56 protein-coding genes, 1 pseudogene and 1 riboswitch (1 of these 58 running past the window's edge) are annotated in these 55,589 nt (G+C 63.4%); of the genes and pseudogenes, 24 read left to right on the plus strand and 33 right to left on the minus strand.

The genetic code is table 11. The annotated features are described in order from the left end of the window. Positions 1-55: 55 nt before the first annotated feature. Positions 56-586, plus strand: coding sequence for an inorganic diphosphatase (locus QMK17_RS08855; protein WP_442972718.1), 531 nt, complete (start codon positions 56-58; stop codon positions 584-586). 74 nt (positions 587-660) lie between these two features. Continuing rightward, positions 661-1,110: a PAS domain-containing protein gene (locus tag QMK17_RS08860; RefSeq protein WP_283508337.1), complete on the plus strand. Its 450-nt coding sequence runs from the start codon at positions 661-663 to the stop codon at positions 1,108-1,110. Positions 1,111-1,139: 29 nt separating this feature from the next. On the opposite strand, the gene QMK17_RS08865 is transcribed toward QMK17_RS08860, so the two are convergent. From QMK17_RS08865 to QMK17_RS08875, 3 genes are read right to left on the minus strand one after another with little or no spacing between them, the layout of a single operon-like run. Continuing rightward, entirely contained in the window at positions 1,140-2,228 is a 1,089-nt protein-coding gene (locus tag QMK17_RS08865; protein WP_283508338.1) for a GGDEF domain-containing protein, read from the minus strand. Positions 2,229-2,266: 38 nt separating this feature from the next. Then, entirely contained in the window at positions 2,267-2,710 is a 444-nt protein-coding gene (locus QMK17_RS08870) for a MarR family winged helix-turn-helix transcriptional regulator (RefSeq protein WP_283508339.1), read from the minus strand. Further along, positions 2,710-3,537: a crotonase/enoyl-CoA hydratase family protein gene (locus QMK17_RS08875; RefSeq protein WP_283508340.1), complete on the minus strand. Its 828-nt coding sequence runs from the start codon at positions 3,535-3,537 to the stop codon at positions 2,710-2,712. Before QMK17_RS08875 ends, QMK17_RS08870 begins: the two co-directional genes overlap by 1 nt. A 154-nt stretch (positions 3,538-3,691) precedes the next feature. Between QMK17_RS08875 and QMK17_RS08880 the strand changes: the two genes are divergently transcribed. Continuing rightward, positions 3,692-4,192 (plus strand): 2-oxo-4-hydroxy-4-carboxy-5-ureidoimidazoline decarboxylase, encoded by a 501-nt coding sequence (locus QMK17_RS08880; RefSeq protein WP_283508341.1) that lies wholly within the window; start codon positions 3,692-3,694, stop codon positions 4,190-4,192. 173 nt (positions 4,193-4,365) lie between these two features. Here QMK17_RS08880 and QMK17_RS08885 read toward each other — a convergent pair whose 3' ends face one another. Together QMK17_RS08885 and QMK17_RS08890 are read right to left on the minus strand one after the other, a co-directional pair. After that, positions 4,366-4,587, minus strand: a complete 222-nt coding sequence (locus QMK17_RS08885) for a DUF6480 family protein (RefSeq protein ID WP_283508342.1) — start codon at positions 4,585-4,587, stop codon at positions 4,366-4,368. A 39-nt stretch (positions 4,588-4,626) separates the two neighbouring features. Further along, positions 4,627-5,271 carry a TetR/AcrR family transcriptional regulator gene (locus tag QMK17_RS08890; RefSeq protein ID WP_442972719.1) on the minus strand — a complete coding sequence of 215 codons (645 nt, stop codon included), beginning with the start codon at positions 5,269-5,271 and terminating at the stop codon, positions 4,627-4,629. Positions 5,272-5,330: 59 nt separating this feature from the next. On the opposite strand from QMK17_RS08890, the gene QMK17_RS08895 reads away from it, so the two are divergent. The 3 genes from QMK17_RS08895 to QMK17_RS08905 are packed head-to-tail and all read left to right on the plus strand — an operon-like array spanning position 5,331 to position 7,810. After that, complete coding sequence (locus tag QMK17_RS08895; protein WP_283508343.1) at positions 5,331-6,338, plus strand: hypothetical protein; 1,008 nt, start codon at positions 5,331-5,333, stop codon at positions 6,336-6,338. A 5-nt stretch (positions 6,339-6,343) separates the two neighbouring features. Next, positions 6,344-7,303: an allantoicase gene (alc, locus tag QMK17_RS08900; RefSeq protein WP_283508344.1), complete on the plus strand. Its 960-nt coding sequence runs from the start codon at positions 6,344-6,346 to the stop codon at positions 7,301-7,303. A gap of 33 nt (positions 7,304-7,336) precedes the next feature. Further along, entirely contained in the window at positions 7,337-7,810 is a 474-nt protein-coding gene (locus QMK17_RS08905; RefSeq protein WP_283508345.1) for a YbaK/EbsC family protein, read from the plus strand. A gap of 54 nt (positions 7,811-7,864) precedes the next feature. Here QMK17_RS08905 and QMK17_RS08910 read toward each other — a convergent pair whose 3' ends face one another. The 5 genes and pseudogenes from QMK17_RS08910 to QMK17_RS08925 all read right to left on the minus strand — a co-directional run bounded on the left by QMK17_RS08910 (position 7,865) and on the right by QMK17_RS08925 (position 13,305). After that, on the minus strand, positions 7,865-8,374 hold the full coding sequence (locus tag QMK17_RS08910) for a hypothetical protein (protein ID WP_283508347.1): 510 nt from the start codon (positions 8,372-8,374) through the stop codon (positions 7,865-7,867). 139 nt (positions 8,375-8,513) lie between these two features. Beyond that, positions 8,514-9,857, minus strand: coding sequence for an aminotransferase class V-fold PLP-dependent enzyme (locus tag QMK17_RS08915; RefSeq protein WP_283508348.1), 1,344 nt, complete (start codon positions 9,855-9,857; stop codon positions 8,514-8,516). A gap of 53 nt (positions 9,858-9,910) precedes the next feature. After that, a riboswitch (SAM riboswitch) is annotated at positions 9,911-10,026 on the minus strand. A gap of 133 nt (positions 10,027-10,159) precedes the next feature. Then, positions 10,160-11,434 (minus strand): ABC transporter permease, encoded by a 1,275-nt coding sequence (locus tag QMK17_RS26460; RefSeq protein WP_442972724.1) that lies wholly within the window; start codon positions 11,432-11,434, stop codon positions 10,160-10,162. Between the two features lie 75 nt (positions 11,435-11,509). Beyond that, positions 11,510-12,553: pseudogene (locus tag QMK17_RS26465) on the minus strand (ABC transporter permease); the annotation flags it as partial. Beyond that, positions 12,550-13,305: an ABC transporter ATP-binding protein gene (locus QMK17_RS08925; RefSeq protein ID WP_283508352.1), complete on the minus strand. Its 756-nt coding sequence runs from the start codon at positions 13,303-13,305 to the stop codon at positions 12,550-12,552. The pseudogene QMK17_RS26465 and the gene QMK17_RS08925, both read right to left, overlap by 4 nt. A gap of 109 nt (positions 13,306-13,414) precedes the next feature. Between QMK17_RS08925 and QMK17_RS08930 the strand changes: the two genes are divergently transcribed. The 4 genes from QMK17_RS08930 to QMK17_RS08945 all read left to right on the plus strand — a co-directional run bounded on the left by QMK17_RS08930 (position 13,415) and on the right by QMK17_RS08945 (position 20,737). Beyond that, on the plus strand, positions 13,415-14,638 hold the full coding sequence (locus QMK17_RS08930; RefSeq protein WP_283508354.1) for a sensor histidine kinase: 1,224 nt from the start codon (positions 13,415-13,417) through the stop codon (positions 14,636-14,638). Next, entirely contained in the window at positions 14,623-15,270 is a 648-nt protein-coding gene (locus QMK17_RS08935) for a response regulator transcription factor (protein ID WP_283508356.1), read from the plus strand. The genes QMK17_RS08930 and QMK17_RS08935 overlap by 16 nt, the downstream gene beginning before the upstream one ends. A gap of 179 nt (positions 15,271-15,449) precedes the next feature. After that, entirely contained in the window at positions 15,450-19,394 is a 3,945-nt protein-coding gene (locus QMK17_RS08940; RefSeq protein ID WP_283508358.1) for a Pls/PosA family non-ribosomal peptide synthetase, read from the plus strand. Next, the gene (locus QMK17_RS08945) at positions 19,391-20,737 is read left to right on the plus strand and encodes a M1 family metallopeptidase (protein ID WP_283508359.1); all 1,347 of its coding nucleotides are present in this window, start codon (positions 19,391-19,393) and stop codon (positions 20,735-20,737) included. The genes QMK17_RS08940 and QMK17_RS08945 overlap by 4 nt, the downstream gene beginning before the upstream one ends. Before the next feature lie 10 nt (positions 20,738-20,747). On the opposite strand, the gene QMK17_RS08950 is transcribed toward QMK17_RS08945, so the two are convergent. The 8 genes from QMK17_RS08950 to QMK17_RS08985 form a co-directional block, all read right to left on the minus strand. Then, positions 20,748-21,092: a helix-turn-helix domain-containing protein gene (locus QMK17_RS08950; RefSeq protein ID WP_283508361.1), complete on the minus strand. Its 345-nt coding sequence runs from the start codon at positions 21,090-21,092 to the stop codon at positions 20,748-20,750. Then, on the minus strand, positions 21,089-21,553 hold the full coding sequence (locus QMK17_RS08955) for an SRPBCC domain-containing protein (protein WP_283508363.1): 465 nt from the start codon (positions 21,551-21,553) through the stop codon (positions 21,089-21,091). Before QMK17_RS08955 ends, QMK17_RS08950 begins: the two co-directional genes overlap by 4 nt. 98 nt (positions 21,554-21,651) lie before the next feature. Next, positions 21,652-22,278: a hypothetical protein gene (locus tag QMK17_RS08960; RefSeq protein WP_283508365.1), complete on the minus strand. Its 627-nt coding sequence runs from the start codon at positions 22,276-22,278 to the stop codon at positions 21,652-21,654. A gap of 2 nt (positions 22,279-22,280) precedes the next feature. Continuing rightward, positions 22,281-23,525: an MFS transporter gene (locus QMK17_RS08965; protein WP_283508367.1), complete on the minus strand. Its 1,245-nt coding sequence runs from the start codon at positions 23,523-23,525 to the stop codon at positions 22,281-22,283. Continuing rightward, on the minus strand, positions 23,522-24,172 hold the full coding sequence (locus tag QMK17_RS08970; RefSeq protein WP_283508369.1) for a GntR family transcriptional regulator: 651 nt from the start codon (positions 24,170-24,172) through the stop codon (positions 23,522-23,524). The genes QMK17_RS08965 and QMK17_RS08970 overlap by 4 nt, the downstream gene beginning before the upstream one ends. A gap of 86 nt (positions 24,173-24,258) precedes the next feature. After that, positions 24,259-24,456: a hypothetical protein gene (locus QMK17_RS08975; protein WP_283508371.1), complete on the minus strand. Its 198-nt coding sequence runs from the start codon at positions 24,454-24,456 to the stop codon at positions 24,259-24,261. Between the two features lie 111 nt (positions 24,457-24,567). After that, complete coding sequence (locus QMK17_RS08980; RefSeq protein ID WP_283508373.1) at positions 24,568-24,981, minus strand: DUF2752 domain-containing protein; 414 nt, start codon at positions 24,979-24,981, stop codon at positions 24,568-24,570. Positions 24,982-25,003: 22 nt separating this feature from the next. Beyond that, positions 25,004-25,159, minus strand: coding sequence for a hypothetical protein (locus QMK17_RS08985; RefSeq protein WP_283508374.1), 156 nt, complete (start codon positions 25,157-25,159; stop codon positions 25,004-25,006). A 46-nt stretch (positions 25,160-25,205) separates the two neighbouring features. On the opposite strand from QMK17_RS08985, the gene QMK17_RS08990 reads away from it, so the two are divergent. Both QMK17_RS08990 and QMK17_RS08995 read left to right on the plus strand, forming a co-directional pair. Beyond that, a complete protein-coding gene (locus tag QMK17_RS08990) occupies positions 25,206-25,424 on the plus strand; it encodes a hypothetical protein (protein ID WP_283508376.1) in 219 nt (72 codons plus the stop codon). Between the two features lie 11 nt (positions 25,425-25,435). Then, complete coding sequence (locus tag QMK17_RS08995; protein WP_283508378.1) at positions 25,436-25,786, plus strand: hypothetical protein; 351 nt, start codon at positions 25,436-25,438, stop codon at positions 25,784-25,786. A gap of 14 nt (positions 25,787-25,800) precedes the next feature. Here QMK17_RS08995 and QMK17_RS09000 read toward each other — a convergent pair whose 3' ends face one another. The 7 genes from QMK17_RS09000 to QMK17_RS09030 all read right to left on the minus strand — a co-directional run bounded on the left by QMK17_RS09000 (position 25,801) and on the right by QMK17_RS09030 (position 33,432). Then, positions 25,801-26,157 carry a plastocyanin/azurin family copper-binding protein gene (locus QMK17_RS09000; protein WP_283508379.1) on the minus strand — a complete coding sequence of 119 codons (357 nt, stop codon included), beginning with the start codon at positions 26,155-26,157 and terminating at the stop codon, positions 25,801-25,803. Positions 26,158-26,199: 42 nt separating this feature from the next. Further along, entirely contained in the window at positions 26,200-26,889 is a 690-nt protein-coding gene (locus QMK17_RS09005) for a (2Fe-2S)-binding protein (protein WP_283508381.1), read from the minus strand. Further along, a complete protein-coding gene (locus QMK17_RS09010; protein ID WP_283508382.1) occupies positions 26,882-28,945 on the minus strand; it encodes an FUSC family protein in 2,064 nt (687 codons plus the stop codon). Before QMK17_RS09010 ends, QMK17_RS09005 begins: the two co-directional genes overlap by 8 nt. A gap of 136 nt (positions 28,946-29,081) precedes the next feature. Continuing rightward, positions 29,082-30,383 (minus strand): GAF domain-containing protein, encoded by a 1,302-nt coding sequence (locus tag QMK17_RS09015; protein ID WP_283508383.1) that lies wholly within the window; start codon positions 30,381-30,383, stop codon positions 29,082-29,084. A gap of 47 nt (positions 30,384-30,430) precedes the next feature. Further along, positions 30,431-31,198: an acetoin reductase gene (locus QMK17_RS09020; RefSeq protein WP_283508385.1), complete on the minus strand. Its 768-nt coding sequence runs from the start codon at positions 31,196-31,198 to the stop codon at positions 30,431-30,433. Then, on the minus strand, positions 31,195-32,265 hold the full coding sequence (locus QMK17_RS09025) for a 2,3-butanediol dehydrogenase (RefSeq protein ID WP_283508387.1): 1,071 nt from the start codon (positions 32,263-32,265) through the stop codon (positions 31,195-31,197). Before QMK17_RS09025 ends, QMK17_RS09020 begins: the two co-directional genes overlap by 4 nt. Before the next feature lie 288 nt (positions 32,266-32,553). Next, entirely contained in the window at positions 32,554-33,432 is an 879-nt protein-coding gene (locus tag QMK17_RS09030) for a LysR family transcriptional regulator (protein WP_283508388.1), read from the minus strand. 91 nt (positions 33,433-33,523) lie between these two features. On the opposite strand from QMK17_RS09030, the gene QMK17_RS09035 reads away from it, so the two are divergent. The 3 genes from QMK17_RS09035 to QMK17_RS09045 all read left to right on the plus strand — a co-directional run bounded on the left by QMK17_RS09035 (position 33,524) and on the right by QMK17_RS09045 (position 37,391). Beyond that, on the plus strand, positions 33,524-34,240 hold the full coding sequence (locus tag QMK17_RS09035) for an SDR family oxidoreductase (protein WP_283508390.1): 717 nt from the start codon (positions 33,524-33,526) through the stop codon (positions 34,238-34,240). A gap of 102 nt (positions 34,241-34,342) precedes the next feature. Beyond that, on the plus strand, positions 34,343-35,470 hold the full coding sequence (locus QMK17_RS09040; RefSeq protein WP_283508391.1) for a hypothetical protein: 1,128 nt from the start codon (positions 34,343-34,345) through the stop codon (positions 35,468-35,470). A 97-nt stretch (positions 35,471-35,567) separates the two neighbouring features. Next, positions 35,568-37,391 carry an NAD(P)-binding domain-containing protein gene (locus tag QMK17_RS09045; protein WP_283508393.1) on the plus strand — a complete coding sequence of 608 codons (1,824 nt, stop codon included), beginning with the start codon at positions 35,568-35,570 and terminating at the stop codon, positions 37,389-37,391. 123 nt (positions 37,392-37,514) lie between these two features. Here QMK17_RS09045 and QMK17_RS09050 read toward each other — a convergent pair whose 3' ends face one another. Continuing rightward, positions 37,515-38,519, minus strand: a complete 1,005-nt coding sequence (locus QMK17_RS09050; protein ID WP_283508394.1) for an aldo/keto reductase family protein — start codon at positions 38,517-38,519, stop codon at positions 37,515-37,517. A 58-nt stretch (positions 38,520-38,577) separates the two neighbouring features. Between QMK17_RS09050 and QMK17_RS09055 the strand changes: the two genes are divergently transcribed. From QMK17_RS09055 to QMK17_RS09070, 4 genes are read left to right on the plus strand one after another with little or no spacing between them, the layout of a single operon-like run. Then, positions 38,578-39,180 carry a dihydrofolate reductase family protein gene (locus tag QMK17_RS09055; protein ID WP_283508395.1) on the plus strand — a complete coding sequence of 201 codons (603 nt, stop codon included), beginning with the start codon at positions 38,578-38,580 and terminating at the stop codon, positions 39,178-39,180. Between the two features lie 54 nt (positions 39,181-39,234). Continuing rightward, positions 39,235-40,845 carry a sigma-54-dependent Fis family transcriptional regulator gene (locus QMK17_RS09060; protein WP_283508397.1) on the plus strand — a complete coding sequence of 537 codons (1,611 nt, stop codon included), beginning with the start codon at positions 39,235-39,237 and terminating at the stop codon, positions 40,843-40,845. 52 nt (positions 40,846-40,897) lie between these two features. After that, a complete protein-coding gene (locus QMK17_RS09065; RefSeq protein WP_283508399.1) occupies positions 40,898-42,355 on the plus strand; it encodes an aldehyde dehydrogenase in 1,458 nt (485 codons plus the stop codon). A gap of 11 nt (positions 42,356-42,366) precedes the next feature. Then, complete coding sequence (locus tag QMK17_RS09070) at positions 42,367-43,476, plus strand: NDMA-dependent alcohol dehydrogenase (protein WP_283508400.1); 1,110 nt, start codon at positions 42,367-42,369, stop codon at positions 43,474-43,476. A 68-nt stretch (positions 43,477-43,544) separates the two neighbouring features. Here the strand turns inward: QMK17_RS09070 and QMK17_RS09075 are convergent, their stop codons facing one another. Continuing rightward, on the minus strand, positions 43,545-44,690 hold the full coding sequence (locus QMK17_RS09075; protein ID WP_442972725.1) for an acyl-CoA dehydrogenase family protein: 1,146 nt from the start codon (positions 44,688-44,690) through the stop codon (positions 43,545-43,547). A 71-nt stretch (positions 44,691-44,761) separates the two neighbouring features. Beyond that, the gene (locus QMK17_RS09080; protein ID WP_283508472.1) at positions 44,762-45,574 is read right to left on the minus strand and encodes an SDR family oxidoreductase; all 813 of its coding nucleotides are present in this window, start codon (positions 45,572-45,574) and stop codon (positions 44,762-44,764) included. A 57-nt stretch (positions 45,575-45,631) separates the two neighbouring features. Between QMK17_RS09080 and QMK17_RS09085 the strand changes: the two genes are divergently transcribed. Then, a complete protein-coding gene (locus QMK17_RS09085; protein ID WP_283508402.1) occupies positions 45,632-46,771 on the plus strand; it encodes an NADH:flavin oxidoreductase in 1,140 nt (379 codons plus the stop codon). On the opposite strand, the gene QMK17_RS09090 is transcribed toward QMK17_RS09085, so the two are convergent. Next, positions 46,768-47,643, minus strand: a complete 876-nt coding sequence (locus tag QMK17_RS09090; protein WP_283508403.1) for a LysR family transcriptional regulator — start codon at positions 47,641-47,643, stop codon at positions 46,768-46,770. The genes QMK17_RS09085 and QMK17_RS09090 overlap by 4 nt on opposite strands. A gap of 70 nt (positions 47,644-47,713) precedes the next feature. On the opposite strand from QMK17_RS09090, the gene QMK17_RS09095 reads away from it, so the two are divergent. After that, a complete protein-coding gene (locus tag QMK17_RS09095; RefSeq protein ID WP_283508404.1) occupies positions 47,714-48,073 on the plus strand; it encodes a YybH family protein in 360 nt (119 codons plus the stop codon). Positions 48,074-48,122: 49 nt separating this feature from the next. After that, on the plus strand, positions 48,123-49,793 hold the full coding sequence (locus QMK17_RS09100) for a phospholipase D family protein (protein ID WP_283508405.1): 1,671 nt from the start codon (positions 48,123-48,125) through the stop codon (positions 49,791-49,793). Positions 49,794-49,797: 4 nt separating this feature from the next. On the opposite strand, the gene QMK17_RS09105 is transcribed toward QMK17_RS09100, so the two are convergent. After that, on the minus strand, positions 49,798-50,322 hold the full coding sequence (locus tag QMK17_RS09105) for a hypothetical protein (RefSeq protein ID WP_283508406.1): 525 nt from the start codon (positions 50,320-50,322) through the stop codon (positions 49,798-49,800). 151 nt (positions 50,323-50,473) lie between these two features. Further along, positions 50,474-51,442, minus strand: a complete 969-nt coding sequence (locus QMK17_RS09110) for a LacI family DNA-binding transcriptional regulator (protein ID WP_283508474.1) — start codon at positions 51,440-51,442, stop codon at positions 50,474-50,476. A gap of 146 nt (positions 51,443-51,588) precedes the next feature. On the opposite strand from QMK17_RS09110, the gene QMK17_RS09115 reads away from it, so the two are divergent. Both QMK17_RS09115 and QMK17_RS09120 read left to right on the plus strand, forming a co-directional pair. Beyond that, positions 51,589-52,608 (plus strand): Gfo/Idh/MocA family oxidoreductase, encoded by a 1,020-nt coding sequence (locus QMK17_RS09115; RefSeq protein WP_283508408.1) that lies wholly within the window; start codon positions 51,589-51,591, stop codon positions 52,606-52,608. Continuing rightward, complete coding sequence (locus QMK17_RS09120) at positions 52,605-53,372, plus strand: TIM barrel protein (RefSeq protein WP_283508409.1); 768 nt, start codon at positions 52,605-52,607, stop codon at positions 53,370-53,372. Before QMK17_RS09115 ends, QMK17_RS09120 begins: the two co-directional genes overlap by 4 nt. Before the next feature lie 180 nt (positions 53,373-53,552). Here the strand turns inward: QMK17_RS09120 and QMK17_RS09125 are convergent, their stop codons facing one another. Together QMK17_RS09125 and QMK17_RS09130 are read right to left on the minus strand one after the other, a co-directional pair. Further along, positions 53,553-54,389, minus strand: a complete 837-nt coding sequence (locus QMK17_RS09125) for an undecaprenyl-diphosphate phosphatase (protein ID WP_283508410.1) — start codon at positions 54,387-54,389, stop codon at positions 53,553-53,555. A 120-nt stretch (positions 54,390-54,509) separates the two neighbouring features. Next, positions 54,510-55,589, minus strand: partial view of a COG4705 family protein gene (locus tag QMK17_RS09130; RefSeq protein ID WP_283508412.1) — the 3' portion only. The gene runs 177 nt beyond the window's last position; the window shows 1,080 of its 1,257 coding nt (coding positions 178-1,257); its start codon lies off the right edge, out of view — the gene reads right to left on this strand; the stop codon is at positions 54,510-54,512.

Raw genomic sequence — 55,589 nt, forward strand, 5'->3', positions numbered from 1 at the left:
TCCAACAGTATCCCCGGGTCCGGTACGCTGGCGCCGCCACCATCGTGCGTCACAGATGAGACGCATTCGAGTAGAAGAAGAGCGAGGTCTGCACGTGCCGTTCGACGTCACCATCGAGATCCCCAAGGGTCAGCGCAACAAGTACGAGGTCGACCACAAAACCGGTCGTGTCCGCCTTGACCGCTACCTGTACACGGCGATGGGCTACCCGGCCGATTACGGCTTCATCGAGAACACGCTCGGCGAGGACGGCGATCCGTTGGACGCATTCGTTCTGCTCCCAGAATCGGTGTTCCCCGGCGTTGTCGTCGAGGCTCGCCCGGTTGCAATGTTCAAGATGGTCGACGAGGCAGGCGGCGACGACAAGGTTCTGTGCGTGCCCGCAGGTGACAGTCGCTGGGACCACATCCAGGACCTGTCCGACGTATCGACGTTCGAACTGGACGCCATCAAGCACTTCTTCGTTCACTACAAGGATCTCGAGCCGAACAAGCACGTCACGGCCGCCGATTGGGTGGGGCGGGCGGAGGCAGAAGCTGAAATCGCTGCGTCGTTCAAGCGTTTGGCGGACAATCCGGAGCACTGAGAAGTTACGAGTAACTTCTCCTGCGTTAGGCAAGCAAGCACGGTTGACGAGCGAAGCATCAGGTGGGGAGAAATATGACCGACAGCAATTCGACAGGCGAGCGGCGTAATTCCGAGTCGCGAGCCATTTCCGACCCGGACCAGTTCCCCGATCTGCCCGTGACCGTGGTGCTCGACCGGATTCCGGTGCCGATTCTCGCTGTCGATCCCAGTGGCGGCATCGTATTCGCGAACGAGGCCTTCGACGAACTTTTCGGCACCGACCGTTCCGAACGGGCCGATTTCCACTTGCACAACATTTTCCCCGACCAGGCACCCGAGGGCGTCAACGTCGCCGACATGTTCCTGACGACGGTCGCGACGCGTGCCGATTCGCTGTGGAGGATGACGGACAAGACCGGGGACGTAGTGCAGGTGCGTGCCAGTAAATCCATCCTTCGCCGTGCCGAGGACAACTTGGTACTCGTAGCGCTGGAGGACTTCACCGATCAGTTGTGGAACGACCCCAAGAGCGCGCTGCGCTGATCTTCACCCAAGGTCCGAATGGGCGGGAATCAGTCGCTGAATATGCTCGACTGATTTCCGCCGGATCGCTTTGCCTCGTACATCGCGGTGTCCGCCCTCAACAACGCCGTGTGCACCATTTCCGCCGCATCCTCGGTATTCATTCGTCGCCACTGTTCGATGGGAATCACTGCAGCCCCCACAATTCCGGTCACCGAAATAAAATCGGCAGGCTCGTAAATTGCCGCTGAGATTCGCTCGGCCATCGATTTCACGAAATTCGAGTTCTCCCATGCCTGCCAATCGACGACGGCGAGGGTGAATTCCTCGCCACCGGTTCTCGCCACGCACGACCCGTCGGGAACTGCGTCGGACAGACGTTCCGCCGTCGATCTCAGTACGTCATCGCCTGCGGCATGACCACAGGTGTCATTGATGGATTTGAAACGATCGAGATCGACGACGAACACCGCCACCGTCTCGCCGGGATGCGATTCGGTCAGCAGTCGGTCTACGCGAGTCTCGAAACCGCGACGGTTCAGCAACCCGGTCAGTGAATCGGTGTTGGCCAGTTCGAGCTGAGTTTTTATCACCGCACGGAACGCGATGACCGAATTGACCACCACCAGAGCAACAAGCGCCTGCGCGATGACCGACAGGGCGTCGTGCGCGCCCTCGACGTACGTGGCCACCGCCAATATCAGAATGACCGCGCTGACGAATGCCGAATGAAGGCGCAGCACAGTCCGTCGCGAGAAATACGCGATGTAGATGCCGATGACCGCGAAGAGCAACGTCCCAGTCAGTGCAACACCGCGATCGGCGAACGTGAACAGCACCGTTGCAACACCGATGTCCGCATAGGCGACGAACCAGCCCGGCATGCGGATGATGTCGCGTTTGTTGATCCACCACCACGTCCCCACCGGGATGGTCGATACCAGCACGATCGTGCAGAGAATGCGGCGACCGCTCGACGCGGGTCCGTCGTCGGAGAACATGATGACCGCACCGATCACTGCGAAGATCGGAACGAGAACGGCGATTCCGAAGCCGACTCTCCGCTCCAGCCGATCTGCCGGATTTCGGGTCATCCGTCCACGCAGAGACTGCAGGATCCACCCTGCGCGACGCTGCACGGCCACCCCTCTCGTCGCGGCACGAACCGCATCGCTCCCTACTGACCTGGACGCACCCGTTCGTAGTCGGTCAGGAACCGCTCGAGCAGCTCGACCAACGCGCCACGGTCATCGACCGACCAATCCTCGATCACCCGACCGAGGCTGGCCGTGCGCCTTCTCTGCATCCGATCGGCAACATTTCGACCCGATTCGGTGACCGCGAGAACAAATGCGCGCCCATCGGTTTCGTCCCTGACTCGCTCCACGTGGCCGTGATCGACGAGCTGAGCCACCTGCCTGCTCACCGTCGACGGATCCGAATTCACCATGGTAGCCAATTCGCTCGAGCGCATCGGACCATCGCGCAACAAACGGAACAGACACACGAATGCCGCACCGTCCACTCCCCCGGATTCGACCGACAGCTGCGCCAATTTGCGCTCGCGGATTCGCTGAAGCCGAACGAGCTGAGTGCCGAGTTGCTCGGCGTGGTCGACCATCAGCTGCCGCTGAAGTTCGCCGGACGCTTCTCGAATACGGAGGTGATGGCCTCGGTCAGGTCGTTCGATGCAAGAAACGCTGCATTCCAGGCCGCGACGTATCGAAGACTGTCGTCCACCGCCGCTGACCTGGTGTGATCGAGAACGGTCTTGATGCCGTGTACGACGAGTGGCGGGTTCGCCGCGATCTCGGCGGCCGTCGCCCGAGCCGCTGCCAGCACCGCGTCGTGATCGGTGAACACGTCGTTGACAAGCCCGATTTTTTCGGCGCGCGCAGCGTCGATGTCCTTGCCGGTCAATGCCAGCTCGCGTAGATGACCATCGCCGATGATCGCGGGAAGCCGCGCGAGGGAGCCCATGTCGGCGACGATCGCGACCTTGACTTCGCGGATGCTGAACTTGGCGTCACTGCTCGCGTACCGGATGTCAGCGGAACTGATGATGTCGAGTCCTCCGCCGATGCACCATCCGTGCACGGCGACGACCACTGGCTTGCGGCAATCTGCCACGGCATTACCCGCGAGCTGCATCCTTCTGATGCTGTCGTGAAAGTCCGTGCGCGGCCCCGCCAACGCTTTGTCCGCCATGAGCGGCGCGAACTCGCCTCCCATCGCTGCAAGATCGAGACCATAGGTGAAGTTCTTGCCCGAACCGGACAACACGATCGCGCGGACCTCCGGATCGGCGTCGAGCTGCGCGAACAACTGAGGACACTCAGACCAAAAATCAGGTCCCATCGCGTTGCCCTTGTTCGGTCCGAGGAGCACGACCTCCGCGATATTGTCGGAAATCTCGACCGAGAATGCTTTCCAGTTGCGTTCCGTCATGCAGCCGAGCCTACTTAACGGGCCACTCCGCAGGCCGCGGTGCCAGCTCGATGAGGCCCCAGCGGCGACCAGCGTTTGTTACGCCGCGTTACACCTGGGCTAATACCCTGCTGTGGCCTGGAGTTCGCGCCTCGCGAAGCCCATGCTGACTTGCATGATGATGCACCAGGGACTCGGGTTGGAGACATTCAACGACCTGCCGAGCAGCAAAGCAGTGCATGCACTGTACGAGTGCTGCTGCTCGTTCACTTGGGCATCGAGGCTCGCCGATGCTCGGCCGTTCCGCTCGTACGCCGAGATGTTCGCGCGAGCCGACGCGGAACTCGAAGAACTGTCTGCCTCCGACCTCGATCATCTCGTCTCCACGCACCGACCTGTCGGCAAGACGTGCGCCGGGATGGATCCAGCGACCCAGAGCGTCTTCATCGATGCGTGCCGGATGTACATCGAGCGATTCGGTTACGGCTACATCGTCTGTTCCGCCGCGTTGAAGGGCAAGGGTGACGACCCCCGCGAGGTCCTCATCGATCTGGGGCACCGCCTCGACAACAGTCATGAAACCGAACGCAAAGTGATGCGTGACGAGTTGGCCAAGGTCAACAGAACTCGCATCGAGCGCGTCCTCGGGCCGGAGGACGGCTGGCCGGAGTACTGAGGCAGCTTCCCACCCCGTGAGCGTTTGATGCCCCTGGGCTGTACTTAAACGCGCACGGCCAGGTCGCAGCCCGTGAGCGTTTGATGCCCCTGGCCTGTACTTAAACGCGCACGGGCCGGAGGCGCGAATTGTACTGCCGGCGAGGCGAACTGATGGAGTCCGCCATCCGACTGCTAGAACAGTCCGAAGATTCTGCCGATCAGTCCAGCGGCAACGATTACAACAACGAGCCCGATCAAACCGAGAAACACGATCGGTAATGCCAACCCGCGCTGCGGTGGTTCGTGCTGAGGCCCACTGACGCCGGTTTCGGCGGGTGGGGTATCCCCCGGTTGCACGCCACCACCGCTTTCCAGGCCGGGGGTTTCGTTCGGATCGGGGTTCTGAGCACTCATTTCCGGTGGTTACCCGCTCGGGGCCGACTCAATCGTGCTCTACAGCTCACTCTGCCCAACGGCCCGGGCGAACGCACCGGCAAGAAGTTCGGCAACGGCGTCGGCGATGAAGCTCTCGTCGATCTCCTCCGGGTCGACGGAGTGCTCGACGGCCAGTCCCGAGATCAAAGCCAGCAGGGAGGTGGCCACCCGGCGCGCGTCGAGACCGTCGACCACTCCCCAGGTGGCGGCACGTTGGGAGATCAGTGCCGCAAGTTCGTCCCGGAGATGGCGACGTTCGAGTCTGTATTCAGGCGCCAACTTCGGGTCCCGGCCGACCTGAATGCCGAATTCGGTCACCAACAGCGGCCATCGCGGCTCGGCGACGACCCACGTAGCAATCGCACTGCCACCCTTTCCCGCGGCATCGCCCGGCCCGAGACCGGAGACTGTCTCGATCACCCTGCCCGCGAGTTCCATAGACCTCTTCGACAGCAACTCGGCGAACAGCGCCTGCTTGGAGTCGAAGTTGGAGTAGACCGCACCTTTGGTGAACCCGGCTCGGCGTGCGATGTCCTGAAGCTTCGCCGCCGCAAAGCCGTTCTCGGTGAACTCTTCTGCCGCTGCGTCGAGCAGCCGCTCGCGCACGTTCTCGCGTCCGGGACGCTGTGTCGGCGACCACGATGCTTGACCCTCGACACTCACGATACCTAGAGTATTCAATACTTACGGTATTCACAATCGACTCATCTGAAGGACTTCGTATGCGCAAAGTTGTCTGGCTCGCGGTCGGAGTCCTGTTGCTCCAACTCGGCTTCATCCTCAGCTACGTCTCCGCGTTCCACGAGCCCTCCCCGCGGGAGATCCCGATCGCCGTCGTCGCCGAGGCGGGCTTGCCGGCAGGCATCGATGCCGACACCGTCACCAAGCTCAATGCAATAGAAGGGACACCACTGGAGGCACGGACTGCATCGGGCACTGAGGAGGCCCGAAACCTCCTACGCGACCGCGACGTACTCGGCGCCTACGTCATCAGCGCCAGCGGTACCGACACTGTCATCACGGCGAGCGCTGCAGGCAGCTCCATCTCCACTTCCCTCGATGCGATTTTCGCCGAGGTCGAGCAAACACAAGGCCGTCAATTCGTCGTCAGGGACGAGATTCCCGTCGGGATCCACGACAACCGCGGGCTGTCCGGGTTCTACCTCTCGGTGGGCTGGGTCGTCGGTGGATACCTCCTTGCTGCAGCGATCGGCCTGCTGGTCGGCGCCCCGACGTCACTGCGCGACGCCGCAGCCCAACTCGCTGTTTTCGCTGGCTACTCGATTCTGTCGGGAGCACTCGGAGCGTTCATCGTGACGCATCTGCTCGGCACGTTCGCCGGACACTGGTTTCCACTGTGGCTTCTCGGGACCGGCGTGGTGTTCGCGACGTCCATCTTCACTCTTGGACTCCGCGCCGCAATCGGTGTCGCCGCAGTGCCGATTGCGATCATCGTCTTCGTGATTCTCGGAAATCCAAGCGCTGGCGGCGCATTCGGGCCGAACGTGCTTCCTGAGTTCTACGCAGCCATCGGACGTTGGATCACTCCGGGCATTGGGACCGAAGGAGTGCGCAGCATCGTCTACTTCTCCGGCAGCGGACTCGGGCAACCTGCGCTGGCGTTGGCGCTCTACTCCGTGGTCGGACTGGCGTTGCTGTTCGGCTTCTCGCGATCACGTACGACGCCACCACCACGAACCGAGACAGCCGCCGCCCAGCCAGTATCCTGACCACTATGACAGCCACTTTCCCTCTTCCCTTGCCCGACCTCGCCGTCCGAACTCTGGGCGGCGCAGTCGTATGGGCGAACGACGAAACGTTCGCGGAGAAGGAGAATTTGGTCAAGCCGGGCAAGGCCGGATACCAGGCGGCGACATTCGGACACAAGGGCCAGATCTACGACGGGTGGGAGACGCGTCGCCGTAGGGAAGCCGGATACGACCAGGCGATCGTTCGACTCGGCGCTCCGGGCGTCGTCGACGCTGTGATCGTCGACACCGCGTGGTTCACCGGCAACTACCCGCCCGAGATCTCCGTGGAAGCTGCTGTCGTCGAAGGGTTCCCATCTTCGCAGGAACTCTGCGAGGACACCGAGTGGGAAACGATCGTTCCGAAGAGTCCCGTCGGTGGAGACACCGAGAACCGGTTCGAGGTTGCATCGGCCGAACGCTGGACGCACGTTAAACTGTCGATCTACCCGGATGGTGGCGTCGCACGCTTGCGGGTACTCGGACGCGGACGGCCCGACCCCCGATTTATCGCAGCAGGCCCGTTCGACCTGGCAGCACTCGAGAACGGTGGCTACGTTTCCGCCTGCTCCAACATGTTCTACAGCTCACCGAACAACCTGCTGTTCCCTGGCCCTCCGCGGTCGATGGGCGAGGGCTGGGAAACTTCCCGTCGCCGCAATGACGCCAACGACTGGGTTCAGGTCGCGCTCGCAGGCACAGGCAAGATCGAGCTCGCGGAACTCGACACGTCATGCTTCCTGGGCAACGCCCCCGGCGCAGCATCGCTGAAGGGACGTCTCGGCGACGGCGAATGGATCGAACTGCTGCCCCGAACGCGCCTGCAGCCGGACACTCGTCACCGGTTCCTGCTCGACCACACCGAACCGGTTTCCGAAGTGCGCATGGACATCTTCCCCGACGGCGGAATGGCCAGACTGAGACTGTTCGGCAACCTCTCCGCATAGCCGATACAGGCGGCTTGGCAATACCCTTGGGACATGCCCCGGCTACTTCATCCGAACGCAGCCCACGTTGCCGACATCCTGATCTCGCGTGGGCACCACGGGGTTGTCGTCACGTCCCCCGATCCATGGCCGACCGCCGAGGCTGCCGCGGAATCCATCGGTGTTGAAGTCGGCGCACTGGTGAAATCATCGGTGTTCCTGCTCGACGACGACCCGGTGCTGATCCTGGTGTCCGCGAAGCATCGGGTGAACGCCGAAGCCACCGGCAAGCGCCTCGACGGCGCGCTGACGCCCGCACCGCTGGACCTCGTCGAACTGGCGACGGGCCAGCCTGTCGGCGGAATCGCACCCGTCGGTCACCCGACCAACCTGACGACCTACGTCGACGAGTCGCTGGCGAACTATCCCGAGTTATGGGCGGCAGCAGGATATCCGGGCACCGCATTCAGGACGACATGCCCGGAACTACTGCGCATCACCGCAGGTCTGGCAGTGGACGTAACCTAGGTTTAGGACGCCAATACCCGCAGCATCCTCAAGACGCAAGTACCCGCAGCACTTTCAGGACGCAAGTACCCGCGACGCCGGGAGGATGCCCGTCACCGATGCGACGGCGTCGGATGCGAAGCCCACGCCGCGCTGCTCGAGCCACGGAAGGACGCCGTCGACGACCTTGTCGAAGGGGTGATTCTGCGTCCCGACCGGAATGAGGATCACGCCGTCGGCTACGTCCGCGGCCTTGACGTCGGCGATGAGCCCGGCGAGGCCGGTCGCAGTGCCGACATAACGGATCGAGCTGGGTACCGTCGGCGCATCCGATGCCGAGAACTCGCGACGCGCCGTCCTGGCGTCGTCGGCGATATGAAATTCGATGTCCAGGAACACCGCGACGCTGTCCGCTTCGTTACCTGCTTCGATTGCCTCGGAGCGAGCACGGGCACGCGCCTGCTGACCTTCACGCAGATCTGATGCCTGGATGCGCTTTACCAAATCCGTCGGAACGGAGTTGGTGATTTCTGTCCACGCAGCGGAATGAGCGAGCGCAACGCGTACGGCTGAGTTGTTCGACATGAAGGTGAGTCCTTCTCGTGCAAGCAGGGAGAGTTGACGGTCGAGGGTTAACCCGAGCGTCTACACGATCCCGATGCCGTACGGCACAGATCGACGTACCTATCGCACCAGCGACGGTTTCGCCACACGACAATTGCTGTCATGAAGCGATGCTAACTGTTCTTGTGGCGCATGGGGATCCCACGCCGGCGGCGCCGTCTGCCAGATCAGGGAACGGACGGGGGTCGGGGACGGGATTCCACCAGCCCGCCTCTTCTTCGTAAGTCCAGGAGGGGCCGTCCACGACGAGCGTGCCGACGGCGTCGATGAGACGGTCGACATCGCCGTCCGAGCTGCCCAAGCCCAGGCTGGCACGTACGGCACCGTCTGCACAACCCAGCCGAGCGAGCAGTGGATGCGCGCAGAATTTGCCGTCGCGAACGCCGATTCCATGCTCGGCGGAGAGGTAGGCAGCGACCTCTCCCTGGCTGTACCCGGCTACGATGAATGTGACAATGCCCACACTGTCCGGACTATCGTTCCACACCGTCAAGAGCTCGACACCGGGCACCGACGCCAGACCGTTGCGCAGCCTTGTCGACAGCGCACGCTCGTGCTCGACGGAGCCTGCGGCCTCGTGTGCCACGAGGGCCTGGCACGCGGCGGCGAGCGCCACAACACCGAGCACATTGGGGGTTCCAGCTTCGTGACGGGCCGGCACAGGTGCCCATTCGGTGTGGTCGATGCCCACCGATCGCACCGCACCTCCCCCTGCAAGGTACGGCTCGGCAGCATCGAGCCAGTCACGCTTGCCTACCAGGACGCCCGCCCCGTGCGGCGCGTAAAGCTTGTGACCCGAGAATGCGAGGTAATCGACGTCCAGGTCGCCGATGTCCACGCGGCGGTGCGGCACCAGCTGAGCGCCGTCGACGAGGATACGAGCACCGTAGCGGTGCGCCAGCGCAGCGAGTTCGCGAATCGGCAGTACCTCACCGGTGACGTTCGAGGCTCCGGTGACAGCAAGCAGCGCAGCAGGTTTGGCCGACAGTTCGGCTTCGATGCGCGCAACGGTCTCCGAGATCGAATCGGCCGCCACCACGACGCGACGGTTCCTCCACGGCAACAGGTTCGCATGATGCTCGATGTCGAGCACCACGGTATCTCCCGGCACGCAGCCGGCTAGGAGATTGAGCGAATCGGTGGTGTTTCGGGTGAAGATGACGGCCGAATCATGCTGCGCTCCAACAAAGTCGGAAACAGTGATACGCGCCTTCTCGTAGGCTGCCGTCGAGACTCGCGACGCGTAACCCGCTCCGCGGTGAACGCTGGAGTAGTACGGCAACAGCTCGGCAATCCGGGCGGTCACTTCGGTGAGCGCAGGCGCAGAAGCCGCATAGTCGAAATTGGCGTAGGTGCAGGTGGTTCCGTCGACGAGCGGCACTTGCAGATCGGACCCACTGACGGTCGCGAACGGTGCACACGAGTTTTCGAGGACAGCAGTCATGACAAAATACCCCTTGTCGATCAAGGGACTCGAAGAATGACGAAAGAAGATCGAGTCCGCGCTTGCTGCACCGGTTTTCCGATGTCAGCCTGGTCGTCACCCGGAGCACCCCACCGCGGAGGAGGGTTGCCGACCAGCAAGCCGGGGCTTGATGCTGGTACTCATGACCTGTCCAAGAGGATGACAAACGATGCAGGGAGTTGTCAACCTGAGAGGTAGGAAACCTCATCTTCGGGTGCCGCCGTCCAGGAGAGGGATCGTGCGCACCGTCTTCGAATGCTGAGCGCCAGAAACGGCGTCCATCACCCCGGCGGTGTTCCCAGCACCCGTCGTGTGACCGCTAGTGTGGAGACCGAGGCGAGTAATAGACAGCCTGCGACCACCGACAACACGGTCGGCCACCCGACCTGCAGGCCCACCTCAGTTTCCGTCACCTGCGAAAGCCCCACCGCCATTCCCCCGAGCGGCGGCAAGGCCACGATCAAACCGAGAACGGACCCGATCATAACCACGATCGCGGACTCGCCGAACGCCACCGACAGCAGCTGCCGCACGGTTCCCCCCGACCCTTTCATCACAGCAGTGTCAGGCCTGCGCTGGTGCGCCGACATCGCCATGCTGTTCGCGACAGAGAGCCCGCTATAGCCCACAGCCATCACGGTGAGAACCGCTGCCAGCCAATTGGTGAGGCGAGCGTCGACCCGATAGTCCTGCAGCGCGTAATTGTAAGCGTCCGTGACCATGGCACCGGCGGTGAATTCGATCGGCGCCTGGTCCTCCGGCACGAACACCGAGTCGGTCAACGCGGACGGATCGTGATCGCGCACTGTCTCTCGGGGCACTACGAACGTTCCACGCGCGGGATCGAGTGAGAGCACTTGCGAGATCCTGAACTCCTCCGACCTCCCATCGACAAAGCGCACCGGAATTGTGTCACCGGATTGCACGCCGAGTAGTCTCGCAGTGGCTTCGTCGAGCACCGCCTGACCGGCGACGGCGTAGCGTTCGTCGAGACTGCCAATTCCGTCGACCACCATGACATCCCCGGACGCTTCGTGCACGAACAGCCGAGTGGGCAGCGGAGCCCTTGTCCCGACTGGGCCGGCCCCCGTCTCGAGTACCACCTGGTCGCTCAGTCCTGCCGTTCTGTCCGGTACCACGATTGCGAGTCCACGCGCTTGCTCGGTTTGCTCCGCCGGGTACGCCGCAGCCATCGTCTGCACCATGCCGCTCAGGAGTACCGCGAAGCCGACGGCGGCGATGACGGGAGCAGCAGTCGCGGCCACTCGACGTGTTCCTGTGGTCAGTTCGGCTCTGATGAGCATCGGTGCTGCTGATTTGGACCTTCGCGCAAGAGGCCACGTCACCATGCTGACGATCGGCCCGATTATGACGGGCGCAAGCAAAGCCGCCGCCACGATGAGGAACATGGCGGCGGCGATGGCGGTATTGATTCTGCTGTCTGCGCCCGCCGTTGCTGTCACTACAGTCGCCACAAGACCACCGATGAGCGCGACAAGCCCCGCGACCCAACGCGATCGTGTCATCGGTTTTCGTTCCACAGCAACGGCGAGCATTGCCTCTATCGGCGCGACTTTGGTGGCCGATCCCGCGGCAGCCCACGCACCCAGTACTGCAACGGCCACTCCGACACCCACAGCCACCAGCAGCGGCCACGCCGATATATGAATGTGGAAGTCCGGTGGCGCGACGCCGAGGTTCAGCAACAATGCACGTAGAGCGGGTGTCGATGAGACTCCGAGCGCAGCGCCGACGAGGCCGCCGACCAGGCCGATTGCGGCGGCCTCGCCAAGCACCATTCTCCGTATTTGTCCAGGAGAAGCACCGACGGTGCGGAGCAGACCGATCTCGCGGCGACGCTCGGACACTGCGAGCGTGAGCGTCGAACCGACGACGAATACCGTTGTGAACAGACCGATTGTCGACATCGCAACGATCAACTGACTACCCAGATTCCGCCGATGTGAAATGTATTCGGGTTCGAGCGCGGCGCGCGCATCCCCGGAAATCACTGTGCCGCGGTCCCCCACTACTTCCTGTATTTGCGGCGCAAGCTCCTCGATTGCTGGACTGGCACCGACGACGCCAACCGACCTCACGCCGGGATTCAATTGTGCCGCATAGTCATCCGTGAAGTAAAACCCAGGTCCGTCCAGGGTTCCCGATACAGTGAAGTCACGCAGTCCGGCAGCGAGGTTGATTGAGATTGACTCACCGACAGCGACATTCAAGGAAACGGGGACAACTATCTGGTCGAACCCTGTCGGTGCTTCGCCGGCTGTCAGCACGTAAGGCGCCAGCTGAGCGCTCGACCACCCGTGCCCTGATTCCTTGGCCCCCTCATCCTCGATCGGTGTGCCACCGATGAAGGGCTGGGCGTAGAACGATCTATCGATGACGATGGCATCCGTCCGAGGTACGCCACGCACATCATCAGCAATCCGTTGCGCTTCGCCTGAAGTCCACGGGATGAAATCCGATGGGTTGCCGAACTCGTCCTCAGCCTGTGCAGGCAGGACAAGTGCCGCCGCGCCCTCCAGCCGCGGCTGCACCACCGGCTGGGAAGAGTCGAAGACGATGAGGGTTGCGCTGATCAGCGCGGCCCCGAATGCGGTGGCCAGAAAGGCAGCCAGGAAGCTCGTCCACTGTGTGCGCAGGTTTGCGAGCGCGATCATCGCGCTTCCAACCCGGCCATACGAGCGGCGATGACAGCAGCGTTGTCGGATCGTCCGCGTTCGACCTTCAACGAGTCGGCTATGCGGCCGTCCTCGAGGAAAATTGCGGTGTCCGCGAAGGACGCGGCGAAGGGGTCATGAGTGACCATGAGGGTCGTCTGTCCCTCTTCGTCGACCAGCCGTCGCATCAGGCTGAGCACGCCCTTCGAGCTAAGAGTGTCCAGTGCGCCGGTCGGCTCGTCGGCGAACAACACGTCCGGGCGGGTGATCAGCGCGCGCGCCAGCGCCACACGCTGCTGTTGCCCTCCCGACAACTCGGCGGGACGATGCGACGCGCGGTCCGCGAGCCCGACCGCCGCGAGCGCCGCCGCCACCTCGCGAGCAGGGACACGGCGTCCGGCGAATCGAGCTGGCAGTTCGACATTCTGCGCCGCTGTCAACGAGCCGACCAAATTAAATGCTTGGAAGACGAATCCGACGTGTCTTCGTCGTAATTGGGTCCGAGCCTCTTCGTTCAGCGAGGCGATGTCGGAGCCCGCAATGGTGACTGTTCCACTCGTGGGCCGGTCGAGGCCTGCGGCGCAGTGAAGCAGGGTCGACTTACCAGACCCGGACGGTCCCATGATTGCCGTGAAGCTTCCCCGCCCGAAGTCGATTGTCACTCCGTCGAGGGCGGTGACCACACGATTGCCTTCGCCGTGCACTTTGCGCACATCGTGCAGTTGTATCGCGCCCGCTTCAGTTGTTGTCATAACAGCCAGTGAATGCGCTACACGATTCGCGCACAGTCACCTGACCGCTACAAGGTGTGGGTATGCCAGCACTACCGTTTTTTTGGCGACGGCACTTTACGATGGTGAGATGCGCGTCGCAACGGCCTGGCAAGCGTTAGCGCAAAACCCTTTTCGGTTCCTGGTGTCGCCGTGGCCATGGCGTAGCTTGCTCTACTTGCTCTCCGGCGGTGTGTTCGGCCTGACGATCTTCGCGGTGCTGGCCGCCGCCACCGTCTTGGGCGTCATCTTCTTCGTGCTGATCGCCGGTGTCGTGGTCCTGCTGCTAATTGTTCTGTCGGGAATTTTCATTGCGCGGGTCGAGCGGTTCCGTCTGCGGTTGGTCGATCTGGACGGCTGCCCCGATCCTCATCGTCCACCGCTCGATCCCGGCGCGTGGCCGTGGCTACGAACCCGCTTCACCGAACCGGCGACATGGCGCGAACTCGGCTTCACCGCTTTGTCCGTAACGGCTCTGTGTTGGCTCGACATCACAGTGCTCGGATTCGCCTTCGCAGTGCCGTACCTCAGCTTCCGGGCTCCTGTAGGAGATCCGTCCGCATGGCCGTGGTTGGTCATCGGGGCGGTAACGCTCGCGGCCGGTCCCTATCTTGTGACGGCTTGGGCGGGGGCACATGCCGCACTGACCCGGATCTTTTTGTCACCACGCGACCACGAGATCGGCACTGGCCTGAGTGAGGTCGCCCGAACGAAGGAGCGTCTGCTGGACGCTTTCGAGTCCGAGCGCGCACGGATCGAGCGAGACCTCCACGACGGAGCGCAGCAGCGGTTGGTCACCCTCGGTATGAATCTCGGGCTGGCCAGGCTTGACACTGCCGACCCACTGCTCGCGGATCGACTCTCCGATGCCCAGGAGCAACTCACCGTCGCGCTGTCCGAGCTTCGTGACCTGGTCCGTGGTCTGAATCCACAAGTGCTGTACGACAATGGACTTGCGGCCGCTGTGGTCGACACCGCTGGCCGGTCTGTCGTTGCGACCACTGTCGATGTGCGTTTGCCCGAGCGACTCCCCCACCGAGTCGAAACTACGGCGTACTTCGTGGTCGCAGAAGCACTGACCAACATTTCCAAACACAGCCGGGCAAGCGCAGCGACTGTCTACGGGCGCCTGCACGCCGATACGTTGGTGTTCGAGATCTCCGATAACGGAGGGGGTGGCGCTGACCCACTGTCCGGTACCGGGCTCACGGGCCTGGCCGATCGGCTCGAAGTGGTCGCGGGAACGCTCAAATTGTCCAGTCCGCTCGGCGGACCGACCACGCTCAAGGTGGAGATCCCATGCCGCATCGCGTGATCCTTGCGGAAGACTCGATTCTGTTGCGAGAGGGCCTGTGTGGGCTGCTGCAACGATTCGGGCACACCGTACTTGCGGCCGTCGGAAGTGCCGACGAGATTGCCCCCGCTGTCGCCACACATCAACCGGAGCTCCTTGTCACCGATGTCCGCATGCCACCGGGTAACGCCGATGATGGTTTGCGTGCGGCGGTGCTCCTCCGGGAGCACAGCCCAGGGTTTCCGGTACTGGTACTGAGTCAGTACGTCGAGCAGTCCTACGCCTCGCAATTACTCGGGTCTGGCGACGGGTCTTCGGTGGGCTATTTACTCAAGGACCGTATCGGGGCGGTGACAGAGTTCAACGATGCCGTGCACAAGGTTGCGTCAGGCGGAACCGTCATCGATCCCGAAGTCGTTCGTCAACTTTTGCACCGCCGCACTCGACCGCTGGACCGACTCAGCAAACGCGAACGGGAAGTTCTCGAGCTCATGGCAGAGGGTCGATCGAACTCCGAGATACAGGACTTTCTCACGCTGAGCGCGCCTGCCGTGAACAAACACATCCGAAACGTTTTCCTGAAATTGGATCTACCCAACGATATCGACGGGCACCGCCGTGTACTCGCGGTGCTCGCGTTCCTCCGAGGATGACTCGCGCAAGCTGATGCCGAGATCAGCGCGATCGGCTCGAACGGGTCCTGCCTAGTAGACTGCCGCAGTGTCGAGCCCGTCCCGAAACAACGTCCGTTCACCTTCTGGCCAACCGAACATGAGATAACGACCCACACGTTTCACCTGTTCAGTTGCCACACGAGAAGAAGGACACCCGGTTGTCTGTGCAATCACAATCGGAATCGGCCAACGCGCAGCCCGCAGCGGCGGTACCGGCCGAATTCCTCCGCGCAGAGCGCGCTCCCCGCGAGCGGACGCTCATCGATGTTCTGCGTTCCACCACGTCCCAGCATCCCGACGCACCCGCGATCGACGACGGCACCGTCTCGGTGACCTACCGCGAATTGCTGGAGGACATCGACGAGGGCGCGCAGTGGCTTGCCCGCGCAGGAGTCCGGCGCGGCGACCGCGTCGGGATCCGGATGCCGTCGGGTTCGTTCTCGCTCTACGTGGCGATCCTGTCGATTCTCAACGCAGGCGCCGCCTATGTCCCCGTCGACGCCGACGATCCGGACGAGCGCGCCGAACTGGTCTTCGGTGAAGCAAAGGTGACAGCGGTGGTCACTGCGGGTGGTATCGCCGCAGGTACCGCCGACAAGCAGGACGTGCCCGCCCCCGATATCCTCACCACCCCGACGCCCGACGACGACGCCTGGGTCATCTTCACTTCCGGATCAACCGGTACCCCGAAGGGCGTGGCCGTCAGTCACCGCAACGCCGCGGCATTCGTCGACGCCGAGGCACGAATGTTCATGCAGGACGATCCGCTGGGTCCGGGCGACCGGGTGCTGGCCGGTCTGTCGGTGGCGTTCGACGCCTCGTGCGAGGAGATGTGGCTGGCATGGCGCCACGGCGCGTGTCTGGTGCCTGCGCCGCGCTCGCTGGTCCGCAGTGGCTTCGACCTCGGTCCATGGCTCGTCTCGCGAGACATCAGTGTCGTCTCGACAGTTCCGACCTTGGCTGCGTTGTGGCCCGCCGTGGCATTGGAAGCCGTGCGCCTGCTCATCTTCGGCGGCGAGGCCTGCCCGCCCGAACTTGCCGAACGTCTGGCAGTGGACGGCCGCGAGGTCTGGAACACGTACGGCCCCACCGAGGCCACCGTCGTCGCGTGCGCATCGATCATGGACGGTAAAGGCCCGGTCCGCATCGGCCTGCCGCTCGACGGCTGGGACCTCGCTGTGGTCGACGGCACCGGCAACCCGGTTGCGGTCGGTGAGGTAGGCGAGCTGGTCATCGGCGGCGTCGGGCTCGCCCGCTACCTCGATCCGGCGAAAGACGCCGAAAAGTACGCCCCGATGCCGACGCTCGGCTGGGACCGCGCCTACCGCAGCGGGGACCTGGTCAAGCTGGAGCTCGAAGGCTTGCTGTTCCAGGGCCGCGCCGACGATCAGATCAAGCTGGGCGGCCGACGCATCGAGCTCGGCGAGATCGACAATGCGCTGCAGTCACTCCCGGGTGTCGGCGGCGCTGCCGCTGCGGTACGCAAAACCGGCGCAGGCAACTCGGTGCTCGTCGGCTATCTGGCCAGCACGGATCCACATTTCGATCTGGAAGCGGCGCGGAGAATCCTGGCCGAGCAGCTGCCGTCGGCACTGGTTCCGCGGCTCGCGCTCGTCGAGGAGATGCCGACGAGGACGTCGGGCAAGGTCGATCGAAATGCACTCCCCTGGCCGCTGCCCGACATGGGCGAAGGTTCGAATCTCGAGGGCACCGCGGGCTGGGTCGCCGAACTGTGGACGAATATTCTGGGCGCACAGGTATCGGACGAGAACGCAGATTTCTTCCAGAACGGCGGCGGTTCGCTGTCGGCCGCGCAGTTGGTGACGGCGCTGCGGGAGAGGTTCCCGGAGATCACCGTCGCGCAGCTCTACGACCACCCGCGCCTCGGTTCGCTCGCACGGTATCTCGACGAGTTGAAGCCGCCGGTGAAGGTCGTGCCGCGCGAGGTCGAGCCGACGCCGCGAAAAGCCCAGTGGATACAGATCGCGGCAACGATCCCGTTGACCACGTTGACTGGCCTGCAGTGGATCACGTGGCTGGGGATTCTGTGCAACGTGATGTCGTGGTTCGCCGCAGTCACCTGGGCGCCGACGCTGTCCTGGTGGTGGATTCTCGTCGCCTTCGTCCTCTTCATCAGTCCGGTCGGGAGAATGGCCATCTCGGTCGTCGGGTCGCGCATCTTGTTGGCAGGAGTGAAACCCGGCGCCTACAAACGCGGCGGCAGCGCACATCTGCGGCTGTGGACCGCGACCCGATTGACGGATGCCTCGGGTGCATCGAACCTCTCGGGAGCGCCCTGGATGGTCTATTACGCCCGCGCGCTCGGGGCCAAGATCGGTAAGGGCGTCGACCTGCACACGTTGCCTCCGGTCACCGGGATGCTCGAACTCGGCGACGGCTGTTCCGTCGAGCCCGAAGTCGACCTCACCGGCCACTGGATCGACGGTGACATCGTGTACGTCGGGGCCATCAAGATCGGCGCAGGCGCAACAGTCGGTGCGCGGTCGACAGTGCTGCCGGGGACCACCATCGGAAAGAATGCTGTCGTCAGCGCCGGATCGGCTGTCGTCGGCCGTGTCAAAGCCGGTCAGTTGTGGGCAGGCTCGCCGGCAACAAAGGTCGGCAAAGCCGAGCATCCCTGGCCCGAACATGCGCCGCCGCGCGCGACGCGCTGGATCCTCGCCTACGGCGTCGCGTCGCTGTTCCTCTCGGGCATGGCAATCTTCTCGATCGGCGTCTCGATCGTGCTGATGGGCTGGTGGTTGCACACCGCGACGACGATGCTCGGCGCACTCGGACGCGCCGCCATCATGTTGCCGGTGGCGACGCTGCTCTCGCTCGCGGTGTTCGCGCTGATCACGTTGGTTTCCGTGCGACTGTGCAGCATCGGGCTGACCGAGGGCTATCACCCCGTGCGTAGCCGCATCGGCTGGCAGGTGTGGGCCACCGAACGACTGATGGACTCCGCGCGAACGTTCCTGTTCCCGCTGTACGCGTCGCTGCTGACGCCGCACTGGTTGCGGCTGCTCGGCGCCAAAATCGGCAAGGACGTCGAAGCATCGACCGTACTGATGATCCCCAAGTTCACCACCGTCGCCGACGGTGCCTTCCTCGCCGACGACACCATGGTCGCGAGCTATGAACTCGGCGGCGGCTGGATGCATCTCGGCGACGCCAAGGTCGGCAAGCGCGCATTCCTCGGCAATTCCGGTATGACCGGACCCGGCCGTACCGTCCCCAAGAACGGGCTTGTCGCCGTGCTGTCGGCGACGCCGAACAAAGCCAAATCAGGGTCGTCGTGGCTTGGAAGCCCGCCGGTGAGGTTGCGTCGGGCCGCTGGCCGTTCCGATTCGTCGCGCACGTTCGATCCGCCGTTCAAGCTCAAGGTTGCCCGCGCGTTCGTCGAGACGTGCCGATTGCTTCCGGTGATGGTGACATTCGGCATCGGACTCGGCGTGCTCTTCGGTCTGACGTCGTTGGCCGAGATGTTCGGCTATGGGGTCGCGGCTCTGTTGAGCGGGATCGTGCTTCTCATCGCCGGGGCTGTGGCGGCTGCCGTCTCCGCGGCGGCGAAATGGGCATGGGTCGGACGCATCGACAAGGTCGAGCACCCGCTGTGGAGTTCGTTCGTGTGGCGCAACGAAGTGGCCGACACGTTCGTCGAAACCGTCGCGGCACCGTGGTTCGCCCGCGCCGCCGAAGGCACCGCTGTGCTGAACATGTGGCTGCGCTGGCTGGGTGCAGATATCGGCCGCGGCGTGTGGTGTGAAACGTATTGGCTCCCGGAAGCAGATCTCGTGACGCTCGCCGACGGTGCAACCGTGAACCGAGGGTGCGTTGTTCAGACACACCTGTTCCATGATCGGATCATGTCCATGGACAGCGTCACACTCGGGCGAGGAGCAACTTTGGGTCAGCACTGTGTCGCCTTGCCTGCCGCAGGCATCGGCGACGGTGCGACGGTCGGACCGGCGTCTCTAGTGATGCGCGGCGACACCGTTCCGGCGCACACCCGCTGGCAGGGCAACCCGATCGCACCGTGGGCAAAGGGTGACCCGTACACCCGCATTCTCACTGCCGATGCCGCTGGAGCGGGCCAGTGAAATTTGCCGGCTCGAAGCTCGTGACTCCCACGTTCGACACGGATGCGAACGACGCCCCGATCGACGAATATCTGCCGGAGAACGGCAACCGCGGCTACCGCGTGTCTCGGTACGAGCTGGATCTGGAATACAAGGTCGAAAGTAACCGGCTCGCCGGAAAGGCGAAGATCACCGCCGTCACGACGGCGACCATCGCGAAGTTCGCCCTCGATCTCGGGCCCGCCCTCCGCGTGTCGAAGGTGTCGGTCAACGGATCGCGCTCGGTGAAGTTCACCCAGAACCGAGGCAAGCTGAAGATCACTCCGGCGAAACCGATCGCGTCCGGTGCCGCGTTGGTGGTGAGCATCCAGTACAGCGGAGTGCCCAAACCCATCAACGGTTTCTGGGGCGAAGTCGGGTGGGACGAGCTCACCGAGGGCTCCATCGTCGCGAGCCAGCCCAACGGTGCGGCGTCGTGGTTTCCGTGCGACGACCATCCGGTGTCGAAGGCCAGCTACGGCATCACCATCACCACCGATTCGCCGTACTACGCAGTCGCCAACGGCACGTTGGTGCGTAAGCAGACCCGCGCCAGCCGAACGACCTGGGTGTACGAGCAGCCCGAACCGATGGCCACCTACCTGGCGACCATCCAGATCGGGCCGTACAGCCTGCACACCACCAGCGCAGGCCCTGTAGTAATGAACGCCATTCTCCCGCATCGCCTCCGACGGAACTTCGATCACGATTTCGGCCGCCAGACCGAGATGATGAGCACCTTCGAGCGGCTCTACGGTCCATATCCGTTTGCCGCGTACACCGTGGTGGTCACCGACGACGACCTCGAAATACCGGTCGAGGCACAGGGTCTGTCCATCTTCGGTGCCAATCACTGCTCGGGGACACGGTATTTCGAGCGGCTGGTCGCGCACGAACTGGCACACCAGTGGTTCGGAAACAGTCTCACTCTCGGCAAGTGGAAAGACATCTGGCTGCACGAAGGGTTCGCCTGCTACTCCGAATGGATCTGGGCCGAGAACTCCGACGGCACGTCCGCTCGCGACAAAGCCAAGCGCGTCCACACGATGCAGCGAGGTCTACCGAAGGATCTGATTCTCGCAGATCCAGGGCCCGACAAGCTGTTCGACGATCGCGTGTACAAACGAGGTGCTCTCACCCTGCACGCGCTGCGCACCACCATCGGCGACGAAAAGTTCTTCGGGCTGATTCAGGAGTGGACGTCGAAGTACCGCTACTCGACCGTGAGTACGGCAGACTTCACCGACCTTGCCTCGCGCTACGGGTGCCCGCGCAGCCTGTGGGACGAGTGGCTCAATTCGGCTCAGCTGCCAGCGTTGCCGTAAGCGTTCCGGGTTAGTCGGCTCCGGCCTTCTTGTCGCGCTCGACAGCTTCGGCGATGCGCTTGATACGGCCGAGCCTGCGATCCCATGCCGAACCGGCATCAGCGAGTTGCGCTGCAGCCTTGGCGAGTTGAAGCTCGTCGACCTCGTACCTCGACTCGCGGCCGACGGGGGTCGCATGCACCAACCCGACGCGTCCGAGTACACCGAGATGCTTGGCGACGGCTTGCCTTGTGACCGGCAGCTGATCACTGAGCGTCGTCGCCGTCCCGCCACCGTCGACGAGCAGCAAATCGAGAAGTCTCTTTCGCGTCGGATCACCGATGGCAGACCACAGATCGTCGTCGACAGTACTCATCTCGTTGCCGACAGGCTCTCGGCGTACGGCGCGATGCGCGGCAGGAACACACTCCAACCGTGGACGTGTTGGTTGTACTCGTGCTCCAGAACTGCGATCTCCCAACCTTGTTCGCGGAAGCCGGTTTCGGTCATTCGCACTGTCGACCCGCTTTCGGCGGGAGACACCTCGAACGTCACGAGCAGCGAATTGGATACTTCCGCAACCTCGCCGACCGGATTGGTCCACCGGAACACGAACTTTCGCGGCGCATCGACCTCGAGCACGGTGAACGCTGTGATGTGAGCGTCAGGGTCGGCCTTGTCGCCGAAGACCAGTTCACCCGTCGAACCCGGGGCCGTCTCGAAGTGAGCGTCGTCGGGCCACCACTGCTTCAGATGCTCGGCGCTGCTGATGACGTCGAACACCACCTCCGGTGATGCGTCGATGTGAAGCTCGCGTTCGATGCTGGCGTATTCCATGTCCATACCTCTCATTAGCAACCATTGGTTGCGTATGACTGTAGGCCCCGACATCGATAAACGCAACCATTGGTTGCGAATCGCTTGGGGCGCTGATCCTAGGCTGAGAACCACCAATGTCGAGTACTGATCATGGCACCGGCCACCAAAAGCCCGTAGAGCACGGCGGTTGCGCATGCTCCCGGCCAGAACTTCTCCGGCACCGACGCGGTCCACCGATGGTCGTCGGCTTGGCGCAGGTCGAACGGTAAATCGCTGACGCACTGAGCTTTCGGGAGCAGAGGATGCGCGAGTACCACTCCGGAGGTGTACGGCAGACCCCGGATCTCGACGCTCCGTTGCTCGCCCCCGACGGTGTACGTCACCAGATTGTCGGTGATATCGCCGGTGAACCATCCGCGGTGAACCCGCCATCCGGTAGCGTGCGAGATCCTGCGCGTGGACGCTCCGACCGACGTCGACGCGGCGCCCTGGACGTCGGCCACTTCTCCCGATCGCAGCACTGTCCACCACCGAGCGATACTACGAATTCGCGCTGCAAGTCCCGCCATGATCAGTGCGATGAACACTGCAGGAACGAGGGCGGGAACGTGAACCAGAAGCGCACCCGGAACGACGAACACGAGTAATACGAAGTAACTTTCGCGCCAGTCCCAGACCAACAATGCCGTCACCGGGGCAGCTGACGGAACCCGTCGCATTCGCACGAGCGGGGCGTCGGACATAGTCAGGTGAGCTTAGACGCTTCCGACGGAAGGTGGGAGGTGGAACGCAGCCGGACGAAGACCCAGCAGATACCGGCCATCGCTGCCCCGAACACGAAGATTCTCGGGTAGGTGATCGCGACTGGCCAGGCCTCGGTGAGCGCCGACAGAATCGCCGGGACCGCGAATCCGAGGTAGGTGAGCGAGTAGAACACTGCGGTCAGTCCGGCAAGGTCGTCGGGACCTGCGATGCGTTGCACCTCTTGAAGTCCCGACACAAGGGCCATCCCATATCCGCAGCCCAGCACGGCCGCGGCGATCAACGCGGCGGCAATCGTCAGAACCGACGCCGCCCACGCCGCCAGCAGCATTCCGAACACGAGAATCGACAGGGCGATCAGCGCGCCGCGAGCGGCGTTCGGGGTGTCGATCTTGCGCCCGACGGCCTGGATCGCGAAACCCGCACCGAGTGCAAGAACAGACATCAGCGCCGAGAGTGCGACCGGATAACCACCGCTGCGCTCCGCCATCAGCGACGGCAACACCGCGTAGGCGACGCTCGCCGCACCGAACACCCACGGAGCGAGAGGAACCACGACGAACAGGAAACGACGATGCGACGCCGCGGGGATTCTCAGATCGTCCATCAGCCGCCGACGGTGCTGTCGGGGAACCGCAGGGCGGGTTTCCGGGACGGAGGTCATCGCAAGTCCTGCAGCAAGACAGATCGCTACGTGGACGATGTATGCGAGGTGAGTCGGCCACTGAGCCCATTGGGCGAGGACTCCAGCAACTCCGGCGCCGAGCGCGAAACCCGCCGTCAGGCTCATCGCGGCTCGCCGTGCTCCGGCGCCGGGCCCTGCAGTGGCGTCGCGCGCAGAGAGCTCTTTCACCCAGCTACCGCCAACGGCCATGCCGATGCCGAGAGCAACACCGCTCAGCACGCGCCCGCCGAACAGTACGACCGCGGTGTCGGCACCGAAGGCGATCAGAATGGAGCCGGCAGCGGCGACCGCCGTCGCGGGCAGCATCACCGGTCGTCGACCGATACGGTCGGACAGCGGCCCGCAGATCAGTAGCGCCGGAACGATTCCGATGACGTAGGCGAACAGGAACGTGTCGACGGTGACCGCCGAGAACCCGTGATCCAATCTGTACATCACCAGCAGCGGGGTGAATTCGTTACCACCCCACGCCACCGCGAACATGCCTGAGGCAACGAGTATCCATCGCCCGGTTCTGGTGTCGACGTCCTGTGTGAGAGTCATTGCGTATCCCCCTCGTTCAATCCATGTGTTCGGCGCATGTGTGCATCGACCGCAACCGAGAAGCTCTCCGCATCCGCAATTTCGATCAGATCTGTCAGGTGGGTGTGATCGTCGACGATCCGTGAGATCTGAGCCGGGTCGCGGGCGAGCGAGTGCGTCGTCATCCGGCGCTGTCGCTCGCGGAGGCCCGCATAGAAGGCGTCGAGCAGTGGGTTGCCGCCCGCTCTGACGATGAACCGGTGGAAGTCGGCGTCGGCGGCGCTGAACTCGGCCCGGCTGCCTTCGGCTGCGATGACGCGTTGGCGCACCAGGCTGGCGCGGAGGTCGGCGACGAGTGCTGTTCGTACTCGACTGTCGGTCACGACGGCCTCGACGCTGCCGGTTTCGACGAGCCGTCGTGCCGAGACGACATGCTCGGCTTCGCCTGGTGCGATGGGGACGACGAGGGCGCCGCGTTTCGGGTAGAGCCGCATCCAGCCTTCGACCTGCAGACGCAAGAACGCCTCCCGGACGGGGGTGCGGCTGACGTCCATGGTCGTGGCGATGTCGCCTTCACTGACCAGTTCGCCGCCGGGAAGTTCGCCGGTGACGATCATTTCCTTGACGGTCAGGTAGGCCTGTTCGGAGGCGGACACTGAGTTAGACACAACATAGATACTAGATGATGCGCTCCGCGCCCGTGAGTGGCAAGCAACACACGGCGGTACTTAAACGCGCACGGGCGCGCAGCGCATCACGGCACCCAATACCTCGTCGCGAGTTCGTCGACCAGCGGATCGCCGTCGTCGACCTCGTCGAGCGCTGCGAGATCGTCGCTGATGGCGTTGAACCTGGGATCGTCGCCCTCGGCCACTTCGGCATCCGTCGCACCGTCGCCACTGAGCTGGTCGAGCAGCTTGGCGCGGACTCGCGCTTTCAAGGAGTCGGTCATTCGTCGTCACCCTTCTTGAACACTCGACGTGCGGTGGGGATGAGCACCACCAGCGCTCCGACGAGCACTACCACTCCGAACACTTCCATCCACACGATGATCTGTCCTTTCTTACGGCGCGAGCGCACTGCCCACGGGGAGGTTTCGGAGAACGGTGAACGACACCAACACCGCAAGCCCGCCGATGACGAACCAACGCGGAGGTCGCCCGATGTCGAGGGTGCGGCCTGTTGCTCGCGCCCTGGCCCACAGTCCCCACACAGCGACGCCCACCACCAGAAGCAGCACCGCGAGGATGTTCGACGACATCGCCGACGCCACATCACCATGCACCAGGTTCCCTGCCGCCCGGGTTGCCCCACAGCCCGGGCACCACAGTCCTGTCATCGCGTGGAAGGGGCACGGCAGGTACGTCGACGTGCGGGGATCTCGGAAATACAGCACCGCCCCGGAGGCAACGGCAGCAGCGGCCACCGACACGGGCGCGGCAAGGGCATTGCGCCTGCTCGTCCCGGTCGTTGCCATGAGCCCAGCCTAGTTGTTGGAGCTACGCACCCCGTGCGCGCTTCGTGACATCGAGGCGTGCTTTTTCACTCACGCGCAGGTCGAGAGCGGACCTGCCATTCACCCGAATCGGATGAACGCTCGGCAATCGCTCACGCCAACCGAGGACCGGGACCGGGACCATCATCGAGAAAGCCATCACGGTCCTCCTCGCGGGGCCGTTCGCACGCGAGAGTGGAGCAGACATGCGACTTACCAAGATGCGGATAACCGTCGCCGCCGTGGCAGCGGTCGCGCTCACCGGAACTACCGTCGGCACGGCGCAGGCCGAACCGGTTCCGGTCGGATATTCGATCACCTCGGACGGCCTGGGCACCGTACGGACAATCCTCGACGCCGGGGCGTTCCGGATCGACGCCAACGGGACGTCGGTGTCGATCGTCGACAATCGGGCACGGCGCTGACGTCGATTCCATTGGCCTATTCCGTGGACGACGCGCTCTACCCGGTGGCCGCATCGGTCGGCGCCGACGGACGATCCCTGACCGTGACGCCCGAGTTCCCGTCGCTCCTCCACCCCGTCTACAGCCCTGCTGCCTACGAGAATCTGGTGACCCAGATCCAAATCGGTTGGCAGAACGGCGGTTCGGTGACTGGCAGCATCGGCGCCGGCATCGGCGCGGCGGTCGGGTGCGTACTGTTCCTGTTCGTAGGCTGCATTCCCGGTGCCGCGCTCGGTGCGGCGATCGGCGTGGTCAACGGTGTCGTGAGCGCCAATCCTGCTGTGACGCCTGCAGCTTTCGAATTCTTGCGCACCCTGCCATGACCGAGAGGTGACTGTCAGGGCGTGACGATCACAGTTCCCGTCATGTCCGGGTGCGGCGTGCAGTGGTACGTGAAGGTGCCGGGTTCGGTGAACGTGTGCTTGTACGAGCTCGCCTCCATCAGCGGGCTACGGAACGCACGGTCGTCGGCGACGACGTCGTGCGCCATGCCGCCGTCGTCGAACATCCAGGTGACGGTGTCCCCGACGGCGATAGTGATGGACTGCGGCGTGTACGACCGGTTGGCGACCGTCACCTGGTTGGGGGCTGCCGGTGCTGTGGTTTCCGCAGGCGCTTGCCCCTGCGAACTGCACCCCACGACGGAGGCGAGTACGAGTGCTGCAATGCCGGGAACCACCGAAGACGATCTCACCCGGTCCAGGCTACGGACGTGTGCGTTCCGACGCCCGCGCAGCTAGTCGACGGCCTCCAGCCCCTGACGCCGATCACCGGGTGACCGATGCGGACAGCTGACGCACATTCCTGCGATGTCGGTGCGGTACAGAAGGCAGCACGAGCAGCGCTGGGTGAACGGTCTGCCGTTCACGTCGAGAAACCGCGGCTTCGGCAGCGCCGTTCCCATCTTCGAGACGAGGGCGGTGGCGAAGAAAGTGCCGAGTGATCTGTCGCCGAGCGCTGCCCCGACGTCGAGGCAGCGGTTGGCAATGGAGTCCGTGACGATCGCCCACAGTGTTCGTTCCAGTGTCGCCGACACCTCGGCCAGTGGTTCGATGATCGACGCCAGCGCCTCGGTCAGTGCCTCGATGGCGTCACCGACCTCCACCGCGTCGCCGCCCACCACCCCGAGAAGATCGCCGTCAGGTCCGACGGAACACCGACGCGCGGACAACGCCGGATCGCCGACCTGACCGGTGACCATCGCCGACGCCACCGTCAGAAACAACAGTGTCGAACTCGTCGAGTACCACCACAGTGTTCCGGCGACGGATAAGTCCGAGCACCCGAAACGTCGCCCGGTGTCGGCCACTCGTTCGCCCAGCCACTCCGGATCGGACAACGATGTGGCGGGCAGATCGAACGGGCCCTCGACGTACGGCTGCAGAGCGGGGACACGTGCAACGGTGCGATCGACGAAGTCAGACACGAGTGAGCGCCTCCCCCATCGTTCGGTTCAGCGTGCCGAGCGACCGGACAGCACTGCGGACCGGACCGGAAGTGGTGGGCGAGGACAACATTACGTCGGTTGCCGAAGTTTCGGTGAGCTTCTCCGGCGGCTCGACGTGTTCGCCTGAGATAGCGCGTTTGACATCGGCGATGATTGCCTTGGCAACCTCGGCTGCCTCTTTCAATGCCTCGGCGGTTGCCTCCGAGGGTCCGGTGTCCGGATCGGCGCGGGATGCACCGACGCCCGCCCGCGCAAGCGCATGCGACGACCTGTTGCTGACGGTCATGATGCGCAGCAGACGCTTGGCGCCGCGCCTGGTACGAGCCGTCGGCCCCAGTTCGAGCGGTTTACCAGCCGCCACAAGATCTTTCAACGCGTTGTCGAGTTTGCGCATGTCCGTGACGAGATGAGTCTCGGTCCCCGGTTCGACGACGGAGGCGATGCTGGAGTCGATGATCGACGTCATCTGGTCGAGGTAGTCGTCGACCTTCGACGTCATCGTCGACCTGGTGCCCGTGGAGAAGATGAAATAGGCCGACGCGATTCCGACCAGCCCGCCCGCAGCCGTCTCGTAGATTCGAAGTTCGAGTACCCCGATGCTGAACGTGCCGAGCAGACCGTAGAGCATCGCGAGCATGACGGTGATGAAAAACGACAGCAACGCGTACGCGACCGTAACAAGGTAGAACGCGAAAAAGACGCAGACAACCAGCAGCACCACCTGCACCGGTTGATTGTTGCCCACCAACGCCGAAAGCACTACGCCAGCAAGCACTCCCGCGATTGTTCCGACGACTCGGTGGCCTGCACGGGAAAGAATTTCACCGCGCGTCGACGCACCGGTGAACACGAGAAAGGCCGTCAGGACCGCCCAGTACCAGCGGTCCGGCGAGATGATCTCGCCGAGAATCGTTGCGGCGCTCGTTGCGACGGCAACCTGGACGGCCGCCTTGGTACTGGGATTCAGCCCGGTCGCCTCATCGTCGACCTCGGCCTTCTCTCTCGGTTCGGAGTCGATACGCAACGCGTTGCTCGTGATGTGGTGTATCGCGATATGCGCCTGCACCGCTCGCATTGCGACGGTGGTGGCGATGCCTGCCCTGGTGGACGGATCCGATTTGTCGGCGGCGGCCGCTGCGAGTCGCCTCGCTGCACGCAGCTGGTCATCGGACGGGCGGTTCTGCAGGCACGAGCCGAGCGCGGTGGTTGCCTGCCCGAGAGACTTGGGCCATGGCTTCTCCGGGTCGAGCGCCCACAGTGCGCTGACGAGTTGCTCGGTGGCGATCTGCGCGTCGAAGATGCGAAGCGAGAGATCGGAATTGGTGACCGACAGGAGCTGAGCGGCATCGTTTCGGTCCAGCCAGTCGTCGATCATCAGCGCTGTGGATCCGAGCTTGTCGAGTCGTTTGCGCAGCAACGGGAGGTTGCGGTCGGCCCGGTTGGAGGCAACCTCTAGCACGTCGATCGACGCTGCGCGCAGGGCTCGGACGAGCCTGCGCAGTTCCAGGCTCGGCCGTTCGGGCAGGATCACCGTGCGGACGAGCAGTGATATGGCCACCCCGACGACGATCGACACTGCCAGGATCGGAATCTGGTCGGGAGTTGCTCGCAGGAACAGTGCGAAGAAGTAACAGATGAACGCAACCATCCCGAGCGCGGTGCCACGCGGCCCGTAGCGCCGTACCCACACCGCGACGAAGAGCACCACGATGAATCCGACGTCGGCGATCTTCCCGAACTCCGAGAGCACCGCGGACAACGACACCGCGCCAGCAGCAGGAAAGACAAGGAGCAGCGTGGTGATTACCCGGCTTCGCTGATCCTTGTCCTTCACTGCTGCCGAGGACTGCATGGCCACGACGGTCCCCAGCATCGCGACGGTGATGGGTTGGCCGATCGAGCGCGAGCCGGGGATCAGAATCGCAATGGCCAAGATGACGGTGACGGTCGTTGTCGTAGCACTGCGTAACCGGAGGCGGCCGGGATCCGAGACGGTCAGAAAGCGACCTGCCTCCGACAGTAACCGAACTACCATTCACCGATTATGCGGCTCGGCGGTCTGTGCGGGTCCAATTGGTGCCAATTCCCCCCGCGGTGCACGCGCGACCCACGGTATGCGGATGCGGTTCCCGCCATTGCGCGCTTGGGTACAACCACATGTTGCTCAGCACTCACGGGTGGCGGAGCCGCCTGATCGCCGGAGCCGTCGAATGAGGGAGCAGCCTGCTCATGTTCTCCGGGAGCAGCAGCTCAATGGTGGCCGAGAAGTCGAATCGGTACGGCTGCGTCAGCACAATCCCGGATAGATGCTTGCGCAGACGAGACATCTCGGCCCGCACGGTAATGGCGCGGCCGTCGTCACCGAAGAGATCGGCAGCCATCTGCGCCGCGCTGCGCCCCTCTCGATTGACTGCAAGCAGGTAGAGGATCTCCGCGTGACGTGGAGTCGGTTCATGTGTCCACTCGCCGACTTCACTCCTGATGTGTACCCGAGCGTGTTGAGACTGCCGAAGATCGATGCTGACCTTGGTAGGATTTCCTGTCTCCGAGGGGCTTCCGTCGTCGTTCGCTCCGATGGGCCGAACCAGCCAGCCTCCGGGCAGCGGCTCGAAATCGCACACACCGAGCGTCGGCAACCAGAACCGGCCCGACGCCAAACCCTCGGGAAGAAGTATTCGATTACGCAGCGCGACGGATTCGACCGCGGCCACCCAGCCGTTGGAGTCCACTGCCAGCGCGGGGCTCTGCAGCCTTGCGAGCATCGGTGCCGCGACCGACCGCAGACGGTCCAGATTCTCCCGATGATGTTCACGCAGTTGTGATTCCGCCAATCTCGCGATCGCATCCACCAATGCGAGCGTCGTTGGATGAACGGTGCTGGCCGGGCCACTGACATCGACCGCGCCGATAACGTGCCCGGTGCGCGGGTCCTTGATCGGCGCACCGGCACAAGTCCACGGATGATGGCTACGTACATAGTGTTCGGCCGAGAAGATCTGCACCGCCCGGCGCGAGACGAGAGCGGTGCCGATCGCGTTGGTACCCACCGAATCCTCGGCCCAGCTCGCACCTTCGACGAAACCGAGGCCGTCGGCCCGGTCCAGGACCGATGTCGAACCGCTGCGCCACAGCACCCGCCCATGCCGGTCGGCGACAACGAGAATGTTGTCGCCCTCCTGCACCACCGATTCCAGACCGCGAGCAAGGTCGTCGAGGACGTCGAACAACCCCGATTCCCGACGGCTGAGCTCGAGATCGGACACGTCGATCTGCGGCGAGGAGACGCTTCGCTGCTCGGGATCGATGCCGAGTGTCTGCAGACGCCGCCACGAATCGCCGATTACCTCACGCGGACGAGCCGGGGATTTCCCGCCCGCCATCGTCGCGTCGTACACGGCAGTGAGAATCTGCGCGTAGCGGCGCGGATCCTCACCTGCCGCCAGCGCAGGTTCGGGTCCTGTCGACTGAGTCATCGCGGTCAATTGTGCTCCAGGTCACGTCGAGAGTCCAAAGGTGGTGGTCAGCGAAAGACCAGACCGCCGTCGATCAAGCCAGCCTGCCCGGTCATATAGTCCGAATCCGGGCCGGACAGGTAGGAGACGAACGCCGCGACGTCGTCCGGCGTTTGTGCTCGGCCGAGTGCGATCCCACCGACGAACTTGTCGTACGTCTCCCCCTCCGCCGCCCCGGTGAGCTCGGCGAAACGCTTGTCGATGCTCACCCACATGTCCGTCCCGACGACGCCGGGGCAGTACGCGTTGACGGTGATGCCGTGCGCCGCGTACTCCTTCGCTGCCGCCTGGGTCAGAGCCCGCACCGCGAACTTCGTTGCGCTGTAGACACCGAGCATCGCGAAGCCGTCATGGCCTGCGATGGACGACGCGTTGACGATCTTGCCCTTCTGGTTGAGCGACTTGAATTTCGCTGCCGCGGCTTGGATTCCCCACAGCACACCATCGACGTTGACCGCCCAGATCTTCTTCGTGTCCTCCGGGCGGACGTCGTCGAGAGGGGCGACCTGCGCAATACCGGCGTTGTTGATCATCACGTCTAATCCGCCAAGGGCTTCGTGCGCGTGATCTACGGCCGCGAATACTTGATCGCGGTCACTGACATCGGCGACGAACGTGGTTGCCTTGCTACCGATCTCACGAACCTCGTCGGCGACGCAGGCGATCTTGTGGTCGTTCAAGTCGACGAGCGCGATGTCATGCCCATCCTTGGCCAACCTCAGCGCAATGCCGCGTCCGATCCCTTGTCCGCCGCCCGTGACGAGTGCGACGGTCATGCCTGCGCCTCGCCGTGCAGCCCAGCAGCAGGATCGACGAGAACCTTCATCTTGGTGCCCGCGTGCAGGGCTTCGAAGCCGTCGTCGATCACCGATTCGAGGGCAATCTTGTCGACCCACCCCGTCGTGTCGTACGCGCCCTTGGACATCAGGTCGATGACGGCGTCGTAGTCGGCTGAGGTGTAGCAGAGCGACCCCTGAATGCGGGACTCGTTCATGACGATCTTCTGAAGCGGTGTCATCAGCGGCTTCTCGTAGATCGCCACGCTGATCAGCGGTTTACGGGCCCCGATGCATCCGAGCGCGGTTTCCACGGCGGGTTGAACACCCGCTGCGTCGTAGATCGCGTCGGCGCCGCGGCCGTCTGTCTCATCGGCGATGAATCCGGGAACGTCGATCGAGGTGGGATCCAGCGTCTTGGCGCCGAGCGCTTCGATCGATGCTCGACGGGTCGGCGACGGCTCCACGACGAAGACGTTCTCCAGTCCCTTGCCGCGCAGGGCGAACCACAGGCCGATACCGATGGGCCCTGCGCCGAAGACCATTGCGGTGTCGTCGGGTGTCGGTTCGCCGAGGGTCGCAGCGTGGAACGCGACCGACATCGGCTCGACGAGTGCTCCCAGCTCCAGCGACACGTTCTCGGGGAGGTGGTGAATCATGTTCGTCGGCACGACGGTGTACTCGGCCATGCCGCCGTCGGACATCAGTCCGTGGAAGCCGATCTGCTGACAGATGTTGTAGTTGCCTGCCTTGCACGGCCCACAGTGTCCGCAGCGGTAGAGCGGCTCGATGGCGACGCGATCGCCCACCTTCGTGCCGGTGACGCCCTTGCCGACCTCGGTGATCGTCCCGGAGAACTCGTGGCCGAGAACGAGCGGAAGCTGTTGATTGGTCAGCGGGTGAGGCTCGGTCGGGATGAAGATGGGGCCCGCGTAGTACTCGTGCAGGTCGGTGCCGCAGATTCCGTTGAAGCCGACCTTCACCTTGACCTCACCGTCACCGGGCGAGGGTTCCGGCACGTCGGCGATCTCCACCTTGTTCGGGCCGTAGTACACAGCTGCGCGCATCGATGCTCTCCTTTGTCGTTCGGCTCGGGGCCGATGCACGTATGTCTATGTGACCTGAGGCACATGACAACAGGGTTGCAGGGCGTTGCATCGCTGATCGAATCACGCGGCACGACCCCCAGCTGCTCGAGATCGTCGGACGGTCGTCGGCTGCATCGTTCGTCGTGGAGGCCGCAGCAATCTCCGAACGCTGTTCTCGCACAATTCCACACGTACAAAGCACGTGCGCTCGACGATACCGTCGTCAACGACGCGGACCTACCGGAAGCCGGGTTCTTTCGATCGGTTTCAGCTCATGTCACCATTGCCTTCCGATCGACCGACTTCCGCTGCCACACGGGCAAGAGCCTCTACGCTCAACATGGCATTGCGAGCCGGCCACGCGAGCACCGTGGTGATGACGGGAGCATCCAGAACGGGAACGGCCACGTGCTGCGGCCACTGCCACGCGCGGCTCGATGCCGGAATCACCAACAGAGCCTTGCCCAGTGCGACAAGCTGCGCGATCTCCGACTGCGTACGCACTTCCGGGCCCGGCCCTGTCGGGTAGGTGCCGTCGATGTTCGGCCATCGGGCCATCGGCAGATCCGGAACGTCCCGCACGTCAGCCATCGTCACCTCTGTTCTCGCAGCGAGGCGGTGGTGTGCCGGGACAATAGCCACCTGGCTCTCGGCGAGCATGTCCTCGGTGTCGAAACCTGCGAGATCATCGACTGGTCGGTGCATGATCGCGACATCGGCCCGGCCGTTACGAAGCAGGGCTGCCTGCTCACCGACCTCGCACAACAACACCTCGACGTCAGGGACATCACTGCGCTGCGCGCTCTCCGCAAGCAGTCGCTGCAGCAGCGCGTGTGACGCGCCGGCCTTCGTCGCAAGGGCCATCGGTCTCGTGGTCGTTCCGGCTCGTCGGGTCCGGTGCGCCGCAGCTTCCACGGCGTCGATCACCACGCGTGCTTCGCCGACGAGCACACGACCGGCGTCGGTGAGTTCGACGCCGCGGCGATCGCGCTCGAACAACCGCACACCGAGGCGGGACTCCAACTGCTGGATTGCACGTGAGAGCGGGGGTTGAGCGATGCCGATTCGGGTGGCGGCCCGGCCGAAATGCAGCTCGTCGGCCACTGCAAGGAAATACCGGAGCTCACGCGTTTCGAGGTCGGCCACAAGTCCCCACGGTACTGCTGATACTTCTGAGGTATCACATCAGAGGCAATCGGTCTTGGACACAACACGCTCACCCGCCCACGATGAGGGCATGAACGAAGTCAAGACAGCGCTCGTCACCGGCGCGAACAAGGGAATCGGCTACGCCATCGCACGTGGACTCGGCACAGCAGGGTTTCGAATCGCACTCGGAGCCCGTGACGACACCCGACGAAACGTGGCCGTGGCGCAGCTACGTGCCGAGGGGATCGATGCCTTCGGAGTTGCCGTCGACGTGACCTCGCAGGACAGCGTCACGGCCGCCGTAGCCACCATCGAGCGTGAGGCAAGCAGGCTGGATGTGCTGGTCAACAATGCAGGAATCGGCGGCCGAACCGACAACGGCGCGCAGGATCCGACCACGCTGGACCTCGATGTCGTGCGAACTGTGCTGGAGACCAACGTGTTCGGCGCCATCCGGGTCACCAACGCCGCCTTGCCGTTACTGACGCGATCCGCCTCTGCACGCATTGTCAACGTGTCCAGCAACATGGGTTCGCTCACCCTGCAGACAGGACCACCGATGGCCGCTTACGCACCGTCGAAGACCATGCTGAACAGCATCACCGCTCAATATGCTCGACGCCTGACGGAGACGAGGATCATCGTCAATGCATGCTGCCCCGGTTACGTAGCCACCGACTTCACCGGCCACAACTCGACGCGTTCTCCCGATCAAGGTGCCGCCATCGCAATAAAACTCGCGACCCTGCCCGACGACGGACCTCGAGGCGGTTTCTTCGACGACAACGGCCCCATCCCCTGGTGACATCAATAGGGCCGGGGCTGCAACCCCTCGCAACCCTGATGCAATGCTTGTGATCCAGCTCATAGTGACGGCGCACCATCCGCGTCCCTAGGAGAGCCGATCATGACCGCAACCGCAGGCGTCGAACACACCGCCGCACAACAAGTGTCACCGAAAGCCGAGTCGGGGAGACGATGGTTCGCCTTCGGGGTCGCAAATCTCGTGGTCGTCGTCGCGATCTCGGTCGCCACCTGGTACCTGCTCGCCGACCCGACCACGAGCCCGTGGAACTTTTACCCGCTCCCCTTCAACGCGGCACTGTTCTGGGCCATCCTGTTCATCGTCTTCATCGGATTCGATTGCGAGTTCGCCGGATTCGACCGGCTCGCCCAGCCCTGGCGCGGGCTCACGATCCTAGTGTCGACGGGAGTATTCGCGGTAGCGGTCACCTGGCTGCTCGGCAGCGGACTCGGCTCACTGTTTCCCGATTTCGCCGGTACGCGCGAAGGCGGTCTCGGTTACTTCGCCGGGGCGCTGTTCGTTCTCTTCGGCTTCGCGACGTGGGTGATGGTGGTCCTGAACTGGCAACACTGGCCCTGGACGGTCTTCAAGATGAAGCAACCTCTGATCGGTCTGTGCGAGATCGCCTTCGTTGCAGTCCCCACTCTCGCCTTGTATTTCGTGTTCGGTCTGCCGTCGGTGTCACTGTCGGCGACACACCCACTGATGACCGTCAACACCGTGCTCGGCTGGTTCTACTCGATTGTCGTCGCGGTCATTCTCACAGGTCAGACCCTCGACAACTGGCCATGGAAGCTCTTCGGTGGCGGAGGAAAAACGGCGATCGCCGCCACCGTCGGCAACGCGGTTCTCGGCACAGTCATCTATTTCCTGATGGTGCCGCTCGCGAAGATCTTGATTGGATCGACGGCAACCGCCGAACTCGGCAGCGTTGTCGACCAGTTCCCGGCGCAGATCGGTGTGTGCTGGGCATTCTGGATGATCTTCTGGGCCAATGGTTTCGGTAATCGTTTCGGCCCGTCGGTCCGGGCAGCGCTCACCTTCGTGCTGGCACTGGGCACATTTCTTCTCTACTACCGATTCGCCGCCCAACACATCCTGCACGAACCCGAGGTTGCGACCGGAATCAGCGGCAATGCATTGGGGTTCGTCGACTGGCTGGTCCTGTGGACGTTGATCTACGTCGTCGCGTTCCAGTCGCTCGGATTGAAGAAGCTGAGCCCAGCGTGAGCCGCATCACGTGCAACCCGCTGCAACCCTCGACGGTTCACCCGAAAGGGAGTGTGCTGGGTCACAGCACACGAACATCAGCGACAAGGGAGCCAGCATGACCCAGACCATCGAGCCGGTGGACGTCTCGCGCGTCCAGACCCCGCAGGAACGCGTCGACGCCTGGTTGGCGGACTTCGAGGCCGCGCTCAGTGCCCGCGACCTCGATCGCGTGGCCGCAAAATTTGCTGTCGACAGCTTCTGGCGCGACCTGGTCACCTTCACTTGGAACCTCAAGACCGTCGAAGGTCGTGACGGAATAAAGGGCATGCTCGCCGAGCGTTTGAACGATACCGATCCCCGGGGCTTCCACACCACCGAGACTCCCGACGAAGCGGATGGTGTCACCTCGGCATGGATCGAATTCGAGACCGCCACCAGCCGAGGAAAAGGCCATCTTCGCCTGAAGGGCGATGAAGGGTGGACTCTGCTCACCACGATGCAGGAGCTCAAAGGTTACGAGGAGCGCCAGAATCACACCCGCATCAAGGGTGCGGTCCACGGCTCCAACGCCGATACCCAGAACTGGGCGGAGAAGAAGGAGGTCGAAGAGAACGAACTCGGCTACACCGTCCAGCCCTATGCACTGATCATCGGCGGCGGCCAGGGCGGCATCGCACTCGGCGCTCGATTCCGGCAGCTGGGCGTGCCCGCCATCGTCGTCGATCGTGCGAACCGGCCGGGAGATCAATGGCGCGGCCGCTACAAGTCCCTGTGCCTGCACGATCCGGTCTGGTACGACCACCTCCCGTACCTGCCGTTCCCACCGAACTGGCCGGTGTTCGCACCGAAGGACAAGATCGGCGACTGGCTCGAGATGTACACCAAGGTCATGGAGGTTCCGTACTGGAGCCGCACCACCGCCAAGTCCGCCACATACGACGAGATCGCCAAGGAGTGGACAGTCGTCGTCGACCGCGACGGCGAGGAAGTCATCCTCCGCCCGAAACAGCTCGTCATGGCCACCGGCATGTCCGGGAAGAAGAACGTCCCGAACTTCCCCGGCATGGAGGACTTCGAAGGCGAGCAGCATCATTCGAGCGAGCACCCGGGTCCCGACGCCTATGTCGGCAAGAAGGTCGTCGTCGTCGGCTCCAACAACTCGGCTCACGACATCTGCAAGGCGCTCTACGAGACGGGCGTGGACGTGACGATGCTGCAGCGCTCCTCGACGCATATCGTCAAGTCCGATTCGCTGTGCGAAATCGCGTTGGGCGACTTGTATTCCGAGCGTGCAGTCGATGCGGGCATGACGACGCAGAAGGCCGATCTGACGTTCGCCTCGTTGCCGTACCGGATCATGCACGAGTTCCAGATCCCGGTGTATCAGCAGATCGCCGAGCACGACAAGGACTTCTACGATCGCCTCGAGAAAGCAGGCTTCCAGCACGATTTCGGCGACGACGGCTCTGGCCTGTTCATGAAGTACCTACGCCGTGGCTCGGGCTACTACATCGACGTCGGCGCTTCGGAGCTGGTTGCCGACGGCAAGATCAAACTCGTTGCCGGGCAGGTCGATCGGATCAGCAGGACCGGCGTCGTCCTCGCGGACGGTTCCGAACTCGATGCCGATCTGATCGTCTACGCCACGGGCTACGGTTCGATGAACGGCTGGGTCACCGACCTGATCGACCAGGAGACCGCGGACAAGGTCGGCAAATGCTGGGGCCTCGGCTCGGACACCACGAAGGACCCGGGACCGTGGGAGGGCGAGCAGCGCAACATGTGGAAGCCGACGCAGCAGGAGAACCTGTGGTTCCACGGCGGCAACCTGCATCAGTCGAGGCATTACTCGCTGTATCTCGCGCTGCAGATCAAGGCCAGGTACGAGGGCATCGACACCCCCGTCTACGGGCTCCAGGAAGTGCATCATCTGAAGTAGGCGCTTCGCGCATGTGAGCGGAAATACGTCCTCTGCAACGTATTTCCGCTCACGTGCGGGTCGCCGGCGCTGAGTGATAAGCGACACCGCGTGGTACCCAAGCACGCACGGGCGCGCAGCGCATCAAACCAGTCGAGTCTCCGGCGACCGTGTCTTTGCCGCATCGGTCTCGATCGAGCCGGCGAGGGCGTCGTCGATCTTCTTCAGCACATCGGTGTCCAACGTGACGTCGGACGCTTTGATGTTCTCGGAGATCTGCTCCGGACGTGACGCACCCACCAGCGCAGCGGAGACGTTGTCGTTGGCGAGCACCCAGGCGACCGCGAGCTGCGCCATCGTGATGCCCAGGTCGTCGGCGATCGGCTTCAGATCTTGCACTCGGGTGAGCGTCTCGTCGTTGAGGTAGCGCTCGATCATCTTGTCGCCACCCTTGTCATCGGTGGCACGCGAACCCTCGGGCAGCGGCTGGCCGGGCAGGTATTTGCCGGTGAGGACGCCCTGAGCGATCGGCGACCACACCACCTGCGAGATTCCGAGTTCCTTCGACGCCGGGATCACCTCGGACTCGATTACTCGCCACAGGGCCGAGTACTGGGGCTGGTTCGAGACGATCGAGAAACCATTCTCCCGCGCGAGCGCCTGTCCGCGGCGCAGTTGGTCCGCGGTCCACTCCGACACCCCGATGTAGAGCGCCTTGCCGCTGCGCACGACGTCACCGAACGCCGCGATGGTCTCCTCCAGCGGAGTCTCGACGTCGTACCGGTGAGCCTGGTAGAGATCGACGTAGTCGGTGTTCAGCCGACGCAGCGAGGCGTCGATTCCCTCGAAGATGTGTTTACGGGACAGACCGGTGTCGTTCGGACCCTTGGGCCCAACCGGAAAGTAGACCTTGGTGAAAATTTCGAGCGACTCGCGGCGGACGCCCTTCAGTGCTTCACCGAGAACGGTCTCGGCGGCGCCGTTCGCGTAGACGTCGGCAGTGTCGAATGTCGTGATGCCTGCGTCGAGTGCAGCGCGGACGCATTGCGTCGCGATGTCGTTCTCGACCTGAGAGCCGTGCGTGAGCCAGTTGCCGTAGGTGATCTCGGAGACTTTGAGGCCGCTGTTGCCCAGATATCTGTATGCCATGAGAAAAACGCTACGCCTACAACAATGACATTCGGCGTCGTCGATGGTCGGATAGGGCATGACACTTCGCGTGCACAACCTGGCAGTTTCGATGGACGGCTACGTCGCGGGGCCCGACCAGAGCCTGGAGAATCCGATGGGCGTCGGCACCGAGAGCCTGCACGAGTGGGTATTCAACGAGCACACACTCGCCGACCAACACTTCCTCGACAAGGGAACGGAGAACATCGGGGCGACGATCATGGGCCGCAACATGTTCGGACCCATCAGAGGAGAGTGGCCCGACGAGACCTGGCAGGGCTGGTGGGGAGAGGAGCCGCCGTACCACCATCCGGTTTTCGTGCTCACTCATTATTCGCGTCCATCGTTCGACATGGCGGGCGGCACAAGGTTCACCTTCACCGACGACCCGATCGAGGAAGTACTCAACCGGGCCATCGAAGCAGCCGAAGGCAAGGATGTCCGCCTCGGGGGCGGGGCCGAGGTTGTCAAGCAGTATTTGGCGGCAGGGCTCGTCGACGAACTACATCTGGCGGTCGTCCCCATCTTGGTCGGCGGCGGTGAGAGCATTTACGGCGGCTGGGACCAGAGCCGGTACGAACGCAGTTCGGTTGTCACCTCGTCGAGCCTGATGCACGTGGTGTACCGCAAAATCAAGTAACCAGACAACCTGCAGTTGCGAAGATCGCCCCACAACGACCCCGAGGTGGCTAACGTGAGGCCGAGTTGGTCGATTCGGATTCAGGAGCACGACGTGGTGCGTGAGCAGATCGCCTTGTCATGGCAACGCTCTGCCTCGAGCGGCCTCGCCCCTGGTCACTCCCTCCAGCAGTCCAGTCTCCGCGACGTCGATCGCCGAAGTCGGCTGCTCGCGGCCGCAAACCCGATCATCGACCGGATGGAAAGCGTGCTCCAAGGGTCCGGCTACTGCGTGCTTCTCGCCGACCGCGACGCCCGCCTCGTCGATTTGAGATTCGGAACACGAAAGCTGCGCGACGCGGTCTTCGGGGTCGGCGCCGTCGTCGGGCGCTCGTTCACCGAACAAGCCTCGGGGACCAATTCGATTTCGACGTCGTTCGAACTCCGAAAGCCTTTGGCTGTCCGCGGCGACGAACACTACATCGAGTCGATGAAGGGATTCAGCTGCTACGGATATCCGTTGATTCATCCGGTGACCAAACACATCGAAGGCGTACTCGACATCACTTATCTTGCCGCCGAGGACAACCCGCTGCTTCGTCCCATGCTCGCCCACGCTGCCCATGACATCCAGGGCAGGCTGCTCGAAGAAACTCGTAGCGGCGAGCAACGACTGTTCCAGGCTTTTCAGCATGCTTCGGCGCAGCGGCGAGGGGCCCCGGTCGTGGCGATCGCCGACGAACTCTTGCTCGAGAACACCAGTGCCGCCAAGCTCGTCGACTCCGTCGACCATGCCGCATTGCGCTCGCTCACCGATGACTCCATTCGCCGTAGCGGGGTTGTCGAGAAAGTGGTGCTGAGCTCGGGAGCGCGAGCGACGATTCGCTGGGAACGGCCGGTGTCCGGTGCCGGAATCGTCATCGAAATCGACATTCAGGAACAACCGCCCCGAACCATGACCGCGGCCGCCACCGTCAGGCCGCTCTGTGTGCTGGGAGAACCGGGCACCGGGAAATCGACGACGCTTGCTCGGATGACAGCTTCCCGGAACCCGCACTGGTTCGACGCCGGGGATATCGTCGTGTCGACTCCCGCCGACTGGCTCGGCTCGATCCAGAAACAGCTCACGGCAGGCGCGGACGTCGTCGTCGAGAACGTGCACCTGACGGACGGGCCCGTCGCCCATCGTCTGCATGCGCTGATGGCGTCGACCCGATCGTGGTTCGCTCTGTCGAGTTCCACTCGCGATACCACAGAGCCCGAACATCGACGTCTCCTTTCGCTGTGCACCGAGACGATCGAATTGGCACCACTTCGGTCCCGGCGGCATGAAATACCGGATTTGGTGCGCGTGATCATGGCTGAAATCGAGTCGCGCGCACACTTCACGTCGACGGCGATGAGCGCCCTGATCGACTACGACTGGCCCGGCAACATCGGCGAACTACGCGCGGAGGTCATCGATGCCGCCTCGAGGCGAACCATCGGCGACATCACCGAACACGACCTTGTCCGACCACGCAATCGGTCCATCACCAGCAGAATGTCCGCACTCGATGCCGCGATGCGAGACGCGATCGTGCACGAGCTCGCCCGGCTCGGTGGCAACAAGCGCACCACGGCAGAGGCACTGGGGATCAGCCGCACCACTCTGTACAAGCGAATGAAAGAACTCGGCATTCACTAGAACGTCCAGAATCTGTACATCCGCGTCGAGTGATCCAGGTCACGATCTATGCATGGATACGGATACAGCAATACATGCGGAGTCGTTGTTCATCGGCGGCGAGTGGGTACCGCCGAGTTCCTCGGCCAGGATCGAAGTGCGGTCCGCTAGCACCGAACAGATCATCGGATCGGTGCCCGAAGCACAGGAGGCGGACGTCGACGCCGCCGTGACCGCCGCTCGCCGCGCGTTCGACGATCCGGGCGGTTGGAGCCAATGGGAACCCGCCCGCCGCGCCGACGCTATGGACCGTCTCGCAGACGAACTCGAGGCTCGCGGTGAGCAGATTGCGCGCATCGTCTCGGCCCAGAACGGCATGCCGATCTCGATCGCGATGCAACTCGAAGCAGGCTTCCCGGTCGCGGTGATTCGCTACTACGCCTCTATCGCGAGGACCGCAACATTCGAGGAATCACACCCCCACCTCGGCGGCGGCACGACGACAGTTCGCCGTGAGCCGATCGGCGTCGTCGGCGCAATCGCACCCTGGAACTTCCCGCAGACTCTCGCCGCGTTCAAACACGCACCGGCTCTCGCCGCAGGTTGCACCATCGTCATCAAGCCCTCCCCCGAGACGGTTCTCGATTCCATCCCGTTCATCGAAGCCGTCATGGCCTCGGGGATTCCGTCAGGGGTGATCAACATTGTTCCCGGTGGCCGGGAGGTCGGCGCCTACCTCGTTTCACACCCGGACGTCGACAAGGTGGCGTTCACCGGCTCCACCGCAGCGGGTCGATCCATCGCCGAGACCTGCGGACGCTTGCTTCGCCCGGTGACACTGGAGCTGGGTGGCAAGTCGGCCGCGATCGTGCTCGACGATGCCGAACTCGACCTGGCGAGGATCGGCGAAGACCTTTTCGGTGCAACGTTTCTCAACAACGGCCAAACATGCTTCCTCGGAACCAGGGTCCTCGCGCCGCGGAGCCGCTACGACGAGGTCGTCGGCGTGTTCGAGGCATTCGCCAACTCGCTCGCCGTCGGCGACGCACTCGATCCGGCGACGCAGATCGGGCCGATGGCCAGTGAGCGCCAACGTGATCGAGTCGAGGGCTACATCGCGAAGGGCAGCGGTGACGGTGCTCGCCTCGTCACCGGCGGCGGCAGGCCGAGCGGTCTCGATCAAGGCTGGTTCGTACAACCGACGATCTTCGCGGACGTCGAGAACAACCACGCCATCGCGCAGGAGGAAATCTTCGGACCCGTGCTCTCGGTGATCCCGTACAGCGATGAGGCCGACGCGATCCGTATCGCCAACGACACCGATTTCGGTCTCGGGGGCACCGTGTGGACCTCGGACGACGACCGTGGCTACAACGTCGCCAAGCAAATCCGGACCGGCACCATCGGTATCAACCGCTACTTGGTCGATCCCGGATCACCGTTCGGCGGCGTCAAGGACAGCGGTATCGGCCGCGAACTGGGCCCCGACGCAATCGGCAATTTCCAGACAGTCAAGTCCATCTACCGGTAAAGGAACCCTTCATGAAGACCAAAGCAGCTGTTCTGTTCGAGGCTCACAGGCCCTTCGAGATCATGGAACTCGAATTGGACGGACCCGGACCCGGTGAAGTTCTGATCAAGTATGTCGCTGCGGGCCTGTGCCATTCGGACCTACACCTACTCGACGGCGATCTGCCTCCGCGCTTCCCGATCGTCGGCGGACACGAGGGCTCCGGCATCATCGAGGAAGTGGGACCCGGCGTCACCAAGGTCAAGCCAGGCGATCACGTCGTGTGCTCGTTCATTCCCAACTGCGGAACGTGTCGCTACTGTTCGACGGGCCGACAAAACCTGTGCGACATGGGCACAACCATTCTCGAAGGCTGCATGCCCGACGGCTCCTTCCGTCGCCGCGACAGCAAGGGAACCGAGTTCGGTGCCATGTGCATGCTCGGAACGTTCGCCGAGCGTGCGACGATCTCCCAGCACTCCGTCGTCAAGATCGATGACTGGCTGCCCCTGGAGATAGCAGTTCTCGTGGGCTGCGGCGTCCCGTCCGGTTGGGGAACCTCGGTCTATGCGGGTGGCGTTCGCGCCGGCGACTCGGTGATCATCTACGGCATCGGCGGTCTCGGCATCAACGCCGTCCAGGGCGCTGTCCACGCAGGTGCGAAGCACGTCCTCGTCGTCGATCCGCTGGAGTTCAAGCGCAACCAGGCTCTCAAATTCGGTGCGACACATGCTTTTGCAGATTACGAGAGCGCGCAGGAGAAGCTCACCGAGCTGACTTGGGGACAGGGCGCAGATCAGGCGCTCATCCTCGTCGGAACCGTCGACGAAGGCGTCGTACAGGCGGCGACGGCGGCCATCGGCAAGGGCGGAACCGTCGTCATCACCGGCCTGGCTGATCCGGCTGCACTGACGGTGCACGTCTCGGGTACCGATCTGACGTTGAACCAGAAAACCATCAAGGGCACGCTCTTCGGTTCCGCCAACCCGCAGTACGACATCGTTCGGCTACTACGCCTCTACGATGCCGGCCAGCTCAAGCTCGACGAGCTGATCACCAACACGTACTCGCTGGAGCAGGTGAACGAGGGGTACCAGGATCTGCGTGACGGCAAGAACATGCGAGGTGTGATTCATCTGTAGGCGACCTCGTCGCGTGTGAGTGGAAGTACGTCCCCTGCAACGTATTTCCACTCACATGCGCGGAGCGCCTAGCTGTACTTTCCCAGCTCCATCTTTGCGATCGACATCTTGTGCACCTCGTCGGGACCGTCTGCCAGACGAAGAGTTCTGATGTGGGCATACATCATCGCCAGCGGGAAGTCGTTGGTGACGCCGCCGCCGCCGTGGACCTGAATTGCCCGGTCGATCACTTCGAGGGCCATGAGCGGCGCCGCGACCTTGATGGCTGCGATTTCGGTGCGCGCTTGCTTGTTCCCGACGGTGTCCATCAGGTACGCGGCCTTGAGCGTCAGCAGTCTCGTCATCTCGATGCCGATGCGCGCTTCGGCGATCCAGTCTTGAATGTTCGCTCGCGTCGAGACAGGCTTGCCGAACGTGACGCGCGAGGACGCCCTGCGGCACATCAGTTCCAGAGCCCGCTCGGCGACGCCGATGGTCCTCATCGCGTGGTGGATGCGTCCAGGTCCGAGCCTGGCCTGGCTGATAGCGAATCCTTCGCCCGGTCCTTTCAGTACGTCCTTCGACGGGACCCGTACGTCCTCGAACAAGATCTCGGCGTGCCCCTCGCGGTCGACGTAGCCGAACACCGGCAGGTTACGAACGACGGTCACGCCGGGGGCATCGATCGGTACGACGAGCATCGACTGCTGACGATGCGACGCCGCGCTCGGATCGGTCTTGCCCATCACGATCAGTACCCGACAGTTCTTGTGCATCGCGTTGGACGCGAACCATTTTCGACCGTTCAGAACATAGTCGTCGCCGTCGAGAACCATGCTCATCTCGATGTTGGTGGCGTCCGAGCTCGCCACGTCGGGTTCGGTCATCGCGAATGCCGAGCGAATTGTGCCGTCCAGCAGCGGCTTCAGGTATTTCTCTTTGTGCTCGTCGGTGCCGAACAGCGTGAAGACCTCCATGTTCCCGGTGTCCGGCGCATTGCAGTTGCACGCCTCGGGTGCCAGCAGGCTTCGGCCCATGATCTCGGCGAGGGGTGCGTACTCCAGGTTCGTCAGCCCTGGCCCCCACTCGGGGTGCGGGTGGAAGAGGTTCCACAGCCCACGGGCTCGGGCTTCTTTCTTGAGGTCCTCGACGATCTGGGGCTGACCGTGCGGGTCGCCCAGCGCACGCATCTGCTCCTCGTACACGGCCTCCGCCGGGTAGATATGCGAATCCATGAATTCGAGCAGATCGGCTTCGTACTTCTTGCCGCGGTCGGTGGTTTCGAAGAACGACACGTCCAGTCCCCTCAATCGGTTTCGCCCAGAAGGGCCTTTTGGTAACGCCGCATGCCGCGGAGCCACCGGTCGTAATCTGCACCCTTGTTGCGGTACATGTCGAGCACAGTAGAATGCGGGAGAATCAAGAACTGCTCGGCATCCATCGCGGCGAGCACGATCTCGGCGACATCGCTCGGTTCGAGGATGTCGCCTGCGGAGAGAACAGCCTTGGTCGCAGCGGCGCCAAGCGCACTCCCCGATTCCTGGCCTTCGTACAGCAGCTTCGTATTGACGCCCATCGGACACAGGCAACTGACCCTGATACCACGATCGCCATAGGTAACGTTGAGCCATTCGGCGAATCCGACGGCAGCATGTTTGGTGGTCGAGTATGTCGCAGAACCGATTTGAGTGAGCAGACCGGCCGCCGACGCCGTGCTGACGAAATATCCTTCGCCGCGTTCGAGCCACTTCGGCACCAGCAGCTGCGCCGCCCTGATGTGTGCGCGGAGATTGACGTCGATGGACAGATCCCAGTCCGCTTCGCTTGCCTCCAGGCCCGGAGCGCCGCTGATTCCCGCGTTGGCGAAGTACAAATCGACCGGTCCGAACGTGTCCTCGGCGAATGCGATCAGCGCTGTTATGTCCTCGGTTTTGGATGCATCGCCACCGAGCGACACTGCAGAGCCGGTCTCCAGGTGCTCCGCAACCTTCGACGCCGACACCGGATCCAAGTCCGATACGACCACTTTGGCGCCCTCGGCAACGAGACGTTCGGCAAGGGCTCCTCCGATTCCGCCGCCTCCACCGGTGACAACGGCAACCTTGCCTGTAACCTTCATCACCCAGGTATAGCACGCGGAGGAATACGGTCAGCAGGCCGCGGGTTGGTCCCTGAGGTGACCGAAACGTACACCAGCACCTCAGTAACGGCCGGCTTGTTCACCCCGTTCGAGGTGAAATCCCTGAAACTGCGAAACCGGTTCGCAATGGCGCCGATGACGCGGGCGTTTTCACCGGGCGGCATCCCCCGCAGCGACGTCGCCGAGTATTACCGCAAACGCGCCGCGGGCGGCACAAGCCTGATCATTACCGAGGGGACGTTGATCCCCGACCCTGCAGCAGGCCCTGACACCCGCGTTCCACTTCTCTATGGCGACGACAGCCTGGCCGGCTGGAAGGGCGTCGTCGATGCCGTTCACTCGGAGGGTTCGGCAATCATCCCGCAGCTGTGGCATCTCGGTGCCGAGCGCGGCGCGGAGCCTCGCCTCAATCCTGAGGCGACCACGGTCAGCCCGTCGGGACTCGGTTTGGATGGCAAGCCCGTCGGCCGTGCGTTCACCAGCACCGATCTGGACGAGGAGATCCAGCACTGGGTCGACGCCGCAGTCAACGCGAAGTCCGTTGGATTCGACGGTGTCGAACTGCACGGAGCCCATGGCTACCTGCTGGACGAGTTTCTCTGGCAGAACACCAACGTTCGCGACGACCGCTTCGGCGGATCGCTCGAGGCCCGCACACGATTCCCCGCCCAGGTGGTCGCTGCCATCCGCGCCGAGGTCGGCGACGACTTCGCACTCGTCTACCGCTACTCCCAGTGGAAGGCCGGTCACTACGACGCCCGCATCGCGCAGTCGCCGCAGGAACTCGAACAGGTACTGACTCCCCTCGTGAATGCGGGTGTGGACGTGTTCCACCCGTCGACTCGTCGCCACTGGGTGCCCGCCTTCCCCGAACTGTCCGGTTCGGAAGGTGAACGTGGACTTGCCGGTTGGACCAAGGAGGTCACCGGACTACCGACGATCACCGTAGGCTCGGTCGGGCTCGACAAGGTGTTCGACGGTGCATGGGGGCCCGATGCCGCATCCGAGACCACCGGCCTCGAGGCACTGCTGGATCAGTTCGTGCGCGAAGAGTTCGACATCGTCGCCGTAGGCCGGGCATTACTCGCAGATCCCGAGTGGGTCAACAAGGTGGAGGCAGGCAAGCTCGACGAGCGGATCGCGTTCACCCGCGACCACATCACCACACTGAACTAGCCGAAGAAGCTCGTGCGCACTCGCGAGACCAATTCCCTCACCGCCGCACTCGATCTGGTCGACCAGACGAGGGCGAGCAGCGCATCGATGTCGACCCCGGTGATCGGAATGGCCACCAGGTCCGTGAAGTCGCCGGCCATCGACTCGCTGAGGATCCCGACGCCCATTCCGCGCGCCGCCAGGTCCGCGACGGCTGCGGGTGCGCTGGCGGCCATAGCGATGTCGGCGACCAGACCCGCTACAGCGCAGGCATCGTCGAACACCGTTCTGATTCCGGTGCCCTGGGGCAGGCACACGACGCGGTATGCGCAGACTTCACCGAGGCTCACCCCTGTCGCCGGCGCCAACGGGTGGCCTGGCGGTACACACGCTGCGAGCCCTTCGCGGACAATGACCAGGGAATCCATCCCTTCCGGTGTCTGCGCTGCCGTTCCGACGAGCGCCATGTCAAGGCCTCCGGCGCGCACGCGGGAAATGAGTTCGTCCGAATTACCCTCGGCCAGTGCGAGATCGACGCCAGGATAATCGGTATGGAAGTCTGCCAGCGCGTCGAATAACGGTGTGACGGTGCACGCCGTGACCATTCCGACGTCGATCCGCCCGCGCACGAGAGAGTTGACTTCGTCGATGGAACGCTGGAGTGCCGCAGCCGATTGCAGAGCAGCACGCGCATGGTCCACCGCTGCCTTGCCGGCGACGGTGAGTGTTGCCACGCGGCTGCTTCGATCGACGAGTTCAGCACCCACCTCACGTTCGAGGGCTCGGATCTGGGCACTGATCCCTGACTGGCTGATGTTCACCCGTTCGGCCGCCCGAGTGAAGTTCGCTTCTTCTGCGACCGCGACGAAGTACTCAAGCTGCCGAAGTTCCATAACTGTAGATTCTAGTTTGCATAAGAACAATCTGTTGGACTTCTAGTAAAGATGACTCCACGCTTGAAACATGACATACGAGAAAGCACAGACCCCCGAGGACATCACCCGCCTGTTCGTCGAGCGCTCCAATGCCGGTGACGCAGACGGCGTCGCCGCCCTCTACGACGAGAACGCCGTTATGGCCTACCCCAAGAACGAAACGACGGTCGGACGCGACGCGATCCGCACACTATGGGCATCGGTGCTGGCACACGGACCGCGCTTCGAACCCGAAGAGGGCCTACCGACCCTGACGCACGGCGACATCGCGTTGACGTCCACCGCGCCGCGAGACGGCGCAGGCGCGCGGGCGCAGGTGGCCGTGCGCCAGGCGGACGGTTCATGGCTGCGCATCATCGACCAGCCGGAATTCAGTCCGATCGACTGACCCCAGCCTGCCGCCCGGTGGTGTCGCGCCCTCTGACATCATTTCGCAGGTGATAAAGCTGCCGCTACGCCAGACGATCGACGCAGTCGCCGAGCGTCTCGGGCGGAGCAGCGCGCCGCTGAACGAGCAGGTCCAGAGGTTCGATTCCGCGCACCCCTGGTTCCTGAGCGCCGAGGAGCGCGGCAATCCCGACACCCGCATCGCTGCCTGGACCGAAGGCAACCGGGTTACGTCCCTTGTGCACGGCAAGGTCTACTTCGATGCGCTGGCACGCGCGCTCGCCGAGGCAGGCGAGGGCGATCTCGTGCTGTTCACCGACTGGCGAGGCGACCCCGAGCAACTGCTCACCGATGATGTCACCGTCGAAGATGCGCTCGCAGGCGTCGCGAAACGCGGCGGCATCGTCAAGGGAATGGTGTGGCGGTCGCACATCGAAACCTTTGGTTTCACCGGTCCGAAGAACCGGAAGCTGGCCATGCGGCTCGAAGAGGCGGGCGGCGAGGTGATCCTCGATCAGCGGGTACTTGCCCTCGGCAGCCACCATCAGAAGTTCGTCGTCATTCGCTACCGGAGGGGCACAAGACCCGATCTGGCGTTCGTCGGCGGCATCGATCTCGCGCGCGCCCGCCGAGACGACGCCGATCACTTCGGCGACCCGGTGAGCAGGCCGTTCCCGCCCGAATACGGTGAAATCCCCGCTTGGCACGACATGCAGGTACAGCTCGAAGGCCCCACCGTTCGGGACGTCGAGGACGTCTTCCGCGAACGGTGGGAGGACCCGGCGGCCCTGTCGAGGCTGCCCTGGCACGCGATTCCCGACATTCTTCGAGGCGTGACGAGAGAGCCGTCGGAGCTCCCACCGAGCCACGAGGAGCCGGCACCCATCGGCACGTGCGCAGTGCAGCTGCTGCGGACCTACCCCCGCAGGCGGCCCGCATATCCCTTCGCGACGAAGGGTGAGCGCAGTGCTGCCCGCGCCTACGCGAAGGTGCTGCGGCGAGCGCGACGGATCGTCTACGTCGAAGATCAGTACCTGTGGTCGGTGGATGTCGCTCGGGTGTTCGCCGCTGCCCTGCGCAGGTCCCCCGACCTGCGTCTGGTCGTGGTCGTCCCGAAGCATCTCGACGACGACAGCGCCATCACCATCCCGTCGGCGCTCCTCGGCCACTCGGCAGCTCTCGATGTCATCCGCGCTGCGGGCGGTGACCGCGTTCTCGTCCTCGATCTGGAGAACGACCGTGGAGTCCCGGTGTACGTCCACTCCAAGGTCTGCATCGTCGACGACGTGTGGGCGGCCGTCGGTTCGGACAACTTCAACCGGCGGTCGTGGACGCACGACTCGGAGTTGACGGCAGCAATCGTCGACGAGGCACGCGACCCGCGCTCACCGATCGATCCAGGAGGCCTCGGCGACGGCGCTCGGGTGTTCGCGCGTGAACTGCGTCTCGAGTTGATGCGCGAACACCTCGATCGCGCTCCTGACGACGACGAGGATCTGATCGATCCGGCATCCTTCTTCGATGCTGTGAGGGCCGGCGCAGAAGGACTCGACGCATGGCACCGCGCGCCTTCCGCGTCGCCGAAACCACCCGGGCGACTTCGCCGCCACGACATCGAAGTGCCTCCGCAATGGCAGCAACGGATGGCCGCCGTGGCCTACCGGTTGTTCGTCGACCCGGATGGCCGACCCATCGGAATGCGGCTACGACGTCGTTTCTGACGGACTATCGGGGCCGGGCGACCACGGTGAAATTATCGGCTCTCGACTGCGTCACCTCGGGCGGGATCGAGGCTCCGTCGTCGCCATGAATGGCCGTCACCTCGAAGCCTGCGTTCCGAGTCAATGTTCGGAGGCCCTGCAGCGAGGTGAAATGCATGACCGGGGCGAAATCGTGCGCGGCCAACGGACCGACTGCCCAAGCACCGTGATCTTCTTCTCGACGCCTGTTCTGCCGCCAGTTCTTCACGCGGCGCACGGCCGATGACGGATCGAGCACCGTGCGTCCGACAGACTCGATCACTGCACGCGGAGACACCGACACATGCTCGGTCGGCCGGGCGATCTGGAACGGAGACTCACCGAACGACGGGCCGTCCTTGTTCAGCGTCGAGAACACCACGACGCCGTCGTCGGCGACAACGCGTCGGAACTCCTTCAAAACCAACTTCCGATCACCGTGTTCGACGGTGTCTATACCGTTGTTGCTGAACAGGACGAGTCCGTATCTGCCGCTGTCAATCTCGGTCATGGTCCGGGCATCCGACACGAACGCCGGTAGCCCTGGATAGGCATCCCTCCGACGCTTACAACTTCAACTACCGTACCGAGTCGATCTGAGTATTCGATGTGCGGCTGCGCCGCCCGTGCGCGTTTCCTGCCCTTCTGGTGTCACCAAACACTCACGGGGCGGGAGGCCCGCTGGTTGCCCTCAGAACGAGATTGGGCGCCAGAACGACCTCGGACGCCACCTCGCCGGCAATCCGGCGCAGAGCGTTCTCGACCGCAGCATCCGCCAACGCCTCCACGTCCTGAGACACCGACGTCAGCTGAATGTGGGCGATGCGCGCAAGACGCGAATCGTCGTACCCGACAACCGAAATATCCCCCGGAACGTCGATGCCCCGCCGAATCAGATGATCGAGGACACCCGTCGCCGAGTTGTCATTGAACGCCACCACAGCGGTCGGCCGTACACCGGTGGCCAGGAGCAACTTCATCCCTTCGGCGCCATCGGTTTCCGTGACTCCCCCCGGGGTGACTCGCGCGTCGAGACCATGGCGATGCATGGCATCGAGAAAGCCTCGGCGCCTGCCGTCCGCACCGGGAGAAAAACCTCCGTCGATGTGCGCGATCGAAGTGTGCCCGAGCCCGACGAGATGGTCGACCGCAGATTCCGTTCCCGCCGCATCATCGCTTCGAACGGCTCCGATGCTGTCGACACTGCTGGAGCGAAGCACTTCGACCACGGACGTCTTCGATGCGAGTTTGTCGAGTTCCGCTGCAGTCAAACGGGATCCGATCAGGATTGCGGCTTCGCAACGCTCGCGGAGAATCGCCTGCACAGCACTACCCTCGGATCTGGACGGCGCGACAGCGCTCAGCATGACGTCGTAACCATGCCGGCTCGCCGCCTCATAGATGTGCTCGACGAGGTCGCCGTGGAACGGTTGCTGAAGGTCGAACATGACACCGAGAAGCCGCGAGCTGGTTTGCCGCAACTTCTGAGCACGACGGTCGGGCACGTAGCCGATGCCCTCGGCGATGGACTTGATTCGCGTCCTCGTGTCCGCGCTCGCACCGGGAACTCCGCGCATCACGATCGAGACCAAGGCAGGCGAGACGCCCGCGAGCCGAGCCACGTCTGCCATCGTCGGGCGTACGACGTCCGTCACCGTTGTTTCCTCCCTCGTTCCCCATGAACGGTAGTTGACCAAACACGCGAAGCCCTCTAGCGTTCTTCAACTAGAACGTACTAGTAGTCCCCGAGCAGCGATTACGTCCCTGGAGTATTCACATGTCACTTACTGTCGCCACCGTTCATGTGGCCCTGATCGGCGCAGGCCGAATCGGAAGGAATCACGCCGAAATCATCGCCCGCCGGGTCCCCGGCGCAGAGTTGGTCGCCGTCATCGACCCTGTCGAAGGGGCGGCCAGGCTTCTCGCCGACAGCCTCGAGGTGACCGCCGCGTACACCGACGTCGAGGAGGCACTGCGTAACGACACCATCGACGCCGTCGTCATCGCGGCGCCCGCACGCAGCCACACCGATCTGGTAGTCATGGCCGCAGCGGCGGGCAAACACATCTTCGTCGAGAAACCGATGGCCGTCACCCTCGATGATGCGGATCGTGCGATCGCAGCGGCCGACGAGGCCGGGGTCGTTCTGCAGGTCGGCTTCAATCGACGTTTCGCACCGGGCTTCGTTGCGGCCCGCGCTGCCATCGATGACGGAAAGATCGGGAAGCCACAGCTTTTGAGGTCGCTGACCCGCGATCCCGGTCCTTTTACTGCCGATCCTTCGAGGATTCCACCCTGGACAATTTTCTTCGAGACGTTGATTCACGACTTCGATGCGGTGCTGTTCCTCAACCCCGGGGCCCGCGCAGTGCGTGTCACAGCAATCGCCGACGCCCTGGTGCGTCCCGACGCTCGCGACAGCGGCCACCTGGACACGGCGGTGGTCACCGTGCAGTTCGACAACGGTGCAATCGCCACCGTCGAAGCCAATTTCAGTGCGCTGTACGGCTACGACGTGCGCGGTGAAGTTTTCGGCTCGGCCGGGATGGTCACCGCAGGCGACGGTCGCCGCACCGACATGACGTTGTACGACGCTGCCGGTCTGCACGCGGACTTCGCCCGAAGCGACACCGACTTGCTGCGTTCGGCCTACATCGGCGAGTTCACCGCGTTCGTCGACGCAATCCGTTTCGGGACAGAATCTTTGGTTACTGGACGCGACGCGCGGAACGCACTCGAGATTGCCCTCGCTTGCATCCGCAGTGTTGAAACCGGAGCAGGGGTGCGACTCGGATGATCTTGGCCGCAAGCGCTGAAATGCTCTTTGTAGAACGTCCTTTCATTGATCGAGTCAAGCGAATCACCGAGCGAGGAATGCAGGTCGAGATCTGGAATTGGGTCACCAAGGACATCGCCGACCTGGCAACCAGCGGTGCGGTGTTCTCGTCGATGACGGGCTATCTCCAAGGTAACCTCACCGAGGCCGATGGAATTGCACAACTGATCGAGACCGCACGCGAATCTCTGCTCGTAGCAGAGAAACTCGACTGCCCACGGTTGAACCTCCACGGCACCGGACTCGACGGCGACGGGTTGCCGGTGCGTCCGGTGGACGTCGTGACTGGGGAGATGTGGCTGACGGCAGTGGAGACGTTGAAGAAGATGGCCGCGCTGGGAGAAGGGGCGGGCCGGGTCTTCACTCTGGAGAACCTCAACCTCGCCGTCGACCATCCCCGGACACCCTTTGCCAAAGCTGCTGACACTCTCGCCCTCGTGCGCGCCGTCGACAGTCCGTTCCTGAAGATGAACCTCGATCTTTATCACGCCCAGATCGGCGAAGGGAATCTGATTGCGCTGCTCGAGGAATCGCTTCCGCACATCGGTGAGATCCAGGTTGCCGACGTGCCCGGCCGTTGCGAGCCTGGCACCGGCGAGATCAACTACCCCGCTGTCGCGGCAGCGTTGCGACGCATCGGCTACACCGGCGTCGTCGGTCTCGAAGGCTGGGCATCAAGTGATCCCGACGCCGCACTCGACGCGTTCGAGGCCGCGTTCGCCTGATTCGAACGTATGTATCAACAGGCTGTGGATAGATCTGTGGAAATCTCGAGGACCATGGAGCTGAACCTGTGGATGGACTGTGGATGAACTTCGGCTCCTCTACCATTTCGGCAGGTAGAGGGCCATGGCAGTGAATTACATGCCTGTGAGTAACTTTCACCGTTTCCTGTGGATCGACGATCAGGTGGACGCGAGCACTCCTGTGGACAGCAGTGCGATCAAAATGATTCCCAGCGCCACTCGGTAACCGACGAAGTAGGTGATCGGGTGGCCTGCGACGAACTTCAACAGCCACGCGATACTGGCGTACGCAACCAACAAGCTCACAATGGTCGCGACCGCGGTGGCCGGCCACCCCACTCCGTTCGAGATGTCCCCGGCACTGGTGGCCGCCTCGTACCCACCCGCTGCAACGAGAGCGGGGATGGACAGAAAGAACGACAACCGAGTGGCCGCGACGCGGTCGAGACCGACGAACAAACCGCCACTGATGGTCGCACCTGAACGTGACACGCCGGGAATCAGGGCCACACACTGCAGGACGCCGACCACGATGGCGTCGCGAACCGTCATCTCGCGGTCGGTGCGCCGTTGCGTCGCGACACGCTCTGCCAGGTACATGACACCGCTCCAGCCGATCAAGGCGATCGCGACAACCCACAAGCTTCGCAACGAACCGGAAACGAAGTCTTTGGCCAGGAAGCCAACCACGCCGATCGGGATCGATCCCACGATCACCACCCATGCGAGTCGGTAGTCGGGATCGCTACGCGCCGAGCGCAATCGGAGTCCACGCACCCATGCTGCGAACAAGGTGACGATGTCTGATCGGAAGTACACGATCACCGCAACGATCGCGCCTGTCTGAATGATGGCGGTAAACGCGGTGACCGAGGCGTCGTCGATCTGCAGGCCCATCAACTTCTCGGCAATGGTCAGATGGCCCGTGCTCGAAACTGGTAGAAATTCGGTCAACCCCTCGACGATCCCCAGCGTAATCGCCTCGAAAATGTTCACGGTGTGGTCTCCTCATGAAAACGGCAGCCGGGAGCATCCGGCTGTCACTCGCGCATCCGATCACATCTCTCCTGAAAGAACGCTGAAGACCGTTCCCGATGTTCGAAGAAACGCGCCCGGCTATTTCAGGGCGTCCAGTAAGGCTGTGAGAGTGGCCGTCTCCGTGGCCGCATCAGGGTTGGTGCCCCGTACGGCGCTGAGCACCTTGTCGATGCGGACATCGAGTGCGGTCCACCCTGCGTCGTCGAGGGGCTGCAGGGTCGATTGATCAGTGTCCCAGACGGTTTCGAGATCCGTCGCCCGCGCCGCGGCATCGCTCTGGTTCCCAGCTTGCACTGCCGACAAACCGTCTTCCACTGTTGTTCGAATTTCGGCGATCTGCGCTGGAGGGAAGTTCGCGATCGCTTGTCCCGGTGCGAGTTCGGTGACCGCGGTCGACGCCGAGGTCTCCTCCTCCGTTGCGGGTGCAGCATGCGGCTGCGACGAAGCCCATCCCAACAGGGCGCCGGCCCCGATGGCAACAACGGCCAGATAGCCGAGGAGCACCCGCTCGCGGCGCTTGTCCGCCGGTTGCGATACGCGGGGAATGCTGTTGTTCACGTCGATCACGTCCCGCCGCGTAACTGTCAGGTACGCCACCGTTACGAGGATCGCGACGAGAAAGATCACACTGGTGATAGCCGTCCCGATGCCGAGACCGTGCTCGGAAGTTGGGAGGGCGAACCAGTCCCCCAGATTGGCTCCCAATGGGCGCGTGAGGATGTACGCGAGCCAGAACGAGAGCACCGCGTTTGCTCCCAAACGCCAACCGATCACGATCGCGACAATCAGGGCCGCGGGCAGTAGTACCGCAATGCCAGGGCCCCAACCGGTGATGCTCGAGGTCCAGTCACCGGCGGCGGTGCCCAGCGCGAAGGTCACCAGAATTGCGAGCCAGTAGAACAACTCACGCGGAACGGTCACGATGCTGTGAATGGACAACGTGCGCTCCCGCGCGAACCACGCCCCGAATACACCAGCCAGCACTACCGCGAACACGGCTGTGCTGACCGCGAGGGGCACGCCCTGACTGTCGGTGAGAATGTCCGTGTACAGCGTGCCCGTGACACTGAGTACGACTACGGTCAGCCAATAGGCGAACGGAACGTACCGCGGCAGACGAATCTGAACGACAAGCACCGCCGCGAGAATCACAGTGAA

Origin of the sequence: Rhodococcus sp. G-MC3 (assembly GCF_030063335.1) — a bacterium.
Lineage (GTDB): Bacteria > Actinomycetota > Actinomycetes > Mycobacteriales > Mycobacteriaceae > Rhodococcoides.

What these genes read in the sequence shown, in the direction of transcription:
- QMK17_RS08855 (WP_442972718.1), top strand. Translation starts at nt 56, where the DNA reads ATGAGACGCATTCGAGTAGAAGAAGAGCGAGGTCTGCACGTGCCGTTC.
- QMK17_RS08860 (WP_283508337.1), top strand. Translation starts at nt 661, where the DNA reads ATGACCGACAGCAATTCGACAGGCGAGCGGCGTAATTCCGAGTCGCGA.
- QMK17_RS08870 (WP_283508339.1), bottom strand. Translation starts at nt 2,710, where the DNA reads ATGGTCGACCACGCCGAGCAACTCGGCACTCAGCTCGTTCGGCTTCAG.
- QMK17_RS08875 (WP_283508340.1), bottom strand. Translation starts at nt 3,537, where the DNA reads ATGACGGAACGCAACTGGAAAGCATTCTCGGTCGAGATTTCCGACAAT.
- QMK17_RS08880 (WP_283508341.1), top strand. Translation starts at nt 3,692, where the DNA reads ATGATGATGCACCAGGGACTCGGGTTGGAGACATTCAACGACCTGCCG.
- QMK17_RS08885 (WP_283508342.1), bottom strand. Translation starts at nt 4,587, where the DNA reads ATGAGTGCTCAGAACCCCGATCCGAACGAAACCCCCGGCCTGGAAAGC.
- QMK17_RS08895 (WP_283508343.1), top strand. Translation starts at nt 5,331, where the DNA reads ATGCGCAAAGTTGTCTGGCTCGCGGTCGGAGTCCTGTTGCTCCAACTC.
- alc (WP_283508344.1), top strand. Translation starts at nt 6,344, where the DNA reads ATGACAGCCACTTTCCCTCTTCCCTTGCCCGACCTCGCCGTCCGAACT.
- QMK17_RS08905 (WP_283508345.1), top strand. Translation starts at nt 7,337, where the DNA reads ATGCCCCGGCTACTTCATCCGAACGCAGCCCACGTTGCCGACATCCTG.
- QMK17_RS08910 (WP_283508347.1), bottom strand. Translation starts at nt 8,374, where the DNA reads ATGTCGAACAACTCAGCCGTACGCGTTGCGCTCGCTCATTCCGCTGCG.
- QMK17_RS08915 (WP_283508348.1), bottom strand. Translation starts at nt 9,857, where the DNA reads ATGACTGCTGTCCTCGAAAACTCGTGTGCACCGTTCGCGACCGTCAGT.
- QMK17_RS26460 (WP_442972724.1), bottom strand. Translation starts at nt 11,434, where the DNA reads ATGCTCGCCGTTGCTGTGGAACGAAAACCGATGACACGATCGCGTTGG.
- QMK17_RS08925 (WP_283508352.1), bottom strand. Translation starts at nt 13,305, where the DNA reads ATGACAACAACTGAAGCGGGCGCGATACAACTGCACGATGTGCGCAAA.
- QMK17_RS08930 (WP_283508354.1), top strand. Translation starts at nt 13,415, where the DNA reads ATGCGCGTCGCAACGGCCTGGCAAGCGTTAGCGCAAAACCCTTTTCGG.
- QMK17_RS08935 (WP_283508356.1), top strand. Translation starts at nt 14,623, where the DNA reads ATGCCGCATCGCGTGATCCTTGCGGAAGACTCGATTCTGTTGCGAGAG.
- QMK17_RS08950 (WP_283508361.1), bottom strand. Translation starts at nt 21,092, where the DNA reads ATGAGTACTGTCGACGACGATCTGTGGTCTGCCATCGGTGATCCGACG.
- QMK17_RS08955 (WP_283508363.1), bottom strand. Translation starts at nt 21,553, where the DNA reads ATGGAATACGCCAGCATCGAACGCGAGCTTCACATCGACGCATCACCG.
- QMK17_RS08960 (WP_283508365.1), bottom strand. Translation starts at nt 22,278, where the DNA reads ATGTCCGACGCCCCGCTCGTGCGAATGCGACGGGTTCCGTCAGCTGCC.
- QMK17_RS08965 (WP_283508367.1), bottom strand. Translation starts at nt 23,525, where the DNA reads ATGACTCTCACACAGGACGTCGACACCAGAACCGGGCGATGGATACTC.
- QMK17_RS08975 (WP_283508371.1), bottom strand. Translation starts at nt 24,456, where the DNA reads ATGACCGACTCCTTGAAAGCGCGAGTCCGCGCCAAGCTGCTCGACCAG.
- QMK17_RS08980 (WP_283508373.1), bottom strand. Translation starts at nt 24,981, where the DNA reads ATGGCAACGACCGGGACGAGCAGGCGCAATGCCCTTGCCGCGCCCGTG.
- QMK17_RS08985 (WP_283508374.1), bottom strand. Translation starts at nt 25,159, where the DNA reads ATGGCTTTCTCGATGATGGTCCCGGTCCCGGTCCTCGGTTGGCGTGAG.
- QMK17_RS08990 (WP_283508376.1), top strand. Translation starts at nt 25,206, where the DNA reads ATGCGACTTACCAAGATGCGGATAACCGTCGCCGCCGTGGCAGCGGTC.
- QMK17_RS09010 (WP_283508382.1), bottom strand. Translation starts at nt 28,945, where the DNA reads ATGGTAGTTCGGTTACTGTCGGAGGCAGGTCGCTTTCTGACCGTCTCG.
- QMK17_RS09015 (WP_283508383.1), bottom strand. Translation starts at nt 30,383, where the DNA reads ATGACTCAGTCGACAGGACCCGAACCTGCGCTGGCGGCAGGTGAGGAT.
- QMK17_RS09020 (WP_283508385.1), bottom strand. Translation starts at nt 31,198, where the DNA reads ATGACCGTCGCACTCGTCACGGGCGGCGGACAAGGGATCGGACGCGGC.
- QMK17_RS09025 (WP_283508387.1), bottom strand. Translation starts at nt 32,265, where the DNA reads ATGCGCGCAGCTGTGTACTACGGCCCGAACAAGGTGGAGATCGCCGAC.
- QMK17_RS09035 (WP_283508390.1), top strand. Translation starts at nt 33,524, where the DNA reads ATGAACGAAGTCAAGACAGCGCTCGTCACCGGCGCGAACAAGGGAATC.
- QMK17_RS09040 (WP_283508391.1), top strand. Translation starts at nt 34,343, where the DNA reads ATGACCGCAACCGCAGGCGTCGAACACACCGCCGCACAACAAGTGTCA.
- QMK17_RS09045 (WP_283508393.1), top strand. Translation starts at nt 35,568, where the DNA reads ATGACCCAGACCATCGAGCCGGTGGACGTCTCGCGCGTCCAGACCCCG.
- QMK17_RS09050 (WP_283508394.1), bottom strand. Translation starts at nt 38,519, where the DNA reads ATGGCATACAGATATCTGGGCAACAGCGGCCTCAAAGTCTCCGAGATC.
- QMK17_RS09055 (WP_283508395.1), top strand. Translation starts at nt 38,578, where the DNA reads ATGACACTTCGCGTGCACAACCTGGCAGTTTCGATGGACGGCTACGTC.
- QMK17_RS09065 (WP_283508399.1), top strand. Translation starts at nt 40,898, where the DNA reads ATGGATACGGATACAGCAATACATGCGGAGTCGTTGTTCATCGGCGGC.
- QMK17_RS09070 (WP_283508400.1), top strand. Translation starts at nt 42,367, where the DNA reads ATGAAGACCAAAGCAGCTGTTCTGTTCGAGGCTCACAGGCCCTTCGAG.
- QMK17_RS09075 (WP_442972725.1), bottom strand. Translation starts at nt 44,690, where the DNA reads ATGGATTCGCATATCTACCCGGCGGAGGCCGTGTACGAGGAGCAGATG.
- QMK17_RS09080 (WP_283508472.1), bottom strand. Translation starts at nt 45,574, where the DNA reads ATGAAGGTTACAGGCAAGGTTGCCGTTGTCACCGGTGGAGGCGGCGGA.
- QMK17_RS09090 (WP_283508403.1), bottom strand. Translation starts at nt 47,643, where the DNA reads ATGGAACTTCGGCAGCTTGAGTACTTCGTCGCGGTCGCAGAAGAAGCG.
- QMK17_RS09095 (WP_283508404.1), top strand. Translation starts at nt 47,714, where the DNA reads ATGACATACGAGAAAGCACAGACCCCCGAGGACATCACCCGCCTGTTC.
- QMK17_RS09105 (WP_283508406.1), bottom strand. Translation starts at nt 50,322, where the DNA reads ATGACCGAGATTGACAGCGGCAGATACGGACTCGTCCTGTTCAGCAAC.
- QMK17_RS09110 (WP_283508474.1), bottom strand. Translation starts at nt 51,442, where the DNA reads ATGGCAGACGTGGCTCGGCTCGCGGGCGTCTCGCCTGCCTTGGTCTCG.
- QMK17_RS09115 (WP_283508408.1), top strand. Translation starts at nt 51,589, where the DNA reads ATGTCACTTACTGTCGCCACCGTTCATGTGGCCCTGATCGGCGCAGGC.
- QMK17_RS09120 (WP_283508409.1), top strand. Translation starts at nt 52,605, where the DNA reads ATGATCTTGGCCGCAAGCGCTGAAATGCTCTTTGTAGAACGTCCTTTC.